The organism is Fodinibius salipaludis (assembly GCF_002287075.1).
Lineage (GTDB): Bacteria > Bacteroidota > Rhodothermia > Balneolales > Balneolaceae > Fodinibius > Fodinibius salipaludis.
Genome location: NZ_NSKE01000012.1, coordinates 57,672 through 115,342, shown reverse-complemented (window position 1 = coordinate 115,342; position 57,671 = coordinate 57,672). Strand labels below are relative to the sequence as shown.

At 42.2% G+C, this 57,671-nt stretch carries 46 protein-coding genes (2 of these 46 cut by a window edge); 24 read left to right on the top strand and 22 right to left on the bottom strand.

All coding sequences use genetic code 11. The annotated features are described in order from the left end of the window. Nucleotides 1-480, bottom strand: partial view of a DUF2914 domain-containing protein gene (locus tag CK503_RS14670; RefSeq protein WP_095607584.1) — the 5' portion only. Its footprint begins 615 nt before the window's first position; the window shows 480 of its 1,095 coding nt (coding positions 1-480); it begins with the start codon at nucleotides 478-480; the stop codon falls past the left edge of the window. Nucleotides 481-604: 124 nt separating this feature from the next. Here CK503_RS14670 and CK503_RS14665 point away from each other — a divergent pair, with 124 nt between their 5' ends. Further along, nucleotides 605-1,015 (top strand): CoA-binding protein, encoded by a 411-nt coding sequence (locus CK503_RS14665; protein ID WP_095607583.1) that lies wholly within the window; start codon nucleotides 605-607, stop codon nucleotides 1,013-1,015. Here the strand turns inward: CK503_RS14665 and CK503_RS14660 are convergent. Further along, nucleotides 1,012-1,725 carry a DUF5673 domain-containing protein gene (locus CK503_RS14660; RefSeq protein WP_095607582.1) on the bottom strand — a complete coding sequence of 238 codons (714 nt, stop codon included), beginning with the start codon at nucleotides 1,723-1,725 and terminating at the stop codon, nucleotides 1,012-1,014. The two genes, CK503_RS14665 and CK503_RS14660, sit on opposite strands and share 4 nt — an antisense overlap. A gap of 86 nt (nucleotides 1,726-1,811) precedes the next feature. On the opposite strand from CK503_RS14660, the gene CK503_RS14655 reads away from it, so the two are divergent. Continuing rightward, a complete protein-coding gene (locus CK503_RS14655) occupies nucleotides 1,812-2,153 on the top strand; it encodes a gamma-butyrobetaine hydroxylase-like domain-containing protein (protein WP_095607581.1) in 342 nt (113 codons plus the stop codon). A gap of 175 nt (nucleotides 2,154-2,328) precedes the next feature. Here the strand turns inward: CK503_RS14655 and CK503_RS14650 are convergent, their stop codons facing one another. The 3 genes from CK503_RS14650 to CK503_RS14640 all read right to left on the bottom strand — a co-directional run bounded on the left by CK503_RS14650 (nucleotide 2,329) and on the right by CK503_RS14640 (nucleotide 7,418). Further along, the gene (locus CK503_RS14650; RefSeq protein ID WP_095607580.1) at nucleotides 2,329-4,641 is read right to left on the bottom strand and encodes a M28 family peptidase; all 2,313 of its coding nucleotides are present in this window, start codon (nucleotides 4,639-4,641) and stop codon (nucleotides 2,329-2,331) included. Between the two features lie 45 nt (nucleotides 4,642-4,686). After that, on the bottom strand, nucleotides 4,687-5,391 hold the full coding sequence (locus CK503_RS14645) for an SDR family oxidoreductase (RefSeq protein WP_095607579.1): 705 nt from the start codon (nucleotides 5,389-5,391) through the stop codon (nucleotides 4,687-4,689). A gap of 608 nt (nucleotides 5,392-5,999) precedes the next feature. Next, nucleotides 6,000-7,418 carry a pyridoxal phosphate-dependent decarboxylase family protein gene (locus CK503_RS14640; protein ID WP_095607578.1) on the bottom strand — a complete coding sequence of 473 codons (1,419 nt, stop codon included), beginning with the start codon at nucleotides 7,416-7,418 and terminating at the stop codon, nucleotides 6,000-6,002. 126 nt (nucleotides 7,419-7,544) lie between these two features. Between CK503_RS14640 and CK503_RS14635 the strand changes: the two genes are divergently transcribed. After that, nucleotides 7,545-8,075: a transposase gene (locus CK503_RS14635; protein WP_095607577.1), complete on the top strand. Its 531-nt coding sequence runs from the start codon at nucleotides 7,545-7,547 to the stop codon at nucleotides 8,073-8,075. A gap of 67 nt (nucleotides 8,076-8,142) precedes the next feature. Beyond that, nucleotides 8,143-8,838, top strand: coding sequence for a deoxyribonuclease V (nfi, locus tag CK503_RS14630; protein ID WP_095607576.1), 696 nt, complete (start codon nucleotides 8,143-8,145; stop codon nucleotides 8,836-8,838). Nucleotides 8,839-9,279: 441 nt separating this feature from the next. On the opposite strand, the gene CK503_RS14625 is transcribed toward nfi, so the two are convergent. Next, nucleotides 9,280-10,695 (bottom strand): phytoene desaturase family protein, encoded by a 1,416-nt coding sequence (locus tag CK503_RS14625; protein ID WP_095607575.1) that lies wholly within the window; start codon nucleotides 10,693-10,695, stop codon nucleotides 9,280-9,282. A 256-nt stretch (nucleotides 10,696-10,951) separates the two neighbouring features. Between CK503_RS14625 and mgtE the strand changes: the two genes are divergently transcribed. The 3 genes from mgtE to CK503_RS14610 are packed head-to-tail and all read left to right on the top strand — an operon-like array spanning nucleotide 10,952 to nucleotide 13,675. After that, a complete protein-coding gene (gene mgtE, locus CK503_RS14620; RefSeq protein ID WP_095607574.1) occupies nucleotides 10,952-12,334 on the top strand; it encodes a magnesium transporter in 1,383 nt (460 codons plus the stop codon). A gap of 19 nt (nucleotides 12,335-12,353) precedes the next feature. Next, the gene (locus tag CK503_RS14615) at nucleotides 12,354-13,202 is read left to right on the top strand and encodes a thymidylate synthase (protein WP_095607573.1); all 849 of its coding nucleotides are present in this window, start codon (nucleotides 12,354-12,356) and stop codon (nucleotides 13,200-13,202) included. After that, nucleotides 13,199-13,675 (top strand): dihydrofolate reductase, encoded by a 477-nt coding sequence (locus CK503_RS14610; protein WP_095607572.1) that lies wholly within the window; start codon nucleotides 13,199-13,201, stop codon nucleotides 13,673-13,675. The genes CK503_RS14615 and CK503_RS14610 overlap by 4 nt, the downstream gene beginning before the upstream one ends. Nucleotides 13,676-13,750: 75 nt before the next feature. Here CK503_RS14610 and CK503_RS14605 read toward each other — a convergent pair whose 3' ends face one another. Beyond that, nucleotides 13,751-15,007 carry an HD domain-containing protein gene (locus tag CK503_RS14605; protein ID WP_095607571.1) on the bottom strand — a complete coding sequence of 419 codons (1,257 nt, stop codon included), beginning with the start codon at nucleotides 15,005-15,007 and terminating at the stop codon, nucleotides 13,751-13,753. A 51-nt stretch (nucleotides 15,008-15,058) separates the two neighbouring features. Then, a complete protein-coding gene (locus CK503_RS14600) occupies nucleotides 15,059-15,505 on the bottom strand; it encodes an acyl-CoA thioesterase (protein WP_095607570.1) in 447 nt (148 codons plus the stop codon). Nucleotides 15,506-15,773: 268 nt separating this feature from the next. Here CK503_RS14600 and CK503_RS14595 point away from each other — a divergent pair, with 268 nt between their 5' ends. Both CK503_RS14595 and CK503_RS14590 read left to right on the top strand, forming a co-directional pair. Continuing rightward, nucleotides 15,774-16,853: a M42 family metallopeptidase gene (locus CK503_RS14595; protein ID WP_095607569.1), complete on the top strand. Its 1,080-nt coding sequence runs from the start codon at nucleotides 15,774-15,776 to the stop codon at nucleotides 16,851-16,853. Nucleotides 16,854-16,926: 73 nt separating this feature from the next. Then, nucleotides 16,927-18,903: a M1 family metallopeptidase gene (locus CK503_RS14590; protein ID WP_095607568.1), complete on the top strand. Its 1,977-nt coding sequence runs from the start codon at nucleotides 16,927-16,929 to the stop codon at nucleotides 18,901-18,903. A gap of 152 nt (nucleotides 18,904-19,055) precedes the next feature. On the opposite strand, the gene CK503_RS14585 is transcribed toward CK503_RS14590, so the two are convergent. The 4 genes from CK503_RS14585 to CK503_RS14570 all read right to left on the bottom strand — a co-directional run bounded on the left by CK503_RS14585 (nucleotide 19,056) and on the right by CK503_RS14570 (nucleotide 25,475). Beyond that, a complete protein-coding gene (locus CK503_RS14585) occupies nucleotides 19,056-19,988 on the bottom strand; it encodes an L-threonylcarbamoyladenylate synthase (RefSeq protein WP_095607567.1) in 933 nt (310 codons plus the stop codon). Then, nucleotides 19,981-23,334 carry a transcription-repair coupling factor gene (mfd, locus tag CK503_RS14580; RefSeq protein ID WP_095607566.1) on the bottom strand — a complete coding sequence of 1,118 codons (3,354 nt, stop codon included), beginning with the start codon at nucleotides 23,332-23,334 and terminating at the stop codon, nucleotides 19,981-19,983. The genes CK503_RS14585 and mfd overlap by 8 nt, the downstream gene beginning before the upstream one ends. Before the next feature lie 129 nt (nucleotides 23,335-23,463). Continuing rightward, nucleotides 23,464-24,456, bottom strand: coding sequence for a vWA domain-containing protein (locus tag CK503_RS14575; protein WP_095607565.1), 993 nt, complete (start codon nucleotides 24,454-24,456; stop codon nucleotides 23,464-23,466). After that, nucleotides 24,453-25,475, bottom strand: coding sequence for a hypothetical protein (locus tag CK503_RS14570; RefSeq protein ID WP_095607564.1), 1,023 nt, complete (start codon nucleotides 25,473-25,475; stop codon nucleotides 24,453-24,455). The genes CK503_RS14575 and CK503_RS14570 overlap by 4 nt, the downstream gene beginning before the upstream one ends. 196 nt (nucleotides 25,476-25,671) lie before the next feature. Here CK503_RS14570 and CK503_RS16355 point away from each other — a divergent pair, with 196 nt between their 5' ends. Beyond that, the gene (locus CK503_RS16355; protein WP_095607563.1) at nucleotides 25,672-26,961 is read left to right on the top strand and encodes a peptidoglycan DD-metalloendopeptidase family protein; all 1,290 of its coding nucleotides are present in this window, start codon (nucleotides 25,672-25,674) and stop codon (nucleotides 26,959-26,961) included. A gap of 2 nt (nucleotides 26,962-26,963) precedes the next feature. On the opposite strand, the gene CK503_RS14560 is transcribed toward CK503_RS16355, so the two are convergent. Continuing rightward, nucleotides 26,964-27,839 carry a DUF58 domain-containing protein gene (locus CK503_RS14560; RefSeq protein WP_095607562.1) on the bottom strand — a complete coding sequence of 292 codons (876 nt, stop codon included), beginning with the start codon at nucleotides 27,837-27,839 and terminating at the stop codon, nucleotides 26,964-26,966. Nucleotides 27,840-28,029: 190 nt separating this feature from the next. On the opposite strand from CK503_RS14560, the gene CK503_RS14555 reads away from it, so the two are divergent. From CK503_RS14555 to tkt, 8 genes are all read left to right on the top strand, one after another. Further along, nucleotides 28,030-28,302: a hypothetical protein gene (locus CK503_RS14555; protein WP_095607561.1), complete on the top strand. Its 273-nt coding sequence runs from the start codon at nucleotides 28,030-28,032 to the stop codon at nucleotides 28,300-28,302. A gap of 109 nt (nucleotides 28,303-28,411) precedes the next feature. Next, on the top strand, nucleotides 28,412-29,524 hold the full coding sequence (ald, locus tag CK503_RS14550; RefSeq protein ID WP_095607560.1) for an alanine dehydrogenase: 1,113 nt from the start codon (nucleotides 28,412-28,414) through the stop codon (nucleotides 29,522-29,524). 273 nt (nucleotides 29,525-29,797) lie between these two features. After that, nucleotides 29,798-30,598: a ParA family protein gene (locus tag CK503_RS14545; RefSeq protein ID WP_095607559.1), complete on the top strand. Its 801-nt coding sequence runs from the start codon at nucleotides 29,798-29,800 to the stop codon at nucleotides 30,596-30,598. A gap of 13 nt (nucleotides 30,599-30,611) precedes the next feature. Next, nucleotides 30,612-31,550, top strand: coding sequence for a ParB/RepB/Spo0J family partition protein (locus CK503_RS14540; RefSeq protein ID WP_095607558.1), 939 nt, complete (start codon nucleotides 30,612-30,614; stop codon nucleotides 31,548-31,550). Between the two features lie 46 nt (nucleotides 31,551-31,596). Continuing rightward, nucleotides 31,597-32,184, top strand: a complete 588-nt coding sequence (locus CK503_RS14535; protein ID WP_141239948.1) for a DUF5683 domain-containing protein — start codon at nucleotides 31,597-31,599, stop codon at nucleotides 32,182-32,184. A 7-nt stretch (nucleotides 32,185-32,191) separates the two neighbouring features. Continuing rightward, nucleotides 32,192-32,896, top strand: a complete 705-nt coding sequence (locus CK503_RS14530) for an LOG family protein (protein WP_095607556.1) — start codon at nucleotides 32,192-32,194, stop codon at nucleotides 32,894-32,896. A gap of 210 nt (nucleotides 32,897-33,106) precedes the next feature. Beyond that, the gene (locus tag CK503_RS14525) at nucleotides 33,107-34,120 is read left to right on the top strand and encodes a tetratricopeptide repeat protein (RefSeq protein WP_176466326.1); all 1,014 of its coding nucleotides are present in this window, start codon (nucleotides 33,107-33,109) and stop codon (nucleotides 34,118-34,120) included. 147 nt (nucleotides 34,121-34,267) lie between these two features. Further along, entirely contained in the window at nucleotides 34,268-36,277 is a 2,010-nt protein-coding gene (gene tkt / locus CK503_RS14520; RefSeq protein ID WP_095607554.1) for a transketolase, read from the top strand. A 53-nt stretch (nucleotides 36,278-36,330) separates the two neighbouring features. On the opposite strand, the gene CK503_RS14515 is transcribed toward tkt, so the two are convergent. Continuing rightward, complete coding sequence (locus tag CK503_RS14515) at nucleotides 36,331-37,485, bottom strand: PP2C family protein-serine/threonine phosphatase (RefSeq protein ID WP_095607553.1); 1,155 nt, start codon at nucleotides 37,483-37,485, stop codon at nucleotides 36,331-36,333. A gap of 128 nt (nucleotides 37,486-37,613) precedes the next feature. Between CK503_RS14515 and polA the strand changes: the two genes are divergently transcribed. Beyond that, a complete protein-coding gene (gene polA / locus CK503_RS14510; protein WP_095607552.1) occupies nucleotides 37,614-40,394 on the top strand; it encodes a DNA polymerase I in 2,781 nt (926 codons plus the stop codon). On the opposite strand, the gene CK503_RS14505 is transcribed toward polA, so the two are convergent. The 8 genes from CK503_RS14505 to CK503_RS14470 all read right to left on the bottom strand — a co-directional run bounded on the left by CK503_RS14505 (nucleotide 40,391) and on the right by CK503_RS14470 (nucleotide 53,319). Beyond that, on the bottom strand, nucleotides 40,391-40,786 hold the full coding sequence (locus CK503_RS14505) for a DUF2914 domain-containing protein (protein ID WP_095607551.1): 396 nt from the start codon (nucleotides 40,784-40,786) through the stop codon (nucleotides 40,391-40,393). The genes polA and CK503_RS14505 overlap by 4 nt on opposite strands. A gap of 62 nt (nucleotides 40,787-40,848) precedes the next feature. Then, nucleotides 40,849-41,472 (bottom strand): trimeric intracellular cation channel family protein, encoded by a 624-nt coding sequence (locus CK503_RS14500; RefSeq protein ID WP_095607550.1) that lies wholly within the window; start codon nucleotides 41,470-41,472, stop codon nucleotides 40,849-40,851. A 78-nt stretch (nucleotides 41,473-41,550) separates the two neighbouring features. Then, entirely contained in the window at nucleotides 41,551-42,669 is a 1,119-nt protein-coding gene (locus tag CK503_RS14495; protein WP_095607549.1) for a DUF6588 family protein, read from the bottom strand. An 81-nt stretch (nucleotides 42,670-42,750) separates the two neighbouring features. Next, nucleotides 42,751-43,680 carry a ribosome small subunit-dependent GTPase A gene (rsgA, locus tag CK503_RS14490; RefSeq protein ID WP_095607548.1) on the bottom strand — a complete coding sequence of 310 codons (930 nt, stop codon included), beginning with the start codon at nucleotides 43,678-43,680 and terminating at the stop codon, nucleotides 42,751-42,753. Nucleotides 43,681-43,774: 94 nt separating this feature from the next. Then, complete coding sequence (gene lon, locus CK503_RS14485) at nucleotides 43,775-46,309, bottom strand: endopeptidase La (RefSeq protein WP_176466325.1); 2,535 nt, start codon at nucleotides 46,307-46,309, stop codon at nucleotides 43,775-43,777. 163 nt (nucleotides 46,310-46,472) lie between these two features. Further along, nucleotides 46,473-48,038: a DUF5723 family protein gene (locus CK503_RS14480; RefSeq protein ID WP_141239947.1), complete on the bottom strand. Its 1,566-nt coding sequence runs from the start codon at nucleotides 48,036-48,038 to the stop codon at nucleotides 46,473-46,475. 30 nt (nucleotides 48,039-48,068) lie between these two features. Beyond that, complete coding sequence (locus CK503_RS14475) at nucleotides 48,069-50,330, bottom strand: ATP-dependent helicase (RefSeq protein WP_095607546.1); 2,262 nt, start codon at nucleotides 50,328-50,330, stop codon at nucleotides 48,069-48,071. Between the two features lie 286 nt (nucleotides 50,331-50,616). After that, complete coding sequence (locus CK503_RS14470; RefSeq protein WP_217988426.1) at nucleotides 50,617-53,319, bottom strand: valine--tRNA ligase; 2,703 nt, start codon at nucleotides 53,317-53,319, stop codon at nucleotides 50,617-50,619. A gap of 198 nt (nucleotides 53,320-53,517) precedes the next feature. On the opposite strand from CK503_RS14470, the gene CK503_RS14465 reads away from it, so the two are divergent. The 5 genes from CK503_RS14465 to CK503_RS14445 form a co-directional block, all read left to right on the top strand. Further along, on the top strand, nucleotides 53,518-54,396 hold the full coding sequence (locus CK503_RS14465; RefSeq protein ID WP_095607545.1) for a LytR/AlgR family response regulator transcription factor: 879 nt from the start codon (nucleotides 53,518-53,520) through the stop codon (nucleotides 54,394-54,396). Nucleotides 54,397-54,650: 254 nt separating this feature from the next. Then, nucleotides 54,651-55,367 carry a tetratricopeptide repeat protein gene (locus CK503_RS14460; RefSeq protein ID WP_095607544.1) on the top strand — a complete coding sequence of 239 codons (717 nt, stop codon included), beginning with the start codon at nucleotides 54,651-54,653 and terminating at the stop codon, nucleotides 55,365-55,367. 21 nt (nucleotides 55,368-55,388) lie between these two features. Then, nucleotides 55,389-56,072, top strand: coding sequence for an ABC transporter ATP-binding protein (locus CK503_RS14455; RefSeq protein WP_095607543.1), 684 nt, complete (start codon nucleotides 55,389-55,391; stop codon nucleotides 56,070-56,072). Continuing rightward, nucleotides 56,065-57,291 carry an ABC transporter permease gene (locus CK503_RS14450; protein WP_095607542.1) on the top strand — a complete coding sequence of 409 codons (1,227 nt, stop codon included), beginning with the start codon at nucleotides 56,065-56,067 and terminating at the stop codon, nucleotides 57,289-57,291. The genes CK503_RS14455 and CK503_RS14450 overlap by 8 nt, the downstream gene beginning before the upstream one ends. A 22-nt stretch (nucleotides 57,292-57,313) precedes the next feature. Further along, nucleotides 57,314-57,671: the beginning of an outer membrane lipoprotein-sorting protein gene (locus CK503_RS14445; RefSeq protein WP_176466324.1), read on the top strand. The gene runs 395 nt beyond the window's last position; only the first 358 of its 753 coding nucleotides appear in the window; it begins with the start codon at nucleotides 57,314-57,316; the stop codon falls past the right edge of the window.

Genomic DNA, 57,671 nt, shown 5'->3' with positions numbered 1-57,671 from the left:
CAGAAAGGTATTCATCACTCCAAAAAGGACGGGCGTAAAGAAGGTGAAAAAGGTAAAGGTGACAAAGAAATAGGCTCCAAATTGCAGATACTTGTTTGATATACGATCCCGTAACAACTCGTTGGATAAAAGCAGAATCACCAAGATGACAAAGAATACCATGGTACGGGTAAAGGTTACGCTTTGGAAAAAGAAGATTACGTAAGCGCTGGAAAGTCCTCCCAAAAAGAACTGCACTGCCAGCGGTGCATACTCTTGATAAGGAGCTAAAAAAGTGTTTTCCCAGCGACCGTCATCAGCAAGGTTATAGATATACAGGCATGCTGTTAAGCTAATCAGATAAAACAGTAACACAGTGTTACTGTACCAGCCGTCGATACGCCCGAGAGTAAGACTATCCCAGATAAATCCCCCGATAAAGAATATCAGCGGGGCATACCTTTTTTGTTTGATAAAAAACCTTTTGGTAGCAGAAACCATTAGTTGACACTCATCCGAGATGAAAATTGAGCTTAAAATATAGTATAATGATCAATGATGCAGAACCTTTATAATCGGATTTATTGTTATGGCACATTAATACTATAGATGGTAATAGATAAATATGATGAATGAATTACTTAAAAATTTGAAAACGGTAGCAATAATCGGATGTTCGGCAAATAAATATCGAACGAGTTACCATATTGCCAATTATTTGAAGGAAAATGGTATCCGTATTTTCCCGGTTAATCCTAACTATGAACAGGTGCTGGGGGTAGAATGTCACTCAAGTCTTGATGAGATTCCTGAAGATCCAACCATTGATTTGGTGGATATTTTTCGAAATTCAGATTACACCGCCGATATGGTTCGGGACATTATTGCTTGGTCGGAGAAAACGGGACAGAAGCCCACGATATGGACGCAGCTGGATGTTTCCACGGATGAGGCGAAGTCGTTGGCAGAAAATGCCAGATTCGAATACATTGAAAATGAATGTCTGATGGTACAGCATAAAAAATTGGTGAGCTAAGGGTTGTTTCCCTGTTTACTCATCATCTCTTTTCGATCTTGGTGATACTCTTTGAGCTTTTTAGCTAACAGGCGTTCTATTCTTAGCTCCTCTTCCGGTGGGATGTAGGTGGTAAAATCGGTAAGTTTTTTGTCGGTGGTATAGTATTCTATCAGCAACACATTTTCGGTTTGCCACCGGTAGGCAACTACTTTTTTCCATGATACAGATTGGTCCAGAATAAGAATAGCCTTGTCTCTGAATTCCGGGACTATTTTTATGGTGGATCCCCAGAGGCCAAATCCCAGCAGTGATAATCCGGAGGTGATACCGATGCCGGTATATGGTCCAAAGTGTAGTATGCCGGTGCGATAGATTCCGAAAACAATGATAAGTATAGCTAAAATATTTGGTGCGGCATCGGTCCAGAAGGAGCGATATACATATTTAACTTCTCTTGCAGACCGTTTCAGAGCAATCATTTTGATAGCAAAGCCGAAAAAGAATCCACTGACTATGCAGTATAAAAACATTGTAAAATGCGCAGCGATATCCCAGGAGATTAGGTCGAGCCACTGTCCGGCAGAGATGACGGTTAAAAGAATCATGGCTCCGACAAAGCCATTTACAACTCTGCGCTGATTAAGATGCTGCAGGCGAAGGATTCGGCGATACCCCGTCCAAAATGATAGCAAAAATGCCAGTACTAAAAATGTGATTATGAGATACATTTTTTTTGTTTTATTTATCTGTTGATACCGTTGGAATCCGGGATCCGAACATCTTACCTTTGAGCCTAATATAATAAAAGAAGACTATGCAAAGCGATATTATACCTACCGGAATTGAAGTTTCTAACGGCGATCAGGTCTTGGAAATTGAGTGGTCGGACGGCCATCATTCAGAGTATTCTCTGTTCGGACTGCGCAAAAACTGTCCGTGTGTTATGTGCCGCGGCGGCCACGGCAATATGAATACTTTTGACCGCTCGCTGTTCTTTGTAGAACCGACCCAGCATTTTGAGATTGAGGATATCAAGCAGATAGGTAACCACGCTATTAAAATTTTCTGGAGCGATGGTCATAACAACGGAATGTACCAGTGGGATACCCTTCGGGATATGTGTCCGTGTGAAGAATGCTATCCCGAGCAGGAGTGATTTGGTATCTTGTATTTTCAATAGCTTTGTTACGAAATGAAAGGGAGTTACTTTAATTCGTTTTTTGGTCACAAAAAATGAATGCCAAATAATGTTTCATAAGACAAGACTTTAATTGGATTATGGTACAAAAAGTAATGTGCTGTAGCTTGGAGATTATAAAGCCAAATGTCTCTTATTCGTCTTGGGATAAAATTTCATTGATATTTACCTCCGTTTCCCAGATAGTAGCATCCGAACTTAACACCGAATAGGGGGCCGGAATCATGTGATCAGGTCGTGGTTGAAAACTGTCAAGTAATTGGGTGGGGAGTCCCGGATCTACAAAAGTAAATTGAAATGACGGGAGCTTTGCAGACTTTTGAAAGCTAAAGCTGAGCTCAACAGCTTCAGTAAAATCATGGAAGTAATACAAATACTGACCCATATTTTCGGCATCAAAAATGGATTTCCCTTCTATAGCTATTTCAGTAATTGTTGAAGAAGGATCCCAATTCATCTTCATGGCAATACCTCGATGCGCATTCATCTGCAGTGTAAGATGCCGCTGAGTCTCCGAGCTGCTGTCACTTAAAATCTCAAATTGAGGTTGGGATATATCAAGCGGGGACGCCTTTTGATATAATGCATTGTTACCAAACGGTATTGAAATTTTGGCCGGTACTCCTTTGTGATAATTATCTGATAAAAATTGCTTGGTCCACTCATCGGCTTGTGGATCCCGACTTACCCAATAAGCGGTTTCGGAATCCAGATTCTGCACAAAATTAATGCTGTTTTGTTTTTTGTAAGTAGTGCCAAAGCCAGACGTGAAGGAAGCTATTACAAAGCAGGTAATGGCTATAGCTGTAAATCCACTGGCCCATTTATATTTGTGATTCTTGATTATCTGCCAGACAAGAGGCCAGCTTAATCCTATGAGTAATCCCAGTACGACCATACTGACCGCAAGCATTTCGGTGGTCAACATAACTTGTACCAGTCGGATGTAGGGCGAAATGATAAAAAGTCCCCAGAAGAAAGCAACAGCCAGCACTATTACACTTTTCCAGGAATAGGTTGTCAGATCATCGCCTAAAATAATCCATCCTGCCAATCCCATGAGAGCCGGCCAGGTAAAAATATAAGCAGCAGTGGGGAGATACCACGCTGTCACGAGCGACAGAATAATCCATATTGTAAACGGACCGCTAATCAATTGTTGCGTTGACAATTTGTTTTGAACCCAGCTGTAAATCCCAATAAAAAGCCCGGCATTTAACAGTGAAAAGCCCCAGAAATACCAAGTGTGGTTATATGCTTCGCCCTGAATAATCCATTGATAATGCGGATGCAGTGTTTTGAAAACTTGCCAGCCCAAATAGGTGATGAGGGCTCCAATTGTAATGGTCAAGAGGAACAGGAGCAGGCTGCCGAGATATCTTCCGATGGTGATTTGTTTGGTCCGAAATAGATAGATCAGGAAGGCGATAAATAGCAGGGTAGTGACTATTGCCAGGGGAAATGACCAGCCGGAGGGGTAATAAATCAGTCCACCGGTTGCGTTATTAAAATAAACGAATTCGGTTTCACTTTGTTGATCGAAATTGGTGTTTCCAAAATGTTTGATACTACCCAACAGGTTAGAACCGTGATGTTGTACGGAAGCCAAAGATAGGTTTTCCGGGGTATCCAGCATGGTATGGTAATGTAGAAAATCTTCTGTGAAGGCAAAGTTAAGACCGTCAAGTCCGGCCCGTTTGGTCACCGACAAATCGGTATCGTTAGGCAATAGTTTATAAACCGTGTACATCAGCGAATTGGCTACCGGATATGGTGTAGCCCGGGCAAAATGAGGAATGAGATGCCCGTTATTTTCACTTGTTTCGAACATCATTGATGGACCGCTGGAACCTCGCGACTCAAAGTTGAGCACAAGATCAATTTCCTGCAGCTCTTCAAACTCATCCGCAAAAAGTTCGGCACCCAACAGGCCGCGTTCTTCACCGTCAGTTAACAGAATCCATACATTGTTTTGTAGGGATTCTTTTTTGGATTTGATAGCTCTGATGGATTCCAAAATTGCGGCTACGCCCGAAGCATCATCTCCGGCCCCAAGCGTATTGGGTTTGGAATCGTAATGAGCCATCAGCAGAATAGTTCTTTGTGGATTACTTCCATTTATTTTGGCAATGATATTTTCGGTATTGCCAACGAGTCCGCGATCAAAACTTGAGCCGATGCCGATACCCGATTGTACCATTGGTTTTAGCCCGAGTTCACGAAGCTTATCCATAATATAGGTTCGGGCGCTGTCATTTGCTGGGGTACCAAGTGGATGGGGAGACTGTGCAAGTGCTTCAATATGTTCGAAAGCTCGTTCAGCGGAAAATTCGGTTGCTGGACTTGATTCTGGTTTGGGTTCCGGAGGCTGGATAACGTAAGAGCTAAACCAAATCGCGAAAATCAGAACAAAAGCTAAGGGTAGTTGATATTTGAAGGTATCCATAGCTAAAAGTTATGGGGATACTTTGTGGTATCCCCATTGAGAGTTTTATTGCGGATTTGTTGCCCACACGCTCGTTTCGGTGATAAAACCTCGGTCGTGCAGCGACAGCATGTTGCAAATTGCTTTGGCAATATCATCAGCTACAAGCTTGGTAGGATTGAAATCACGTCCGCCGCGACCTGCTTTATCAAAGAATTCGGTTTGTACTTCACTGGGGTTAATCTGCATTACGCGAATGTTATGTGGGCGCAGTTCGGCTCTCCAGCATTCAGTCATGCCGCTTAGTGCAAACTTGCTGGCGCAGTAAGCCGTACCACCTTCAAAACCACGCTTCCCGGCTGATGACGAAACGTTGATGATATTCCCGTAATCCTGATCGATAAAATGTCTGGCAGCTTCACGTCCAACCATCATCGCACCAACCGTATTGACTTGGAGGACACTCTTCAGGGCTTTTTCAGATAGATCTGTAAGCTTTGAAAACTGTCCGTAGCCGGCGTTATTGATGAGTACGTTAAAGCCATCCAGTTCTTCGATTGTATCTTCTACCAGATTGATAACCTGCTTTTCATCCCGCACATCACATTGTATGGGAATGGCTCCGATATCGTCGGCCGTTGATTTCAGCTTATCTATACCGCGAGCTGCTATTACTGCTTTACCGCCGGCTTCAATAATTGCCTTAGCCGTTGCTTTTCCAATGCCCGAGCTTCCGCCCGTTACCAATGCCTTGATGTCAGATAATTCCATAATGCAATAATTTTTAGATTAGAAGCTTAATTTATCTTGTACAATATTTGCAGCATCTTGTCGAGATACAAATCTAAGTTAAAAGATAAAGCCTAATTGCAACTTCAAGTCTTTAAGTTTGATATCCAATAACTTATTAATCGTTTAAACTTTGGTTGTTAATTAAATGTGTAGAAAGAACGGCCTATGAATTATGAGCAGAGTCAGAAGACGAACAGAATAATTTCATACCGGTGGAGTGTTTAGTAGATAGCAATGTAAGGGAAGGACCATTGAAATTATTCCGTCTGATAGACGAAGCGTGTTCATAATTCTCAGCCTTGATCTTTTACGAGCCTTTTGGATCAAGCCAAAAGGCGGACCATAAAGAGTATTGTTCTTAAAGAAGAACTGATACAAAGACTGTTAGGTGTATTGCTAAAATTTAGTTGGATAGAACAATGTTGGTATATGTTGATCTTTTTATACGAACGTTACTGTCATTCTGAATTTATTTCAGGTTCTATTGTTTATTATATTCAGATGCTGAAACGAGTTCAGCATGACATGAAGCCTTATTATTTTTAATGAAACTGTGATTCTCTGTATAATACTGAGTTAAATTCCAGCTAAATTAATTTATTGGCAATGTCTTGGATAAGCCGCCACGCATTATCCACATGACGTTGTTTAAGATTCGTATTTCCCAAGACAATACGGATCGTATATTTCCCATCCAGCTTGGTATGGGTAAGAAATATTTTCCCGCTTTCCTGTATTTGATTAAGAAGCTTCTTGTTTAGCTCATTGAGTTTCTTTTTATCATCAATAAAGTTAGGGTGAAATCGAAAGCATATTGTATTCAGCGGAACGGGAGCAAGCAGTTCAAAATGATCGTGTGCTTCGATTTCTTCTTTCAGTTGCTGACCGAGTCGGATATGCTGACGAATTTTTTCTTGTAGTCCTTCAATTCCGTAACTCCGCATCACAAACCATAACTTGAGTGCCCGGAATCGGCGTCCCAGGGGAATCCCCCAATCACGATAGTTTTTAACTCGCTGATCTTCCGGTGTTTTTAGATATTCGGGCATAATTTCAAACGTACGGACAAGCAGCGCCTCATCCTGCACATAAAAAGCCGAGCAGTCAAAGTTGGTAAACATCCACTTGTGGGGATTAAAAACGAATGAATCCGCATATTCAATCCCTTTATTCATCCACCGCATTTCGGGCAGTAAAAGTGCTGTACCTGCATAGGCAGCATCAATATGAAAGAAGATGTCGTACCTGGCACAAATTTCTCCTATTTCCTTTACCGGATCAATAGCCGTTGATCCCGTAGTACCAATAGTTGCTACGACGGCAGTGGGTTTGTATCCATTTTCAAGATCTTCTCGAATTGATTCTTCTAAAGCCTTTGGATCCATAGCATGTTCATGATCTACTTGGATCGTGCGCAGATTTTGTCGTCCGAATCCCGCTATCTTAACATCTTTTTCGATGGATGAGTGTGTTTCTGATGAGCAATACACAGTGTACGTCTCGTCAGTTGGAAAACCGGATGCATTGATTTTAAAGTCAGAAATGCGTTCGCGAGCCATCAGCAAAGCACAGAGGGTAGAGGTGGAGGCGGTACTTTGGATAACCCCGGTAAAAAGTTCCGGTAGTCCGATGGCTTTACGCAACCACTCCATGACTTGTTCCTCGAGTTCAGTGGCGGCGGGAGAGGTCAGCCAGCTCATGCATTGAGCGCCGAGGGTAGCTGTTAGCATTTCGGCCAGTACCGAGGGGTAGCTGGTGTTAGCAGGAAAATAGCCCATAAAATTGGGACTTTGCCAGTGGGTTATTCCGGGGATAATTTTATTTTCGAAATCCTCGATCTGTTCTTCAAAAGACTCCGGTTTTTGCGGGGCTTCATCGGGAAGTTGTGCTGATATATCGCCGGGCTTCACATCTGGTTTTACGGGATAATCTTCAACCTCATCGAAGTAGTCGGCCATCCAGTCGACGAGCTCGTGGGCGTGTTTACGGAATTCTTCGTTATTCATTGACTTTTGGTTCTTACTCAGATGGAGTCCACCTGAGAGGTGGGCTCTATCTAATAGTTAAATTTTTTGTAAGAAGTTATCTGCTTATCGGTCTTACTTTTAAAGGAAAATTTAATATAAGAGTACGTGCAGTTACAGTTTAATAAAGTATATCATCTATATAACAGATCTAATAACCGTGAGCTTCTTTTCAAAAAGAAAGAAAACTATAGGTATTTCTTGCGCAAGTTTAAAGTTCGGTTTGTAGATTATTTGTCTGTTTACGCTTATTGTCTAATGCCTACCCATTTTCACTTTTTAATCAGAGTTGAGACAAAAGAAATAGATGAGCTTAGAAAACAGATCGGTACTCATCTAAGTTCTTATACAAAAGCCATCAACAAAGCTTTTGATCGCAATGGGAGCTTATTTCAACAGCATACGAAAGCACAATTGGTTGATGATCAAAATTATTTACTCACTTTGATCTCATATATCCATCAAAATCCAGTTCGAGCAAGATTAGTTAATAACCTTAAAGAATGGCGATATTCCAGCTATTTAGATTTGGCGGGTTATAGAAAAGGAAGTTTAGTAGATCATTCTATAATTGATAGGTACTTTTCATCTAAAGAAGAATACCGTGAATTTTCTAAAAGAAGAGTCAGCTTTAAATAGACGGAGTCCACCTCGAAGGTGAACTCCGTCTGGATAGGTATGCTCCATTAAATGGAAGTTTATTTCTATGAATCGATTAGAACACTATAAAACCATTAATCCCTCCGCTGCGAAGGAGCTGCAACAGGAACTTCGTCAGCAAATAAAATTGGAACCGCTGCCGGAACCTCCTAAATATATAGCGGGAGCAGATATATCTTTTAGTCGCGGTTCGGATCTTATGCATGCGGCTATTATAGTGTTGGAATTACCTGATTTAACTCCGGTAGCACGATCGCTGGCATCAGATGAAACGAGCTTTCCGTATATACCGGGATTACTGGCTTTTCGGGAGATGCCGGTGCTCCTGAAGGCGTGGAATCAGCTTAAGTTAAAATCGGATGTCCTTATTCTCGACGGACACGGAGTTGCGCATCCACGCCGAATGGGAATAGCCACGCATTTTGGTATAGAAGTGGATCATCCTACCATTGGTTGTGCCAAAAATATATTAACCGGTACGCACGGTGATTTGGGAATCGATAAGGGAGATAAAGCTTATCTAATAGATGATGACGAAAAAATTGGAATTGCACTACGGAGCCGAACAAATGTGAATCCTATTTATGTATCTCCGGGATATCGTTGCTCGTTTAAAGATACATACAATATTGTGATGGGGGCGTTGACAAAATATAAGTTGCCGAAAACATCGCGACTGGCACATCAGTGGGCGAATAAGTTGCGAAGGGGAGAGGCTCAGGAGGGGTATGTAGAGTTTTAGCAGGCTATTTTATTTGATCTAATATTTTGAAGTGAATCATAAATTTTAAAATAAGAATTAGGTGTACCTTTTTTGTCTTGATACAAAGGGTACGAAAAGGATAAGGCCGAGAATTCTGAAATCATTTCGGTCAGTGGGTGAGATAATTCTGATGATCCTTTTCTTACTTAGCCAATATTTTAGTTAATGACCGGTACAGAATTCTCCTGATTACCCTTTACCTCAATTCAGAATTCTTATGCCAGATTGTGGATACTGAATTTAAATAAGTTTAATCTGTGTCTGAAGATTAGAGTCGTCTATCAGCATTAGAATTTAGATGAGAGAGACATAATTGAATCGAAGTCATAAAGTAAACCCAAAGGGTTTTACCTCAGAATGATAGATGTCAAAATTTATGTTTAAGAAAACAGTGCAAAGAAACCCTGCGGGTTTTAAGTATCAGAATGAATTTTTTAAGACTGATTCCGCTGCATGATATCCGCACATACCGTGAACGCCACCACCGGGTGGAGTGGAGGATGAAGCAATATACATGTCGGTTTTGGGGATATGATATGGATCAAAGAATCCCGCCGGACGCGTAAAAAGCTGTGTAATATCAGCACGTCCGCCGTTAATATCTCCGCCTATATAGTTGGGATTGTAAGCCTGCATATCTTGAGCGTGCATTTTGTGGCTGTCAATAATGCAATCCCGAAATCCGGGGGCAAAGCGCTCAATCTGTCGAAGTATTGGCTCAGTCATATCTTCCGTTGATCCGTTTGGTACGTGGCAATACGCCCAGCCGGTATGTCGACTGTCCGGTGCACGACCGGGATCGCCCAAACTTTGCTGTGCAACTAATACATACGGTTTTTCGGGGTGTTGGCCGTTTGCCGATTGTTTTTCGGATGCTGCAATTTCTTCAAATGTACCCCCTACATGTACCGTGCCTGCTTTTTGGCAAAGTTCATCATTCCACGGGATGGGATCACTTAAAGCAAAATCAATTTTAAAAACGCCTTGACCATATTTATAGTTGCGTAACTTTTTGGCATACGACTGCGGAAGCTTGTTGTCTGCGATATCTAATATTTGCCGAGGTGTGTTATTAAAAAGAATGCTCTGTGATTTGGGCAGTTCCTCAACAGAAGATATTTCAACGCCTGTCTCTATTTTGCCACCCAGCGATTCAAAATGCTTTGCCATTGCTTTGGTAATAGCATGCGAACCACCTTTGGGATAGGGCCATCCGACAGTGTGAGCGGCTGTTCCCAGCACTAACCCAATGGCAGCGGTAGCGGTGGCATCAAAGGGCATGATTCCATGGGCCGCTAACCCGGCAAAAACGGCGCGTGCTTTTTCGGTTTTGTATCGTTTTGCAAAACCGTTGGCTGATCGGAGTGCTTTAAGTCCAAACCGAGCCATCAATATCGGGTTATGAGGAATGAGGGAAAACGGAGCCAGAATATCAGTAAGAAGATCATCCCAGGAATTAATATAGGGAGTTATCCACTTCCGATAGGTTGGACCATCGCTGCCAAGATGATCTATCGTTTTATCGAGCGATCGAAACAGCGCTCCGGCGGGTTGATTATCCAGCGGATGTGCTACAGGCACTTCCGGTTGTATCCACTCAAGTCCGTAATCTTCGAGGGGCAACGTTTTTAAAAATGGGGAGGCTTTGGCCAGAGGATGAATGGCAGAGCAAATATCGTGGTGAAAGTCGGGTTGGGTTAACTCCAGCGTTCGGGTTCCGCCGCCAATCGTATCTCCTTTCTCAAATATTTTGACGGATAGGCCCTCTTGCGCCAGACGGATACCGGCAGCTAAGCCGTTGGGACCGGAACCGATAATAATTGCGTCGTGTTTCATGTATGGTGGATACTATTGATCAATAAATACAGAAATTAAAATTCAACTTATTATGATAAACTGAATTTTTGTTTATAGAAAAACTAATAAATATGAAAGCAAGATATATAAAACCAATTTTGTGATATTCTTTAAGCAATTCTTACATTCTGAACGGAATCATTGAGAGCGTAAATTTCCAACTGGATTAATGTATTAGGATGTCATTTGATTGTCATTTTGGCTGCTAAAGTAAAAGTTTATATTTATTTTATTTATGATAGTTCATCTGTTAAAACCGGAATTTGAAGAGCTCATCAAGGAAAAGGATTGGGTAGCTCTAAAGGACATTTTGAATGATGTTCCTGCCGTTGATGTGGCAGAATTACTGGAAGAGCTTGATGCTGAGATTGCTATCGTTATTTTTCGACTGCTTAAAAAACAGAAGGCAGCTGATGTATTTACGTATTTGAGCTCGGGGAAAGGGATGGAGCTTCTGAATATGTTTACGGCTCAGCAGCTTAGTGAGGTGATGTCGAACCTGGAGCCCGATGAACGTGTATCACTGGTGGAAGAGTTGCCCGGTCATCTTACACAGCGGGTAATGAATTCGCTGAATGTCGAAGATCGCAAGCAGTCGCAAAAGCTGCTCGGTTATCCCGAAGAAAGTGTAGGCCGTTTGATGACGCCCCGCTATGTGAAGGTCAAAAAAGACTGGACGGTCCAGCGGGCCATGGAGCATATCAGGAAATACGGGCACAGCGTAGAAACAGTGAATGTTATTTATGTAGTAGATGCTGATGAACATCTGATTGATGATCTGCGCCTGAACCAGCTTATTTTAGCTGATCCCGAGGCACCGATATCATCATTGATGGATGAAAGTTTTGAGGCGTTAAGTGCTTTCGATGATCAGGAGGATGGGGTAAAGATGCTCAGTAAGTACGATCGCGTAGCCATGCCGGTAGTTGACTCCGACGGCATTCTGGTAGGCATTGTTACGGTAGATGATATTATTGATGTGGCCGAGGAAGAAACCACTGAGGATATGCAGTTGATGGCCGGTATGAGTGCCCTGGATGATTATTATTCGGAGACGACAATTTTTCAAATGGTAAAAAAGCGTGTGGGCTGGCTGATTATGCTTTTTATGGGACAAATGCTCACGGTAACGGCTATGGCAAGTTATGAAGATGCACTGGCTGCCGCGGCTATGCTGTCCTTTTTTATTCCGATGATTATTTCGAGCGGCGGTAACTCGGGTTCTCAGGCAGCAACGCTTATAATCCGCGCGATCTCTACCGACGATATTAAGCTCAACGACTGGTGGATGGTGCTCAAACGAGAACTGTTATCGGGCTTTTTCCTGGGTAGTTTTCTGGGGATTATGGGTTCAATTGTGATTGCCACATGGATGGTTTTACGAGGGGAAATATTTTCAGTTGAGCTTGTTTTGCAGGCCTTGACAGTAGGGACCAGCCTGGTTGGGGTTGTGATATTTGGGAATTTAAGTGGATCAATGTTACCGTTTGTGATGACAAAATTTGGTTTAGATCCGGCTGTAACTTCGGCTCCTTTCGTTGCCACGCTGGTTGATGTAACGGGAATCATTATCTACTTTTCTGTTGCATTATTATTGCTACAGGGAGTGGTTTTATAACTTTTAAAAAATAGGGCATATGAAAGCATATTTAGATCTTGTTCGCAGTGTTTTAGAAAATGGGGTTAGGAAAGAGAATCGTACAGGTATCGATACTATTTCCAATTTTTCAGAATTCTATAAGGTTGATTTATCTGAGGGATTTCCACTCCTGACCACCAAGAAAGTTTATTTCAGATCAGTTATTTTGGAGCTACTCTGGTATCTGCGCGGAGAAGATCACATCCGCTGGCTGCGTGATGAAAACGATTGCCATATCTGGGATGACTGGGCCGATGAAGATGGTCATGTCGGACCCATTTACCCGGTATTGTGGCGTCGATTCCCTTATCATGAGGAAGAGGAAATCCATTTTGAAGGTGACGCATCGCATATCTGTAAAACGGTACTGATCAAGAAAGAGTTTGATCAGGTGCAGCGGGCAATTAAGATGCTGAAAGAAAATCCCAACAGTCGAAGAATTGTCGTTAGTGCTTGGCATCCCGGGCTACTTGATCAGATGGCGCTCCCCCCATGTCACCTAATGTACATTTTTAATGTTTCTGATGGCAAGCTTAACTGTCATCTGACACAACGATCCGGTGATATAGCGCTGGGTATTCCATTTAATTTGGCTTGTTATTCAGCTCTCACAATGGCTATTGCTACTGAGGTTGGATTGGATTACGGAACTTTTGCCCATACCATTGTTGATGCTCATATCTACGAAAATCATATTGATGGATTGAAAGAACAGCTGACTCGTGAGCCTCGTCCGTTGCCTACCCTTGAAATTGCTGATAAACCGGTAGACGATCTTGAGTTTGACGATTTTGAACTCAAAGATTACCATCCTCACGATTCTATTAAATTTGAGGTAGCGGTATGACCTTGGCTGCTATTGTAGCGCATGATTCCAATCTTGTAATAGGTAAAGACGGCGATTTGCCTTGGCACTATTCCGAGGACCTCAAATATTTTAAGCGGACGACTATGGGACATCCACTCATTATGGGGCGAGTTGTATTTGAGGAGCTTGGAGGAAAACCGCTGCCCGGACGAGAAAATATTGTCCTAAGTCGATCCAGAAATTATGATCATGTGCCTACTTTTTCCTCATTTGAGGATGCGCTGGAGTATGTTCAAGATGAAGAGCTCGTTTTTTTGATCGGAGGTGGAGAAATTTATCGACAGTTTTTAGATCGTTGCGATAAACTTTTTGTTACGGAAATTCATCAGGAACATGAAGGAGATACCTATTTTCCTGAGTATCGGGATGAAATAGGGACGACCTGGAAAGAGATTAAAAGAGATGACCACGATGAGCTTTCGTTTGTGGTCTATGAGAGAATAACCACTTAGACACCAAGATCGCTTGGATTTTTTTGGTTTCTTGAGGTATTTCTTTCGTGTCCTTAGTGACTTAGGGGTGGAAATTTATAGCTCAATATCTTTTAAGTGCACTACATACGGTTTTACCACCGGCTCGGTGAGGGCAATGATATTTTTGGTGTCAGCGGCCTTGGAAAACTCCACCGCGTTGTCTTTTTCTTCTAAAATCCAAATACCCTCTTTTTCATACTGATAAGCTTCACTGTAGCTTTCATCAAAGGAATAAAAATAGCCTGCTGATTCTTCATCATAAGGCAGTCCACGTTTTTTGAGGACTTTTTGTGTTTTGGTAAGAACTTTTTTCTTAATCTTCTTTGAAGGTTTTTTATCTAAAAAAGTAGTGCGAAATAGTTTTCGGGACTGAAACCGCTTGCAGAGGTTGGCTAAGATAGGGTCAGAAGAATATTGCCAATACTTGATACTTTGAAAAACATCATTGTCATCCAGTTGAAGGTACTTTTGCATCACTTCGCTCTTGATATCTTTTTTGGCACTGGGCTTATTCTCTAAAAAATATTGAAGTGCAGGTGAAGCGTGGTACAGTTTTTTTTCATCATTGATTAGTTTACGAACACGGTCAAAGATTTGTCGTACCAATTTATCGGCACTAAGCACTGTTTTATGCAGATACACCTGCATATACATCAGTCGGCGCGCGAGAATATAGTTTTCGATGGCATAAATGCCCTTTTTTTCGATCACAATATTGCCTTTGAGTACACGCATAGTTTTGAGGATGCGTTCAATACCTACCGATCCCTCATAAACATTGGTAAAAGCACTGTCACGTTTTAGGTAATCGAGCCTGTCAATATCCAGCTGCGAAGAGATAAGCTGGTTTAAGAACGGTTTTTTGGGATACTGATCCGTGAATATTTTTATAGCGAGATCAAGCTTTCCATTGGTTTCTCTGTTTAGATGACGCATCACCGCCAGCGTCATCTTTTCGTGATGGAAATCTTCAATAAGATCGAACTCCAACGTGTGGGAAAGGGGACCGTGTCCCACATCATGGAGAAGCACGGCAATAAGTGTAGCCTCATATTCGGCCGGACTGATGGTCGTATCTTTTTCACGCAAATTGTTAAGCGTGCGTTGGGCTAATTCCATGGCCCCCAGGGCATGCGAAAAACGAGAATGTTCTGCCGCAGGAAAAACCAAATAGCCCAATCCCATCTGCTTAATACGTCGCAATCGTTGGATATAGGGATGATCAACAAGATCCAGAATTAATCCTTTTGGGACGGTGATAAATCCGTGAATAGGATCGTTGAATATTTTATACTGTGTGCTTTTATCCATGGATCTGTTATTTAAAATCTATGAGGGGCCGAAAAGTAAACAGTTGAATGATTATTCAAAAAGAGAATTCGAAAGCATATACTTTTCAGTATCAGGGATATCGGGGATTTTTGTAGGACGCTGTTTAGAAAGGTCAAACCAAACGCCGTGTGCCTCTGCCACTGAAACCAGCTTTTTTTCATCACCGGTATAAATAGCCTGGAAACTGGTTATGCTGGAATTGCCCAGCGATTTTATTCCTGTGCCAATCAAAATATTGTTTGGATACTCAACAGGGCGTATAAATTCAATTTCGATGTTAGCCAAAACAAAGCTATAACCATTTTTCAATTCACTGGCTAACTTATTGACCTCTTGGATAAATTCAATTCGGGCTTCTTCGTAGTAGGTGCTAAAAATAGCATTATTGACGTGGTTGAGTGGATCTAAATCTCGAAAACGAATAGGAAGGGTAGACCAGTGGGGAAAAAGTGATTTATTGTATTCCGGTCGAATCATAATTGGTAATTTATATAATTAAATTGGCAGCAAAAAGATAGGCTAAAAATAATCATCTTAACGTTTAATATCCTCCTGTGATCTAAAAATGAGTTTAGCGGTAGAGCTGTGAATTCTTATATTCGAGATTGTGCGAATGAGTTTATTCACTTCAAAATAAAACCTAATGTGTTATCCTGAATTTATTTCAGGATCTGTTAATTTTGAAATTATTTTTAGATTCTGGAACGAGTTCAGAATGACATGAGAATTAAATTTTTAGAGAAAGATGTTTAACTCAACAGAAAAAGAATTTTTAGAAGAATTACTGGTAACACCAAGTCCCACGGGTTTTGAATCAGCGGGACAGCAAGTATGGACTGAATACGTAGATGATTTTGCAGACAGCGTTGAAGCGGATGCCTACGGATCGGCGTATGCCAAGCTGAATACCAGCTATGATGTGGCTACAGTAATGCTGGAAGCTCATTGCGATGAGATTGGCATGATTGTGCAGCATATCACCGACGACGGTTATATTTTTATCAATAAGCTGGGTGGCAGTGATTCAACTATTGCACGGGCAAAGCGTGTAAATATTCATGCTCGTAATGGTATTGTTTCTGGGGTTACCGGTAATACGGCTATCCATCTCCAGGACAAAAAGAACGGAGGAGGAGAGCAACCTAAATGGAAAGATATTTATGTAGATATTGGGGTATCCAGCAGGGAAGAAGCGCTAAAATTAGTCCAAGTCGGTGATCCTATTACTTATGCCGATGACTACGACTATTTATCCGATGAAATTCTTTCGGGACGAGCGCTGGATAACCGTATCGGTGGATTTATGATTGCTCAGGTTCTTAAAAAATTGAACGAGCGCCGCAGTGATTTAAAGGTGAATGTTGTTGCATTAAACTCGGTACAGGAAGAAGTAGGCGGTTATGGCGCTCGCATGATGAGTTATCGTATTGATCCCGATGCTGCTTTGGTAACCGATGTAACGCACGCGACCGATACCCCGGGCATTGATCACAAAGAGCACGGCTTGGTAAAACTGGGCAAAGGTCCTTCTATACAACACGGTGGGGCCAATCATCCGCAAATTGTAGAGTTTATCGAAGATGTTGCCGAAAAAAATGAAATTGAGCTGCAGCACGAGGCAACCAGCGTACGAACCGGTACTGATACCGACAGTATTTTCTATCAAAAAACAGGTATTCCAAGTGCTCTTATTTCTTTGCCGCTCCGTTATATGCATTCCCCGGTAGAGACAGCCTCTTTTCGGGATATAGAATCACTCATTGAATTGATGACTGAGTCTGTTCTTAGTATGGCGCCAGACCAGGTATTCCATGTATTAAATTAAATCTAAAATATCATCAGGAAATTGTTGTAGTCTGGATAGAACTCTTTTAACGAAACAATGGACCAATAAAATTATGAAAGCAAAGTTATTATTTGTTCTGTTTTTGTCTTTGATGATGGCAACATCATTACACGCACAGGAACAGACACCGAATACCGTTCAGGAAGCCTTTCTTCCCTATGAAACGGGTAAAAGCACTCCGTATCGAAGTGCCAGCGGAGAGCCGGGTGAAGCTTATTGGCAAAACTCAGCCGATTATACTATTGATGCCCAGCTCTATCCCCAGGAGCATAAAATAGAAACCTCTATTACCATTGATTATATGAATAATAGCCCACAGGATTTAGAGTTTGTGTGGCTGCAACTTGATCAGGATCTATTTGAGGAGGATTCATGGGGTGCTAAGTTAACGCCTATAGGTGGTGGCCGTTTTGGTAATCCCGGATTTGAGGGAGGTATCGAAATTAACAAGATCACAATTACACACAATGGGGAGACTTATGAGCCCGAAACCCATACTGTTGATACTAATTTAAAGTTAAATATCAGAGAGGCTCTTAAAGCCGAGGGCGGTAAGTTGCAAATTAGCATAGATTATAGTTTTAAAGTTCCTGAGGAAGGTTCTGATCGACTGGGACGTTTAGATACAAAAAATGGAGTGATCTACGAGGTAGCCCAGTGGTATCCTCGGATGGCGGTTTATGATGATGTTAAGGGATGGAATGTGATGCCCTATTTGGGAGCTGGTGAATTTTATATGGAATACGGAACGTTCAACTATTCCATTACAGCTCCGGCTGAATATGTGGTTGTGGCTTCCGGAGAGCTTCAGAATCCCGGGGATGTACTTACTAAAAAGCAGCAAAGACGGATGGAAGAAGCCCGAAATAGTGATGAACGTGTGTATATTATTCGGAGAAATGAGGTGGGCAAAAAGGAATCTCGTCCTCAAGGCAGTGATCGACTCACTTGGAATTACAAGATGGAGAACACTCGTGATGTGGCGTGGGCGGCCTCTAAAGCTTTTGTATGGGACGCCGCGCGCATTAATTTGCCGGATGGAGATATGTCGTTGGCGATGTCGGTATACCCCAAAGAAGTAGCAGGGGACACTGCATGGGGACGCTCAACCGAATATGTGAAGGGATCAATAGAATTTTATTCTGATTACTTAATGCCGTATCCGTATGCCAGTGCCATTAATGTAGCTGGTACGGTAGGAGGGATGGAGTATCCCGGGATTGTCTTCTGCAGCTGGCAAGCGAAAGGAGCTGGTCTGTGGGGCGTTACTGATCATGAGTTTGGTCATGAGTGGTTTCCCATGATTGTGGGTTCCAACGAGCGCGAACATGCCTGGATGGATGAAGGCTTTAATACTTTTATCAATAGTTTGAGTACCGCCCATTTCAATAATGGTGAGTATCATAATCCTCGAAATGCTCGTTTCCTTAATAATTGGTTTACGAGTAATAAACACGAGCCCATTATGACGGCTCCTGATCAAATACAAGATGGGAATTTTGGTCGCGTATCATACTATAAACCGGCACTTGGTTTACAAATTTTACGCGAATCGATTATAGGAAAAGAACTTTTTGATGAGGCCATAAATGCGTATGTCGATCGCTGGGCTTATAAACATCCCACCCCGGATGATTTTTTTAATACGATGGAAGATGTAACCGGAAGAGAACTGGATTGGTTCTGGCGGGGATGGTTTGAAAAGACCTGGATCATGGACCAGGCTGTGGATAAGGTAGCTTATACCAAAGAAGATCCATCAAAAGGAGCATTTATCCGTATCAAAAATAATGATAAACTGGTAATGCCGGTTAAGATGGAAATCACACAGAAAAATGGTGAGACTGAAATGGTTGAGCTCCCCGTTCATACCTGGCATCGTGGCAATGAATGGATTATACAGCACAATTCAACTTCTCCGATTAAGAAAGTTGTTATAGATCCTAACAAGGAATTTCCGGATGTAAAGCCCAAAAATAATATCTGGAAACCGGACTCAGCTGAGAGTAAATCAAAGAAAAAGAATTAGTAATTTAATTAGTTAATAAATAGAAAAGGGCTGCTCAAGAAAAGTAGGCCTTTTCGAATATTGCTGATTACCTGATGTCATTGGAGGGGGGGATCTTTATCCCAAAAGTATCTTAATCCGCAATAATCTATTCTGAACCAAAGGAATAAAAATCAGCCAATTGCTTTGGAAATGCGGTTCTGGAGAGCTTGCACAATCGGATTTTGAAGCTGCTCATTTGCGAATGGCTCAATAAAAACAAATTCTAATTGCTGATGATCGGTCTGCCGAAAACGATCGAATAATTCATGGGCCATTTTTTTAAAATCGCCTTCGTAATGAATAACACGCCTGTCTTTTCGGGGTGCAGGGCGGCTGTGTAGTAGGTACAGGGCTTCTTCTACAAAAGTAGTATCACCGCTGCTGATCCACTGTACTTTTGCTTGAGGGGAATAGTGCGAATACTTGGTACCGGGGCTTTTGGCTGTATCATTTTTTGACGAGCCACTATCCTGAACAACTTCTCTGCCAATAATTTCAGTAATCTCATGGGCACTTACGGCACCGGGACGATAAATGGTATAAGGCTCACAAGAGATATCCAGCACCGTAGATTCGAGTCCAATCTCAGTTTTGCCCGCATCCACAACAGGGAAATCCTCTCCAAAATCTTCTTTGACATGTTCTGCTTTGGTAGGACTCGGTTTGCCCGAAGAGTTAGCGCTGGGAGCTACTAACGGTCCGGCTCGTCTGATAAGCTGTTGCGAAAGCGGATGTTTGGGCCAGCGCAGGGCCACGGTATCCAGCCCCGCAGTGATGATGTCGAGTACTTCCGGTTTTTTCTTAAAGATAAGCGTGAGGGGGCCCGGCCAGAACGAATCCATCAGATTTTGGGCATCATCCGAAATTTCAGAAGCAAAATATTTAACCTGCCTCTGGTTAGAAATATGTACGATGAGCGGGTTGTCAGAAGGTCGCCCTTTAATTTCAAAGACCTTTTTTATGGCATCAGGATTTTTAGCATTAGCACCGAGCCCGTATACCGTTTCAGTGGGGAAAGCAACTACTTCTCCTGATTTTAGAAGATCTACATATCGATCAAGCAAGGCTGACCTCCCTTTTTTTATCGGTTGAAGGAGCCAATTCTTTTAAAAATTCTGCAGCTGCTTCCAAATCCGGAATGTCTTGAATGGCAAAGCGCACGCGGTCTTCTTTTTGGATGACCTCGTATCGACCTTCGGCCTCTTTTTGCATTTTCTTAAGCACGTGTTGGAAACGGTCGCCGTAAAATTCTTCGCCCAGGTCAGAATCATGTTTCGGACACTCCATCCACATACGATTTGAGCGAATTCGGACTTTCGTCATAAATAACCGTGAAGCATAAAGTTTGACAACCGAAGCAGTAATAAGGTTTTGAGTAGCATCGGGAATAGGACCAAAGCGGTCTTTCACTTCCTCTTTCCATTCTTTGATAGTTTCCAGATCTTCGGCTCCCGCCAGTTTTCGATAGAGATTCAGCCGTTCTACATTATCTGATACATAATCACTTTCGAGCAGGGCGGGGAGGTCGAACTCAACCTGTGTTTCCGGCAGTTCAATCTCGGTTTCGACATCGCTGAAGACATCACTGAATTCTTCTTCCTTGAGTTCTTTAACGGCATCATTTAGTATTTTTTGATACAGATCAAAGCCAAGATCGTTGATAAACCCGCTTTGTTCGGCGCCCAGAATATCGCCGGCTCCACGGATGTCAAGGTCGCGCATGGCGATGTTAAATCCGGATCCCAGATCGGAAAATTCTTCTAATGCGAGTAATCGTTTGCGGGCATCATCAGTGAGCGATTTAATGTCTTTTGTGATCAGGTAACAAAATGCCTTTCGGTGTGATCGGCCCACGCGTCCCCGCAGCTGATGGAGCTCAGCCAATCCAAACATATCCGCACGGTTAATGATCATGGTATTGGCGTTGGAGATATCAATGCCGTTTTCAACGATATTTGTAGAAACCAACACATCAAACTTGTGTTCATAAAAATCCTCAATAATGTTTTCCAACTGCTTTGAACTCATCTGTCCGTGGGCAAACCGAACGCGTATATTGGGCATAATGTCGCGCACCATATTAGCAACAGACTCAATCGTTTTTACCCGGTTGTGGATAAAGAAGACTTGTCCGCCTCGCGAAACTTCTTGTGAGATGGCATCTTGTATAAGCTCTTTGTCAAAGCTGTGAATTTCTGTTTCCACAGGTTGACGATTAGGTGGCGGAGTATTGATAATGCTCAAATCTCGCGCTCCCATCAGCGAAAATTGCAGCGTCCGCGGTATGGGCGTAGCGGTGAGGGTTAACACATCAACGGTAGCGCGGTATTCTTTAAGCTTTTCTTTTGTCTTAACACCGAAACGCTGCTCTTCATCCACAACCAACAGTCCCAGATCGTCGAATTCCACATCTTTGGACGTAAGCCGGTGTGTACCGATGACAATATCTGCTTTTCCTTCTTCGAGCTTTTTAAGCGTTTCTTTTTGCTCTTTACGAGTTCGGAAACGAGATAGAACTTCGACCGTAACGGGAAAATCTTTCATTCGCTCCGCAAATGTTTTGTAGTGCTGGTCGGCCAAAATAGTCGTTGGTACAAGTACAGCCACCTGTTTGTGATCCATCACTGCTTTAAATGCAGCACGGACCGCTACTTCTGTTTTCCCGAACCCAACATCGCCGCAAACCAACCGATCCATGGGGGTATTGGATTCCATATCCGATTTGACGGCCTCAATGGCATCCCGTTGGTCGGGCGTTTCCTCAAATTCAAACCGGGCTTCCATCTCGGTCTGCCACGAGGTGTCGGGAGAGAAATAAAAAGCATTTTTGGATTTTCGTTTGGCATACAGCTTGATAAGATCGCGCGCTATATCCTTAACTTTTTCCTTGGTCTGAGCTTTCTTGCGCGCCCATCTTCCGGATCCCAACTTGTTAATACGGGGTTGTGTACCTTCTTTGCCGGAATACTTCTGGATTTTATGCAGGCTGGTAACATTGACGTACAGTAATGAATTTTCTTGGTATCGAAGCACCACGGATTCCTGTTCAACACCGCGCACTTCAATTTTTTTAAATCCGGCAAATTTGCCAATTCCGTAATCAACGTGCACAACATAATCTCCGATGTTGAGGTCGCGTAGCTCTTTGATGGAGATATTGCTGGTACTACGCTTTTGGCGGACCTTAGGTCGATGATACCGGTTAAAAATCTGATGGTCAGTATATACTGCTAAGCCCTGTTTGTTGAGCGTAAAACCCTCGTGGATGGACTCTACCGACAGGTGGTAGCGCAGATCTTTGGACGGTTCACCGAGCAGTTCCTCAAAACGGTCGCGCTGGCCTCCATTATCACAGAGAATATAGGTATCAAAGCTTTTTTTACTTAGCTGCTCTATGTTTTCGCGCAGCAGTTTAATACTCCCATTAAAATCAGGTTGGGGACTGGCATCTAAGCGATACGACCATTCTGGCTCACTATTTTGTGAAAATCCGCCCAGGTGGATGCGTGCATGGTTTAGATAGGATTCTTGAAGGTGCTCCAGATCCACATAGAGTTCTTCGGGGGGTAAAAGGTCTTCCGTAGATTCGAGCTCGTTAAATGTATTTGAGGCTTGTTGGAATCGATCTTCGATATCCGATTCAATAAGTGATCGATTCAGTAATACAAATACGGTCTCTTCGTCAAAATAGGAAAGCACCCCCTGCTTTTGTCCCTTATTTAAGCTGGATGCATCAGGTACAAAACGTGCGACATCCAAAAATGACACGGACCGTTGCGAGTCGGGATCGAACTCACGGATGGAGTCTACTTCATCCCCAAAGAATTCCAGCCGAATGGGATATTCCCCCGAATAGGGATAGACATCTAAGATACCGCCGCGGTGAGCAAATTCTCCCGGTTGATTGACAAATTTTACAGGTTCGTACTCTTGGTCAACCAGTTCCTCTTTCAGCCCATCGATTTCGACCGAATCCCCGTTTTTAATCGTCAGGGATGCATCCGTAAAAACTTCCGGTGCAACAATCTTTTCGAAAATAGCTGCTGCAGATGTAACCAAAACCGATTTGGGGTCGGTGTTTATTTTCTCAAGTACCTCCGAGCGCTGGACAACAACTGAGCTGTCGGTAATTTGCTGATCGTCGTAAGGCTTGTGACCTGTTTCAGGAAAATAGTTTGCTTGGTCAACATCAAGTGCTTCAAGATCGCCCTGCATGAACTGGGCCGATTCCGGATCTCCGTGAATAGCAACAACCTTATCGTACTTTTGAGCCAGCTTGGCAACCAGAAAAGAGGGACTGGAACCCACAAAATGGCTGAGCTGTATAGTGTTGCGTTCTTTGATATGGGAATGAAGATCACTCCACGGGATTTGGGCTGAAAATGTTTTTAATACCGACTGTAGCGCCATGAAATCATTAATTGGGAGAGAATTCTACTGCTCAGAAATTAGATAACAAAATAACCATAAATTAGGTTCTATGGGAATGATAACGCATACTTGTTATATGCTGTTATCATAAAATAGATGTATTGGTTATTACTCGGTGGCTTTGCGGAAGATAAATTGTTCGGAGATAATGCTAAGAACCAGAAGAAAGATACCCGGAATCAGAAATCGCGGATATAAGTCCTCTACATCTGTGTAAATAACTTCTTCAATCTCTGTTTTTTCGAGTTCATCAATCTGGTTATAAATATCTTCCAGTTTTTCGGTATCGGTAGCTCTGAAATACGAGCCATTGGTCATATTGGCAATTTGGGCAAGCATCTCCTCGTCAATATTGACCTCTACATTTTGATAGCGATCACCGAAAATAGGATCTTGTACCGGATAGGGGGCCGTCCCGCGTGTACCGGCACCAATAGTATAAACTTTGATATCGTAAGAAACCGCGAGGTCAGCCGCTGTAACAGGATCTATTTCGCCTGCGTTATTTTGGCCATCGGTAAGCAGGATAATAACCTTGCTTTCGGCATTGCTCTCTTTGAGGCGATTCACGGCTGTGGCGATTCCCATACCAATGGCTGTTCCGTCTTCTACAACGCCCATCTGAACATCCTCGAGTAATCGTTTTAGCAGGTCGTAATCGAGTGTAGGGGGGACCATCGTGAAGCTTTTACGAGCAAAGAGTACCAGCCCAATGCGATCCGAAATACGTTTGTTAATGAAGTCTTCGGCTACGCCTTTGGCTGCCTCCAGTCGATTTGGTTTGAGGTCTTCGGCTTTCATTGAGGTTGAAATATCAAGCGTTAGCACGATATCAATTCCTTCAGCATTGCGTTCTACGGTGGTGTTTTTGTACTGGGGGCGCGCAAGAGCAATTACTATAAGGACAAAGGCTAATATCTGTAGTAAAGGAGCTACCCAGATGCCGTACGACCGCCAGTTGCCGCTGAGGTTCTTAAGTCCCGAAGTATTGGAAAACAGCAGGCTGGGATTTTTTTTGTTGCGCTGTTTCCAGATCTGATAACTAATAATAGGTATCAGCAGCAGTAACAGCCATAATAAATGAGGATTTGCCCAACTCATGCGTTCACCTTTTCACTATTTTTATGTTCTTCATAAAATTCCTCCCGCTGAGACTCCATTTTCGCTTGATGTTTACGCCGTAGATGATCGATGCGAGGTCCGTCAATTTGCTGAGCACGATCCAGAAAGTTATAGGCTTTTTTGAGAGCTCGGTCAGCCTGTTTTTGAGTAGGATTAAATTTGGCAAATTTTACCATATCCGCTTCTTGTAGGACAGCCCGTGTATCATCAATAAGATCCTGGTCGATAGAACCATTTCGGAGCATATTCAAAAGTTCTCCACTGGTAGATTCTAAAGCGGGAAGATTATAAAGCGATTCATAATATTGCCGGATCGCATCTCCGAGATCACTGTAAAAGTCTTTGTAATCTTCCTGGGTAGATAATTCGGCGTTTTCGAGTTGTTGGATGGATTTTCGAAACTCTTTTAAAGGATTTTGAAATGGCGTTGGTGTAAATGTCGGTCGTTCTTTTTCTTGCTCCTGCTGCACTTGCCATTGCAGATAGTATTGGTAGGCATAATAGGCAGCGATGGCCAAGATCAGGAATCCCAAAATATATGGCCACCAGGCTCTTGCAAATTCGAAAATAGGTTTGAGCGGACGAAGAGATTCGTCGTTACCGGCCAGGATGCTACTAAATCCAACGGGAACGGGGTTCGTATATAGCGTTGTTGTATCTTGCTTCTGAACTAATTGGACGGGTAATTTTGGAATGAGCGTATCTACGGTGCCAAAAAACTGGAGCTCGTAATAAACGCTATCTTTATATTGGGAAAGCTTAAACTGTTTTCGTGATCGAATCTCAAAAGTGCCATCAAAGTCAGAACTATCGGGAAAAGTTATCTCATCGTATTCTCGATTTTTATCAAGCGTTATAGCAAAATCGAAGGTATCTCCGACTTGCAGAGAATCGACAGTGGAAAATTCTTTTATATTTTGGGTCTGCCCGCTAAGGGGAATAAAAATAAGGAGGAGGCAGACGATGAAAAATTCGGTTACAATTTTTTTTATTGCCACTGGGATAATACGGTGTTTGAAATTTATTCTATATCGGAATGATAACAATCAAATCCGAATTAACAGGCACCAAAAATAGAAAAATTAGCGCCATTCGGAAAAATTGGATACTTAAACGTTGTTCACAATATTAACTGTGCATAAATGTTGTAAAAATGGTAACTTAGAACGGATTATTTTTAACAAAATTGGAGCGATGCGAACGAGTTTTTTTGCTGGGGTACTGCTAACCTTTCTTATGTGGGGATGTATTTCTGAACCTGAGGATAACACGGCTGAACAGCAGGTGGAACCTGTTTCAGCAACTGTTGATACTGTTAATTCTGCTCCCACAGTTGACGAGTTTGGTATTCCTGTTGACAGTGTTGAGATACAAAAACATATCGTTAAACGTAACGAAAGCTTATATCTTATACTTGATAAGTTCGATTTTAGTCCCCAGGAAATTCATTCGATAACGCAAGAGGCAAGTAATGTTATCGATTTTAATCAGATTAAGCCGGGACAAAAATACCGCGCGTATGTATCTGCTGACAGTGCGAAAGATGTATCACAAATTCTTTTACAGAGTAATCCATTGGAATATGTAGTGTTAGACTGGCAGCAGGATTCGTTGCAAATTTATAAAGCGGCGCGTCCGCTTTCCAGTAAAACGGTGGCAGCTTCTGGTAAGATAGAGAATTCATTATACCAAACCATAAGTTCGCAGGGCGCCAGTCAACTCTTGGCGAACAGGATGGCAAATATTTTTGCTTGGCAGATTAACTTTTTTGGATTGCGCCCGGGAGATTCGTTCGAAGTACTTTATGATAAGCAGTTTATCGGTGATGATTATTACGGTATCGGCGATGTAAAAGCTGCTGAGTTTACCCATCGCGGCGAAACGTATCAGGCGTACAAGTTTAGCCATGGAGAGGTCGAAGGCTATTTTAATGAAGAGGGAGAGAGTGTACAGAAAGCACTTCTGCAGGCACCGTTTAAGTTTAGTCAGCGCGTAAGTTCAAATTTTTCGCGTAGTCGTTACCATCCTATATTAAAGAGACGGGTACCACATACTGGTGTCGATTATGCAGCTCGGCCGGGAACACCGGTATTGGCGGTGGGCGATGGAACCGTTACCCAGGCTGGATATAAAGGAGCAAGTGGAAATATGGTAAGGATTAGACATAATTCGACCTATCGGACGGCATATTTGCACCTGCGTGGATTTGCAAGCGGTATCAAGCGTGGAGTAACAGTGGAGCAGGGACAGGTGATTGGTTATGTAGGAAGTACAGGTCGTTCTACTGGGCCGCACCTGCATTATTCGCTTTATAAAAATGATCGCCCGGTAAATTCTCGTACCGTTGATTTACCTTCATCAGAGGCGGTACCGGATAGCCTGATGGATGTTTTTGCTGAGGTAAGAGATAGCCTCAATCGACAGTTGAAAACTAAAATTGATACGACGCAAGGGGGAGGGCCTGTTATAACGCAGGTAAAGTGAACTCAATAGCGGTGCATGCGTCTTCGGAAAAATGTCATGAGTGGTCGGATGTAAGAGGCGTTGGTTTCCAGCTCAATCATATCAATTTTCATTCGTAAAAATTGATCACGAAGCTGGTGTTTATCTTTCTCTCTTTTCTTTTGATACTCTTTGCGCACTTTTTCGCTTGAAGTATCTACGAGCACTTCTTCACCGGTTTCAGCATCCCGAAGAGGTATCAATCCGAGGTCAGGAAGCTCATCTTCAAACTTATCATTAATAAAAATATTTACGAGATCGTGTTTACGGTTAGTGATTTTTAGTTGTCGGTCGTATTGATCGTCCTGAAAGTCACTGGCCAAGACGATGATAGCTCGTCGGTTTAGCAGGCGATTTACGTACGATAACGCCTCACTGATGTCGGTGCCTGTGCCCTTGGGTTCTGTTGTCAAGAGTTCGCGTATAAGCCGCAATACGTGTAGTCTTCCTTTTTTGGGTGGAATCACCTTTTCGATTTCATCTGTAAAGAGTATGAGCCCGACTTTGTCCCCATTTTTAATGGCGCTGAAGGCCAATACTGCGCATATCTCTATCGAGAGCTCCATTTTGCTTTGTCCCTGGCTGCCGAAGATACCGCTGGGAGAAATGTCAACGCAGAGCATCAGGGTCTGCTCGCGTTCCTCCTCAAACTGCTTAATAAATGGGTCGCCCGTACGTGCTGTGACATTCCAGTCGATCTGCCGAATGTCATCCCCATAGGTATACTCACGAACCTCTGAGAACTCCATCCCGCGCCCTTTGAATGCAGATTGATATTCACCGCCAAAGAGATTATTCACTTTTCCTTTGGTGCGTATTTCAATCTTGCGAACTTTCTGGAGAATTTCTTTTGATATCATAATAGAAATATTGGTCTTGCAATAAGTGCAAGGATAGGGGAATTATTATTTATTTAAAAGTCGATATCCAAGGTGTCAAAAGTGGCGATTATATATGATAACAATTTGGTAACAGTTCCATAACGGTTTGTTTAGATATAATTATTGTATTGAAACATCTAAAACAGCGGATTACCGAATGGATTAGCACATGATTATTGGCAATGAATTCAGTAAAAGGTACCAGTGGGTTTTAAAAGTAATTGGTGCTCTTTCGCAGGATGATACTTCGAAACCGATTCCCGTCAAAAAAATTAATGCTACACTTAAATGGGATCGTACCGAAATAAAACATGTATTGGAGTATCTACAAGAGCTTGAATTAATCAATATAGAGACGATTGGCGGCCCGCTTTTATATGGACATATTACGATAACAGAATCTGGGGCAGAAAAGTACAAAAACTTAATTGATCAAGAGTAATATAGATTATAAAAAATTGGGATAGTTGTAGTTAAATTTTTCCCAAAAATTGCCTACCTTTGGCACGGATTTATTCCCGCAGCATACTATTAATAAAAATTCTGTATTCATGATTATAGGTGTACCCAAAGAAATTAAAACACATGAAAACCGTGTGGCATTACTACCCGGCGGTGTAATAAAAATGAAACGTAACGGTCACGATGTATTGATCGAAAAAGGAGCCGGAGAGGGCAGCGGTTTTTCTGATGAGCAATACAGAGAAGCCGGAGCTGAAATTATTAATGATGTAGATAAGCTCTGGGATAAGGCTGAAATGATCATGAAGGTGAAGGAGCCCATAGAGGTTGAGTATGACCGGATGAAAGAAGGTCAAATTATTTTTACCTACTTCCACTTTGCTGCCAGCCGCCAGCTAACTGAAGCGGTTAAAGAATCTGGAGCTGTAGCAATTGCTTACGAGACAGTAGAAAAAGAAGACGGTTCTTTGCCGTTGCTTATTCCCATGAGTGAGGTTGCAGGACGTATGGCATCCCAAGAGGGGGCTAAATACTTGGAAAAGCCCGAAGGAGGGCTTGGCATTTTGTTGGGAGGTATTCCCGGCGTAAAGCCCGCTAATGTGCTGGTTATTGGCGGTGGTATCGTAGGGGTTAATGCTGCTAAGATCGCTGCCGGAATGGGTGCAAACACGACGATTATGGATATCAGCATGCCACGGCTTCGTCATTTGGATGATATCATGTCGCGCAACGTTAATACGGTGTTCTCTTCAGAAGCCAATATTCGAAAAATGCTTCCCGATGTCGACATGGTGATTGGTGCCGTATTGATACCAGGAGCAAAGGCCCCAAGTTTGATTACTCGTGATATGTTGGCTGATATGCAAAAAGGGTCAGTATTAGTTGATGTAGCTATTGACCAGGGCGGATGTTTTGAAACGTCGAAACCCACAACTCATGACAATCCTATCTATGAAGTTGATGGCATTGTTCATTACTGTGTTGCTAATATGCCCGGAGCCGTACCCCGTACGTCAACACTTGGATTGACAAATGTTACGTTGCCTTATGCAGTGGATATTGCCAACAAGGGCTGGGAAAAAGCGCTAAAGGATGATGAAGAGCTGCTGAAAGGTCTTAATATTGTGGGCGGGGATGTCGTTTACAAAGAGGTGGCAGAAGCATTTAATATGGATTATACGCCGATTGAAAGTGTATTATAAAGCTCCTTGATTTTAGATGAGAAGCCGAATATCTGTAAAAAGATGTTCGGCTTTTTTTGTTAATTAGGGCTACTTTCAGGAAATCCGTGAAACAATATGTGGAACATATAAAATATTTCTTTAGCTCAGGAGTTGTAATGTATTGGCATGCAAGTGACTAAGTATGTTGATATCTTGGTGAACAACTTGTTAATAAGTATTTTTGTTTACCATAAGTCATCCCATTATATTTTTAAATCACTACATCAATAATAGTTGTTATAGATTGTTTATATGGGTAAGATAATTTCCATAGCAAATCAAAAAGGCGGCGTTGGCAAAACAACGACGGCAATTAACCTCGCTGCCAGCCTTGCTGCTATCGAGCATACTACGCTAATCATTGATATTGATCCTCAGAGTAACACAACCAGCGGGCTGGGGGTTGAAGCGAAAACGGTCTCACATTCCGTTTATGAAGTGATGGTAGGAGGGGTAGATGCCTCTGATGCGATCAGAGAGACGGAATTACCTTTCTTGGAGCTAATACCTTCGCATATTAATCTGGTTGGGGCCGAAATAGAGATGATTGATCGGGATCAGCGGGAGCGTATCCTGGAAAAAGCTATTTCGGGGCTCAAGGAGCAATATGATTTTATCATTATTGACTGCCCGCCTTCGCTCGGATTGCTTACTATTAATGCATTAACGGCATCCGATTCGGTTCTTATTCCCGTGCAGTGCGAATATTTTGCTTTGGAAGGGCTGGGACAGCTTTTGAATACAATTAAGATTGTGCGTCAGCATTTAAATACGGAACTGGAAATTGAGGGTGTACTTCTAACAATGTATGACACCCGTACACGGCTTTCGGACCAGGTGGCTGACGAGGTTCGGAAGTACTTTGATGATCGTGTGTTTGAATCGATTATTAAACGAAATGTACGTCTTGCCGAGGCTCCCAGCTTTGGTAAGCCGGCCGTGCTTTATGACTCTACCAGTACAGGAGCTAAGAACTATTTGGCATTGGCACGCGAAATTATACATCGCAATGAAGAGCTATTTAAAGATAGTCAGGTATTTGCGAGTAGTTAAAAGGTGATGAATTATGGCATCAAAGAAAGTTTTAGGTCGCGGTTTAGGAGCTTTTTTCCCCGAGTACGATGAGGAAGGAGAACAGGCTAAAGGGAAAAAATCAGGTGAAGAAAATGAAGGGGATGGATCGCCGTATGTAGAGCCTCAGAAGCGAGTGAACATTGTACTGCATGTACCGGTTGATAATATTCGTCCCAACCCGCATCAGCCTCGAAAGGAGTTTAATGAGGACCGTCTGGAAGAACTTGCGGATTCCATTGATGCTCACGGATTAATCCAGCCTATTACGGTACGTTATATTGGTGAAAAACGTTTTGAGCTTATCAGCGGTGAACGTCGTCTGCGGGCGGCAAAGCTGGCCGGACTGCAAGAAATACCGTCATATATCCGTGAAGTAAATGATGACGATATTATTTCGTATGCGCTTATTGAGAATATTCAGCGCGAGGATTTAAATCCCATTGAAGTGGCTATGGGTTATCAGCGGCTGGTGGAAGAGGCCGGATACACGCAGGCCGAAGTAGCTGAGCGGGTTGGTAAAAATCGCTCTACGGTAACGAATATGCTTCGCTTGTTAAATTTACCCGCATTTATTCAGGCTGGCCTGCGCGATCAAAAGATATCCATGGGACATGCTCGAGCGCTTCTGTCTATCGATGATGAAGACGATCAGGAGGAGGCTTACAATAAGATTATTGATAAGGGATATTCCGTGCGAAAAACGGAAAAGGTAATCCGAAAAATGAACGAGGACCAAGAAAAAGAATCCAAGTCAACGGATACCTCAGATAAGGAACGTGCTTTTTTAAAAGAAATATCGAATCGACTACGCAGTACGCTAAGTACGAAGGTCAATATTAAATCCAAAAAGAATGGTGGCGAAATACGTATCGAATATTATTCGGATGAGGAACTGGATCGCCTGCTCGAGCTTTTCGATTCTATTTCTTAGTACATCAATTTTACTGTGTGTCCCAACGTCAGGTCAGTCTCAGAAATTGAATACTTCACTTTCCTTCCAATCTGGAAATTTTCATTCAAGTACTGATGTTAGATATAAAAGCCTGAAATTTAAAAACGATACGACAAACCGGAATGTAAATACCGATCTGCCCGATCCAACAAGTGTGCTCTACAAGTCAATGATTATTCCGGGTTGGGGGCAAATTGTTAATAAGCAGGCTTGGAAAGTACCAATTGTATATGCTACTTTGGGGGGATTGGGATATTTCAGTGTTCATTTGACGAAGAAATATCACGACTATCGTGCGGCGTATTATAATTTAAATCCTGATACACCATCGGATGACTTACGATTTGGACCGACCCCTTCGTATATTCCTGAAAATGCCAATTTGAATGAGGTAAAAGATTTGCGGAATAAGTATAGAAATAACCGCGATCTTGTTTACGTGGGGATAGTTTTGGCGTATGGGCTTAATATCGTAGATGCCTATGTGTTTGCTCACATGCGTTCTTTTGATGTATCAAAAGATTTGAGCATGCGTCCGCGGGTAAAACCCGCAGTCATGGCTCAGTCTAACATGCCCGGAATTACGTTATCAATCGATTTAATAGCTAAGTAAAAGTGTTATGAGCAGTAAAGAACAAATTAATAAGCTAACAGTACCCGATAATTTTGGTGACAGTCACGAAAGTGATGTCTGGAGTATTTTCAAAATTATGGGTGAATTTGTGGAAGGCTATGACAAGCTTTTTAAAATTGGCCCATGTGTATCCATTTTTGGGTCTGCTCGAATGGATGAAGGAGATGCTTATTACGATATGGCTCAGCAAACAGCAAAGAAAGTTACTGAAAGAGGATTTGGGATCATTACAGGTGGTGGCCCGGGAGTTATGGAAGCTGCTAATAAGGGGGCCAAGGAAGGGGGAGGTAAATCAGTAGGGCTCGGTATTACGTTACCTCACGAACAGGGACTGAACGCCTATGTGGATAACGATTATATTATCAATTTTCATTACTTCTTTGCTCGTAAAGTAATGTTTGTGAAATATGCACAGGGGTTTATCGTATTCCCCGGAGGATTTGGTACACTCGATGAGTTTTTTGAGGCCATGACATTGATACAAACCAAAAAAGTAAATCCATTTCCTATCGTTTTAATCGGAACTGACTATTGGAGTGGCTTGGTTGACTGGATTACGGATACCATGCTTGCTAATGGTACAATATCAGAAGAAGATATTGATCTTTTCCACTTGACGGATGATAAAGAAGAGGCCGTAGAAATCATTTGTGATTTCTATCAGAAACATACATTAAGCCCAAATTTCTAAAAGAGTTTAATTTTATAAAAAAAATACTTATACATTGAAACAAAATCTGATATCGGGGATTAGAAGTATGTTAGAAAGGCCGATATAAAATCATTTCACAATAATAACAATAAAATGCGCACGATTTAGTTTACCTTTAAATAGATCGGTAAATCTTTTACAATAGCGTATTTGTAAATTTAACCATAAACCGAACAAACAATGAAGTTCTTGAAATCAAGCATAACTGTATTTTTACTGGGTCTTTTTATTATTGGATTGGGCCAAACCGTGGAAGCACAAGATCGAAAAGAGGCTGTCCAAACGTATAATAGTGCTCGGGAAATGATTCAGAGCGGTGATTACGATCAAGCTATTGAACAATTAAAAAAAGCAATTGAGGTTGGCCAGCAACTCGGCGCTCAGGGTAAGGATATCGTCGAACGAGCTGAATCGAAAATGCCCGAGGTATATCGCCAGATGGCTCTTGACAATTATCGCACTTTTAAACAAGACCAAACTATTCCAAATCTTGATGCTACGATAGAGGCTTTTCGGGAAACCAAAGATGTAGCAGATGAATATGACAATTCCCAAGTCTCAGATCAGGCTAATGGCGTAATTAATCAATTATTGTATAGTAAGTCTATTATCCAGTACAAGCAGCAAAATTTCCAAGATGCTCTTGCAACGCTTGATGAAGTGATTGAAAATGATCCCAATTATTCTAAGGCATATTACCAGAAGGGAATAATTCTTAAAAAGATTGAAGGTACTGATTTGGAGCGATCAATGGAGCTGTTTGATCAGGCTATTGAAGTGGGAAAAGAAAACAATGACAGCCAAATTGTTTCTCAAGCTACAAATGCCGCACGCGATGAGCTTGTGTATCGGGGAGCAACTGCAACCGAAAACAAAAACTTTTCGCGCGCAAAAGAATTATTGAATCGAGCACTCGAGTATGATTCAAGTTCTGCTGATGCCCATTTTCGTTTAGCTCAGGCTTATAATAAGACGCAAGACTGGCAAGAAGCCGTAAATCATGCTGAGGAAGCTCTCGGTCTTGAAACAGGAGGCCGTACGGATAAAGCCAAAATCTATTTTGAGCTTGCTACTGCTTATCAAGGATTAGGACAAAAAGAAAATGCGTGTGGTGCCTTTAGCAATGCCGCTTATGGTAATTTCAAGTCTCCTGCTGAGCACCAGATGGAGCATGAACTGGAGTGTGAAAGTGCTACTGAATAACTGAGCCATTATTTAACTCAAATAAATTTTTTAGAAGGCCTCCATTATTGGGGGCCTTTTTATTTTGAGGAACTTTTTTTAAGTAAGCTGAGCATTGACTATTTTCAGCACTAATTTTGGCCTTTAAATAAAATCAAATTCTGTAAAATGAGCTCTAAACAATCCTCACTTGACGAGCTATGTGTAAATACGATAAGAACCCTTTCTATTGATGCGGTACAGGCTGCAGAATCCGGCCATCCGGGTATGCCGATGGGTATGGCAGATGCCGCTTATGTATTATGGACAAAGTTTTTGAAGCATGATCCTGCTAACCCAGAATGGTATGATCGTGATCGGTTTGTCTTATCAGCGGGACACGGTTCGATGCTACTTTATAGTTTGCTTCACCTTACCGGATATGATCTTTCGCTTGATGAACTTAAGAATTTCCGTCAGTGGGGAAGTTTAACACCTGGACACCCTGAGTATGGATTAACACCTGGTGTTGAAACTACTACCGGTCCACTGGGACAGGGCTTTGCTACCGGAGTAGGTATGGCTATGGCTGAGAAGCATTTGAGTGCCAAGTTTAATACGGATGAACATCAGGTTACAGATCACTATACCTATGGTATTGTCAGTGATGGAGATTTAATGGAAGGAATTTCACAGGAAGCCGCTTCTTTAGCTGGCCACCTTAAACTGGGCAAATTGATTTACCTATATGATGACAACGAAATTTCTATTGACGGGAGCACGGATTTGGCTTTTACTGAGGATGTACAAAAACGTTTTGAGGCTGCTAAATGGCATACCATTAAAGTAGATGGTCACAACCGTCAGGAAGTGGAACAAGCTATTGAAAAGGCTCAGACAGAAAACGAGCGCCCTTCATTAATAATTTGTCGGACGCATATCGGATTTGGAAGTCCCAACAAACAAGATAGTGCTGATTCTCATGGAGCGCCCCTTGGAGAAGAAGAAGTCAAAAAGACGAAAGAAAATCTGAATTGGGATTCGGATGCAAAATTTCATATTCCTGATGAGGCGCTAACCCATTTTCGTACTGCAATTGAAAAAGGAGCTGCTTCTTTCCAAGAATGGCAAGAAACGTTTGAGCAATATCAGCAAGATAATCCTCAGAAAGCAGAAGCATTTACAAATGCTATAAACCGTGAACTCCCCAATAATTTTGATGATTTTCTACCCGTTTTCGAAGCTGATGAAAAAGGGATGGCCACCCGAAAATCATCAGGTAAAGTATTGCAGTCGTTGACAGAAAATGTGCCTCAAATAATCGGCGGTTCGGCGGATCTCACGGGAAGTAATAAAACCTGGATTGACGATGCCGGCATCTTTTCAGCTTCTGATTATAGCGGACGAAATATCCATTTTGGAGTACGAGAGCACGCAATGGGTGCTGCATTGAATGGAATGTCGCTGCATAAAGGAGTAATTCCATATGGTGGAACGTTTCTGATATTTTCTGATTACTGCCGTCCGGCGATACGTATTGCGGCACTATCTCATATCCCATCTATATTTGTATTTACCCATGATAGTATTGGATTGGGAGAAGATGGCCCCACGCATCAGCCTGTTGAGCATTTGGCATCACTGCGTGCTATGCCCAATACATTGGTGCTTCGTCCTGCCGATGCTAATGAGGTAGCTTGGTGCTGGAAAGCAGCACTCGATCACGAAGGAGGGCCGTCGCTGATTGTTCTTACCCGTCAAAACGTTCCGACTTTTGAACGTACAGAAGATAATGACGCCAAGAATACCACTAAGGGTGGATATATTCTTGCGGACTCCGAGAAAGATCAGCCCGATGTTATCTTGATGGGTAGTGGATCAGAGGTGTACCGCGCGATGGAAGCCAAAGAAAAACTTGCTGCCAAAGATGTTGATGCCCGAGTAGTTAGCATGCCAGCATGGGAGCTTTTTAGAGAGCAGGATCAAGCGTATCGACAAAAGGTACTACCCAAAGAGGTTACTGCTCGTGTCTCTATTGAGGCGGCTGCTACACAGGGTTGGAGAGAATGGGTTGGTACGGAAGGTGCTACCATTGGTGTTGACCGCTTTGGTGCATCGGCTCCTTATGAGACCATTTTCCAAGAGTACGGTATAACCAGTGATCGAATGGTAGAAGAGGCACTTAAGCTTCTCGGATAGTTTATCATGAAGAAAAGAGGATAAATGGTCTGCTGCATAGCAGACCGTTTATCTTATTTCTTTTTTGTAATGTGGTGCACACAGGTAAACGTTACATCATCAACAGGTTCTTCGTTTCCGATGAAGTTTTCCAGTGAAGATTGGACTTTGTGGATGATTGATTTGGAATGAAGTGAGCCGTAGACGCTCATAATACCATCGAGACGTTCCTCGCTGTATTCTTCGCCCCATTCATTGCGTGATTCCGTAAGCCCATCCGTATAAAAAAGTATGCTATCACCGGATTTAAAGTGAAATTTCTTTTCTTGCAGATGGTTCTCCATATTGGTTGAAGTGGTCATGCCGAGAGCAAATCCATCTGAGCGCAAGTCAAAAGTGGCATCGCGTTCATTGCTAAATAGGATAGGTGCATTATGGCCGGCGCGGGCAAAGATAAAGTGATCTTCTCCATTAGGAAAGAAAGCTGCACAGGCTGTAACAAATGTTTTATCCTTAATATCTGACTTCACATAGTTGTTGAGTTCGAGGAAAAGCTCCTTTGGTGAGGGGTTACTTTTTTCAATAATAAGGTGGACCAATGCCTGCATCCGTACCATATACAAAGCCGCTGAAAGTCCTTTACCCGATACATCAGCAATTACGATGTAGGTTCCCTCATCAGTTTCGATGATATCTACATAATCGCCGCCCACTTCTTTGGCTGTATTGGCAAAAGAGGCGATCTCCAGATTTTTGCGATAGTGTTCGGTATTGGGCAGCAGGCTAAGCTGAATTTCTCGTGCAAGGTCTATTTCACGTTTTACATCAGATTTTTCCAATAACTCAACGAGCAGTAACATCAGCATGGAAACAAATGCAAAGGGCAGTAACAGGTTGTAAAAAAATACGAGGCCTGTAAGTTGTAGGAACCCAAATAAATAATGGGATAAGAATGAGACAACTGATAACCCAAATACCAACCGGCGGGTAGGATTGAGGCGTTGAGTTAACGCCGAAAAAAGCCGCATAATTTTTAAATGTCCGGGTATGTTTTCATCATCAGGCTTGTCAATATCTTCACCTATGGCTTCGGTATAGAGTTGCTTAAGACGATCAGTGTCCTTATAAAACTCCTTTCCCATACGTTGACGGGTCATACCCGAAACGTACTCCTTATAAAAGGATTTAGTATTTTGGAATGCTGACTGCGCTTCGTTTTTTAATCCCATGAAAGAGTTTGATCAATTATATAGATGAAGTTGTTATTCGAAAACGACACTAAAAAGTTTTACCTTTTACCGGATAATTTAACAATCGAATGGTAAGAATTTTAACGTTCCAATTTTAAGTAAAAAGCATGTCTAAAAGTCTCCTGTTTTTGTTGGATGGTATGGCGCTGGCCTATCGTTCTCACTTCGCATTTATCAGCAGTAATTTACAGAATTCTGAAGGTATTCCCACTGGACCAATTTTGGGATTCGCTAATACGCTGGAAAAGTTGCTTAAGGAGCATCAGCCTACACATATCGCCGTAGCCTGGGATACACAGGAGCCTACTTTCAGGCATGAAATGGATGAAGATTATAAGGCAAACCGCCCGCCACAGCCCGAAGAATTAACCATCGGTATTCCACTGATTAAAGAGATGATTGAAGGCTATGGAATAAAAAATATTGAACAGGATGGTTATGAGGCTGATGACATTATTGGAACGGTTGCTGATCGGGCGAACGCCGAAGATGTAGATGTTTTTCTGGTTACGCCAGACAAAGATTTCATGCAGTTGGTGCATGATCATGTTACCATGTATAAACCCGATAACCAGAATGGGGGGTTCAATCTGATAGATCGCGAAGGCGTAAAAGATTACTTTGGGGTATATCCCGAAAAAGTGGTTGATGTGCTGGCGATCCTTGGCGATAAATCAGATAATATTCCCGGTGTAAAAGGGATTGGGAAGAAAGGGGCTCCGAAGCTAATCAATAAATACGGATCGCTTGAAGCCGCTATTGAAGATGCTCCCAACATGAGTTCAAAGCGTCACCGCGAAGGGCTTCAGGAGTATTCTGAAGAAGCACTGCACGCGAAGGAAATGGTGAAGATTAAGACAGATGTGCCTGATACAGTAGATTGGGAGGATCTTGACTGGCAAGGAGCTGACGACGAAAAGCTGGGGGCTTTCTTTAAGCGGATGGAGTTTCGCACGCTCACCCAAAAGTATTTGGGGGAAGAAATTGTACGATCAGCAGATAAAAAATCAGATTCCGGAAATGAAAATCAGGGCGACCTGTTTCTGGCGGATGATGAAATTGAAGAAGAGTCACCACTCGAGAGTTATGATGAAGATATTGTTACGTACGAATTGGTTGATTCCAAAGAAAGCCTTGAAGAACTGGTAGATAAACTCATCGGTAAAAACGCTTTTTGTTTCGATACCGAAACTGATGGCGTTGATCCCATGGAAAATTCCCTGGTTGGGATAGCTATCTCTGCTACACCCGGTATTGCCTATTATGTTCCATTGAACGGAGAGAAGGGATTAGATGAACAAGAGGCACTGAAGACCATGAGTCCCTTGTTTACAAACTCCACAACACTTAAAATTGCTCACAATTTTAAGTTTGATTACATGATGCTTCGTCGGGCCGGTTTGGAGATTCAGGGCAGAACCTTTGACACAATGATTGCAGCCTATCTTATCGATGCGGACCAAAAACTAAAGATGGATACCTTGGCTGAGGAGTATCTCAATTATGAGCCCATTCCTATTACAGATCTTATTGGTAGTGGCCGTAAACAGAAGTCGATGGATGAATTTGATCCGGAAGAGGTTCGTATTTATGCCTGCGAAGATGCTGATATAACTTTGCGATTGTATAAAGTGCTAAGTGATAAATTGGATGAGGATGAGCTCGATGATATTGCTGAAAAGCTGGAGTTCCCGCTTATCGAAGTACTGGCCGAGATGGAGATGAATGGCATTTTATTGGACAAGGATATGCTTAATGAGTTCTCAGCATCACTGCGTGATGACCTGTTAGAGATCGAGCAACAGATTTATGAGAAGGCGGGTACAGAATTTAATATCAATTCTCCGAAACAGCTGGGCGAAGTGATGTTTGATAGGATGGGGCTGCCGGCCGGTAAGAAAACTAAAACAGGGCAGTATTCTACGGCTGAATCGGTATTGAAAAAGTTAGCTAAGGATTACGAGATGCCGGATCTTATTTTAGAATACCGGGCGCTTAGCAAGTTAAAATCTACCTATGTTGATGCCTTGCCAAAGTTAATCAATGAAGAGACCGGTCGCATCCATACTGATTTTAATCAGCATATTGCGGCAACGGGGCGACTTTCATCATCAAATCCCAACCTGCAAAATATACCGATTCGTACCAAGCGGGGACGTGAGATTCGCAAGGCCTTTATTGCGGATGAAGGATTTAAGCTGTTATCGGCTGATTACTCACAGGTTGAACTCCGTGTTATTGCTTCCATGTCGGGTGATGATAATATGCTTCAGGCATTTAAAGATGATGAGGATATTCACTCCAGAACGGCTAAAGAGATTTTCGAGCTGGACTCCCTCGATGATGTTACCTCTGATCACCGTCGAAAAGCAAAAGAGGTTAATTTTGGAATTCCCTATGGGGTAAGTGCCTATGGATTAGCCAATAGGCTGGGGATTAGCAATAGCGAAGGGAAAGAGATGATTGATCAGTATTTTGAACGTTTTCCGGGAATCTTAGAATACATTAACGAAACCAAAGCTTTTGCGAAACAACAAGGCTATGTAAAAACGCTGATGGGACGCCGCCGTTATATTTCTGATATCAATGCAAGTAACTGGAATAGGCGATCATTTGCAGAGCGTACAGCTATTAATATGCCGATACAGGGTACTGCAGCAGATATCATAAAGCAGGCAATGATTGATATCCAGAAGTATTTGGAGAACAATGAGCTCCAAACCCGGATGCTGCTGCAGGTCCATGATGAACTTATTTTTGAGGTGCCGGAAGAAGAGGAAGATTCGGTTCCTCAAAAGTTAAAGGAACTAATGGAATCTGCCTATGAACTGGACTGCCCATTAAGAGTAGATATGGGATTGGCTAACAACTGGCTTAAAGCACACTAATTTTCTGTAATCACAAAGTTTTTAGTTTCAAGCACGTTTCCATTTGGCCCAAGCACCATTACCCGCCAGGGACCGATCCAGCTTTCAGGTATTGTTTTAGAACTCCATGTCCGCCAATTATCGCCTGCTACTGTTAAATCGACCTGTGCTTTTTCTTCGTCTTTATAATACCACTCATGCGTAACTTTAGTCGTATCGGAAATACCTTTAACCTGCGTAAAACAATAAACAGTACCAACATCAGCAGTAAAGACAGTATCAATGCCTGAGGGTTCGCGATCTTCAATAGCTGTGGCGAAATCAAACTGCTGAACACTGATATTTTGAGCTTGAACGGTTACGGAAAGTGAGATTAATAGAAATAAAAACGCAAATATGTGTAGTTTTATCATCTTGCATCCCAATTTTTTATCAGGGTTAACCAAATATTATCACAAAAACATTAAATACCAATTTAATCCTCTAATTTGAATCGTGGAAGGTGAAGATTCCATTGAATAGCTGCAAGGCGTAGCCCAATGACAATGAGCATCCCGAGGATAATATTCAGGGTCGGATCTAAAGTCGTTAGTTGAAGTAACAAGTAAACGGTGGCACCTGCCAGTGCGGCCGTTGCATAAATATCACGTTTTAGAATAAGCGGAATTTCATTGCTTAAAACGTCGCGAATTAATCCGCCGACAGTCCCGGTAATGGCAGCCATGATTACGATAATTACCTTATTGGATACTACTTCCTGCGTAATTTGAGCTCCTAAAACAGTAAATACTGCTAAACCAAGCGCATCGGCAATTAAGAGCGCTTTTTCGGGGGGATCGTTGTATTGTGTGTACCAGATGGTAAAGAGAGAAGCGATGATAATTACCAGCAAGTAGGTAGAGTCGGCAATCCAGAAAACAGGATGTCGGTCCAACAGTAAATCACGAGTGGTGCCTCCGCCTACAGCTGTCACTACAGCAATAATGACCACACCTAACAGATCAAGACTTTTGCGTCCGGCAGCAAGAGCTCCGGATATTGCGAAAACAGCTACGCCAAAAAGATCGAGAAGGTAAAGTATATCTATGGATCCTAACATTATTTATTCTATTCCGGACTGAAATAAAAAAGGGAGTTCAAACGAACTCCCTTAAACTAAAAATTTTTGAGTTCGTGTTTATCTGAAGCTAATGCCAACGCCCAAATTATAACTGGAATAGTTGGAAAGAGTATATGAGCCTGAAATATGGAAAACAGTAAATTTCAGTCTAAATCCAGCAAGAGCGCGCAATCCATTATCCCCGTCAATAGATACATCTATTGGTTCATCAAGTGCATCAACTTTTAATGGTTTGGTTTCTTCATCAGAACTATTAGGATCAAAATTCTCATTCGGAACTACAGTAGGGTAGGAGCCCGGTGTCGTAATACTCAAGTTTGAAGCTTCATATCCTACACCTGCATACATTGATATAATAGGAAAGCTTTTACCAACGAGGGCATTGATCGTCCAAGCATCGGTATTTAGTGCTACTGACTGGCCGTCCCATTTTGAGGAGTTATATTGGTTATAGGTATCATTTTGGTTATCAATAACATCTTCAGCCGGGACGTCTAAGTCTGATCCCACTTCCATATTGGTGTAGCCAAACATTACGGACAGATTTACCGGGAGCATCTTGCCGCCGGGCAACCATTGGTTGATACCGTGTTTTGCACCTACGCCAAATAGGTTGAAATTGCCAAAATCTCCAATCTCCGTCTTAGGAGTATAGCGAAGCATCAGTTCTGTATCCTTAACAAGGCCAACACCGGCTTTTATCATGGGGGCCGGGACATATCCAAATCCCGATCCTTCCGGCATGTTGAATTCCAATAGTTTTTCACGGTTGCCATTTATTTCTTCGTAAGCAGCAAGCAATACGCCGGTTTCATCTGTACCATTGATCGTTGGAGAAACGGGATTAGTACCTTCTAACTCCAGCTTTTGTAGCCCAAGTTCATTTACATTAAACGATTTGGCAGCATCTGGCACAATTGCTAAACCGGCACTGACTGTAACATCAAAGCCAAACTTACCGTGTGTTTTTGCGGTATTTGTCCAGCCTGTATTAAGTGAAGCACCAAATCCCGATCCAAAAGGTTCGAGGTAGGCGCGTGCGAGTGTATTGGCATCTTCACGTCCAGATTGTAAAATGTTTCCAATATCTCCAACCTGACCAAAAGTGGGGGCTGCATCGAATGTAAAAAGACCAAATAGCAGTACAAAGGTGAGAAAACGGTATCTTAGTTTCATATCCCTGATATTTTATTCTGATTTTTTAACCATCTATAAACTACTGCAATACTAAAGAATTTGACGCTAACTCTCTAATTATTAATCCTCTTGCAGAGAATCGAGGATATTAAGGTAGGAATCGTACCTGTCGGCATCGATATGCCCCTCTTTAAAGGATTCAATTACCCCACAGCCCGGTTCATGGGCATGGGTACAGTTGTTAAACTTGCAGTTGTGGCGCGCCTCTAACATCTCCGGAAAGAATAGGGAAAGTTCCCACGGTTCGATATTAACTAAGCCAAACTCCTTGATACCGGGGGTATCAACTATATATCCGCCAATTTTCAAGGGGAGGAGCTTTGCAAACGTAGTGGTGTGTTTTCCTTTCTCGTTAAACGTAGAAATATCACCCACTTTGCGATCGATGTTGGAATCAATGCTGTTCAGCAAGCTTGATTTACCAACTCCTGAGGGCCCGATAAAAACAGAGGTATTATTTCTGAGATCTTCCTGAAGGCGGTCAAGAGATTTTCCATCCTTGATACTGGTTTTAAGTACGGGATAACCCAGCGAATCATACAGCTCAGCAATGGAATCTACATAGGCCCGGGCATTCTCATCGGCCAAGTCCATTTTATTTATGATGATAGAGGCCGGGATTTGGTAGGCTTCGCAGGTAACCAGAAAGCGGTCAAAAAAGCCCTGTTTCATTCGAGGCATTTTAACGGACTGTACAGCATAGGCGCGATCGATATTGGCTGCCAGTATTTGATGGTCTTCTTGGTGGTGAGTAGATTGACGGATCAGATAATTTTCCCGGTCTTTGATTTCTTCAATGCTTCCCGAGCCGTCATCATTAATTTCAAACTCAACATAGTCGCCAACAGCAATGGGATTGGTTAAAGCGTGATCTTTAAGACGAAAACGACCCGGAAGCCGACAATTAATTGTCTGCATTCCAGTATCCTCGTCGTAAGCAACTTTATACCATCGTCCGGTAGACTCTACAATACGTCCTTCTTCGGGCAAATTTTATTTCTTTAGTTTGAAATTAAAGTGTTATTAAAATAAAAAAGTCGCCCCGATAAATCGAGACGACTTTTTTGTACAGATAATTCTGCCATTACTCCATCACAATTGTTTCTTCCGTGGAGTCGGAGGACTCAGAATTTTCACTTGTTTTCTTCTTATAGGATTCGCTTACCTTGAAACGTTTCTGAGGATCTCGTACTGCTTCATCCTCAAGGACGATATCAAGCAGGGGATCCATACGCTCGAGATATTCCACCTCAAGATCACCGAGCACATCTTCTTCAATTTCGGCGACATCTTTTTCATTCTTTTGCGGTAGCAGAACTTTTTCAATACCGGCACGCTTTGCGGCCAGTACTTTTTCTTTAATTCCGCCTACAGGCAGAACAAGTCCGCGCAAAGTAATTTCACCGGTCATAGCCAGCGTACCTTTTACTTTTCGCTGGGTAAAGATAGATGCTACAGCTGAGAATATGGAAACGCCTGCAGATGGTCCGTCTTTGGGGACAGCTCCTTTGGGTACGTGGATATGCAGATCCCAATACTTAAAAGCTCCTTCGGGAATGTTTAATTCGTCAGAGTGTGCCTTTAAGTACGACATTGCCAGCATGGCTGATTCTTTCATTACATCGCCCAGCTGCCCTGTAATATGGAGCTTACCGGTTCCTTTTGATACGCTTGCCTCAATAAAGAGGATGTCTCCACCGTAAGGGGTCCAGGCTAAGCCTGTAGCAACGCCGGGAACTTTGGTACGTTCAGCGACTTCTGAGAAGTACTTACGCTTACCAAGATATTCTTGCAGATCATCTGCTTCAACAACGTGTGTGCCTTCATCACCTTTGGCAATTTTTGCGGCAACACCGCGGCATACCGAGCCGATCTCCCGTTCGAGGGATCGTACGCCCGATTCCCGGGTATATTTTTCAATAATTTGTCGAATGGTTTCGTCCTTGATTTCTATCTGCTCATCCTTCAGTCCATTCTCTTTAATCTGTTTTGGCATCAGATGTTCTTTAGCAATCTGTGTTTTTTCCTGCAAGGTATATCCGCTGATGTTGATAATCTCCATTCTATCACGCAGCGGAGCCGGAATAGTATCCAGCGAGTTGGCCGTTGCAATAAAGAGGACGTTTGACAGATCGTATTCCAGCTCAAGGTAGTTGTCCGCAAAACTGTCATTTTGTTCGGGATCAAGAACTTCAAGCAGGGCAGAAGTAGGGTCTCCTCTGTAATCAGAACCGACCTTGTCAATTTCATCGAGCATCATGACCGGGTTGCTCGTACCGGCTTTCTTCATGGCACGTAGAATACGTCCCGGAAGCGCGCCAATATAGGTGCGACGGTGTCCGCGAATCTCGGCCTCGTCATGAATTCCACCGAGACTAAAGCGTTCAAACTTTCGGTTTAAGGCTCTTGCAATAGATTTACCCAGCGAGGTCTTGCCGACCCCCGGAGGGCCGTAGAAACAGAGGATAGGAGCCTTCATATCCTTCTTAAGCTTGAGTACGGCTAAGTATTCGATGATACGCTTCTTAACCTTGTCCAGTCCGTAGTGGTCATCATCCAATACATCCTGGGCATTTTCCAGATCTAAATTATCATCGGAATATTTTTCCCAGGGCAGGTCTAAAATCCACTCAATATAATTGTGGATGACCCCATGATTAGGAGATGAATTAGGAGTACGTTCCAAGCGCTTTAACTCTTTTTCAACCGTCTCTTGAGCTTCTTCAGGAAGATCTTTTTCTTTGGCACGCTTACGCAGGGATGCAATTTCCTGGTGCTCACCGTCTTCGCCCAGCGCTTCCTGAATCGCTTTCATCTGCTGACGCAGGTAAAAATCGCGCTGCTGTTCATCAATATCTGATTTAACTTTTGTGCGGATTTCTTCGCTCAGATTAAGCACTTGGAGTTCTTTGTTTAGAAACTCCATAACTTGTTCCATTCGCTCCGAAAACTTGCGGATTTCAAGCACTTCCTGTTTATCGGAGGTCGAAACGTTTAGGTTCGACGAAATAAAGTTCAACAGAAAATTAGGGCTGTTGATATTGTTTATCGCAACAGAAGCCTCAGAAGGGATATTCGGCGAGAGGTTTACAATCTTTTGAGCCGTCTCTTTCACCGATCGGATGGAAGCATCCAATTCTACGCCTTCAATATCCATCTCCTGGCGATAGGGCTCAACCGTAGCCTTGAAATAAGGGTCTTTCTGTAAAAACTCTTCAACTTTGAAGGTTGTTTTTCCCTGGATGACGATACTTTTGCTGCCATCCGGCATCTTAATCAGCTTAAGGATTTGTGCAACGGTGCCGACTTCATAAAGGCCCTTACTCTCAGGGTCTTCATTTTCCTCATCCTTTTGGCTAACTACACCAATAGTCTTATCAGATTCGTATGCTTCTTTCACTAATTTGAGAGAGCGGTCCCGACCCACTGTAATAGGTACTACAACACCGGGGAAAAGAACGGTATTTTTCAGTGGTAAAATGGGAAGTTCATCAGGCACCTCTGATTGCGTTAATTCCTTTTCTTCCTCTTCGGACATCAGGGGTATAGCCTGTTCAAAATCGTCAAATTGATCCTGAATATCTTCAAAATTGGCCATGTTATCGAAGATGTTGTTCATATATACAATTATTTAAATCTATATTTTTTTATTGTTGTATTACAGTGGTGCAAATAAAGAGCCAACTTTAATCAAACTACCAATTAGTCATATTTACTGGCAAAATAGCAACTTGAGCTGCTAATTAAGAATGACCTTGACAGCTTGACAGAAATGATCTCAATTAAAGATGGAGCTGAAGTCCCGCAAAAGCTCCTCCCACAAGTTCGGTTGTTAGAGTATGAGAGCGAAAAATGATCTGTGTCCCGATATTGAAATCCCAATAGCGGCTTTCATAACCGGTACCGACCCCTACGTGAGCGGGCAATCCTGCTGCCAACCTTGTTCCCATTCGAAGGGGGATCTGTTTAATTGGCCGGACTTCCATACCCAGATGCATAGCCAGTTTTGTGTCGGTCAGCGCTGTATTATTTAATCCGACGGTAAGGTCACCCATAAGTTTAATTCTTTCGAGATCCAGCATAATCCCGCCATTTAGTGAGGCCGGTGTAGGAACTGAAAATGCATTCTCATTGGGGTTCTGTGCCCGATCAAATGGATTGTCAACCTCGGATGCTTCTTCAAAATACGTTAGATACTGACCACCCGATCCAATAAACATTGATTGCTTTGGGTACTCTCGACCAATTTGTAAAGTGTCCTCGGCAGCAGAAAAGGAAAGCGGTTGCTTAGTGTACCGGATCACTCCAATATCATTAAAGGAGATAGCGATGCGCAGCGATTTTCCCGCTACCGATTTTTGGGGTTCATTTTCGATGATATTAAGCTCACCGCCAATAGGGATGAGATAGGTAAGGCCAAAGTCAAAAGCTGTTCCGTAACCGGTTGGTTCGAAATCAAATCTTTTATTTAAATTATTATTGATAGCAGTTTGCGGGTTTCCGGATGATAAATAGCTTTGGGTCATTTGAGAATATTCACCAGAGGATTGATACGAGAAACCAGTTACATACTGATTATGGGATCTGTCATCAGAACGTTGCTGTTGCCCATAATGAGTAGCACTGAAACTGGGCCCTGCGATTATAAATTTGGGCGAAACTCCCACATACAACTTGCTTAGTCGAGCAAATAATCCTTCAAAAAAGGTGAACTCTCTGCCATACCCCAGTGCAATTTCCAGGTTTTTACTGATATGCTGATTCAGGGTAAAGTCGCGAACTTCTTGGTTGTTCTGCTGAACATAGGCATCGGAATACCAACCTTTTCCCACTTTAATACGGGAAGAGTAGCGCGCCCGTGCAGCAAGGGAAAACGTTTCATCTCCACGATACCACGAAATGCCTCCCAGCATAATATCGGTTCGAGTTTGATGCTGAGATACTAATCGTTTGCGAGGGTAGTTTTTATCAAGGATTGTTTGACGTTGTGTAGGAGTAATATCCACTGCATCCGGCTTATAGGGGAAATAACTGTCAGTGAAGTTGAGAAATTGGTCACCGGCTACATCCGAAGAAAGAACCGGCTCGTATAAAATGCCCGTTTCTCCCATATTTATATGGATGGTACCGTGCCGATCATTGATAGCTAAGTTGGCCGGATTCCAAAATAATGCTCCGTTGCCGGATAGGTATGCCGTACCTCCACCACCCAAAGCCGTATTCTGGGCATTAAGCACGGGCTGTGCTTGCAGGGATATAGAAATACCGCATAACATGAATAGCAGTATAGCTACAGCTATTCGAACAGTACTTCTGCAATATAAACCGTTAAAAATTGTTTTTTCCATGTGCTGAACCTATGTGTCGGTGCTAATCTATTACCCGACAACCTGCATTTTTGCTGCACGGAGCATCAGTGTTTTTCGTCCTCGTTCTTTAAAAAATACAACAACTTTGGTTCTTTCTCCTTGTCCGCTGCGACTTATAATTTTACCCTGCCCAAAAACGTTGTGAATAACTTTTGCTCCAACCTGAAATGGATCCTCATCAGGATTATCGTAATGAATTTGCGTATGTGATGAGCGATTATTTTTGTCATACAGCGGTTTTTTCCAGTCGTACTCTACCTTGGTATCACCGTTATTAGGACTACTGTTCTTCTTACCAGAGAACCTGTTCTTATCCTGATTGATGGAAGATCCTGTTTCGGTACGTACCACGTCAGAGCTCACTTCATCGAGGAAGCGAGAACGGGTTTTCCGTTGCTCTTCACCATATTTATATCGACTTCGGCAATGGCTGAAAAACAATTCCTGTTCGGCACGTGTAATAGCCACATAAAATAGTCGCCGTTCTTCTTCAATGTTCACATCTTCGTTATTACGGCTGCCAACCGGGAAAAGCTCTTCTTCAAGTCCCACAATAAATACAACAGGAAATTCAAGGCCTTTGGCCGCATGCACCGTCATCATTGTAACGGCAGGCTTCTCTTCATCGTATTTGTCAGTGTCTGTGATTAGACTTATTTCCTGTAGGAAAGAACTGAGCGTAGCATTATCGTTGTTTTTCTCGAAATAGGAGATCGCATTTTGGAGCTCAAGGATATTTTCCCGACGGGTCATTGATTTTGGAGAGTTTTCCTCCACCAGCGATTTCATGTAGCCGGACTCATCCAGCAGCTGCTTGGTGACTTCAACTAAGCTTCTGCCATTTGCCAACTGTTGTTTTAGACTGTTGATCATGCGAACAAAGTCCTTAACACTATTTTCAGCCGGTTTGTAAACATCGGCTTCTTCCACATTTTCAAGAATGCGCCATAGTGATTGTCCGGTTTGTCGGGCGCGGTTCATCAAGTCTGAAAGCGATTTTTGCCCAATCCCGCGCGATGGTTCATTGATGATGCGCATCAGGTTGGTATCGTCTTCCGGATTAATAAGCAATGTCAGATATGCCAGTACGTCTTTAATTTCTTTACGCTGATAGAACGAAAGACCGCCAACAAGCTGATACGTAATTCCTTTTCTGCGGAAAGTCTCCTCAAAAACGCGACTCTGATAATTCGTTCTGTACAGTATGGCAAAGTCGTTGTAGTCATATCCTTTGCGCATCTTTAAATCCTGGATATAATTCGCTACCCGGTTGGCCTCATCGCGCTCATCATAATTATCGAGCACAGTGATAGTATCGCCCATATCATTATCAGTCCACAGCGTTTTATCGAGCTGCTTACTGTTATTTTTGATGATGGAATCGGCAGCCTTCAATATGGCTTTGGTCGAGCGATAATTCTGCTCGAGCGGAATTTCAACCGCATCCTCGTAGTCACTTTTGAAATCCAGGATATTACTGATATCAGCTCCTCGAAAAGAGTAGATGCTCTGGGCATCATCACCTACCACACACAAATTCTCGTACTTACTGGCCAGCATATTGGTGACCTTATACTGGGCATGATTGGTATCTTGGTACTCATCGATCATGATATACTTAAAGCGATCCTGATATTTTTCTAAGGTATCGGGATGTTCATTAAACAGCTCAATCGGTTTGATGAGCAGATCATCAAAGTCCATTGCGTTATTGTGCTTCAGCCGCTCCACGTAAATTTTGTAGATGCGGGCCGTAATATCATCGAGTGTGCTGTGGACAAACTTTTCACCGTAATGGTCCGGATTGATAAGCTCGTTTTTAGCATCGCTGATACGCCGCTGCAGAATACGCGGTTTTATTTCTTTGGGATCGTAATTGTTTTCCCGCAAAATCTGTTTAATAGCATTTTTGGAATCCTCAGTATCATAGATTGAGTAGTCGGAATTAAACCCTATTTTTTCAGCTTCATAGCGAAGAATTTTCGAAAATACTGAGTGAAAAGTTCCCATCCACAGCCGTTTGGCTTCTTCGCCGATAAGCTGCCCGATACGTTCCTGCATCTCCTTCGCAGCCTTATTAGTAAAAGTAAGCGCCAGAATTTCGTTAGGCGCCGCCATATTTTGATGGATCAGGTATGCAATGCGATAGGTGAGTACTCTTGTTTTACCGCTGCCGGCCCCGGCCACAATCAATAGGGGACCTTCGCCGTGACGTACGGCACGTCTTTGTTGTTCGTTTAAGTCGTGTATGAAATCCGGTTCTTTCGGCATAAAAGGCTAAAAACTAAATATCTTGTTGTTACTACTTCTCTCAACTCTGCAAAAGTATTGCTAAAGTAGTTTGATTACAGTATAGCTTGTTCAATCTCCCTAAACCCCTCTTTTCTAAGACGGATTTTTTAAGTATAAAAAATAAATAAAGACTGATTGTCCTCCTTAGAGAAGGAGGACAAGAGGATTGAAACAATTAAATAAAATCGATTAATATTTAATATATGTAACAGCTTATTGCTTTTATCTCTAAAGTCAGCTTTAATTTTTCCTATCAGGGAAGATATTATGAATCGAGTTCTTCTAAAATTTCGCGCAGTTTTTCGAGATTCGTTTCCGTGTCTTCTTTCTTGTCCCGTTCTTTTTGAACCACATCCTTGGGCGCATTATTAACAAAGCCATCGTTATTAAGCTTGCCCTCGATAGATTTTAAAAACCCTTCCAGGCGATCAATCTCTTTTTGGATGCGTTCACGTTCTTTATCCAGATTGATGAGTCCTTCAAGGGGTACAAAAAGCTCGGTACCTTCAATAACGGCCGACGCTGAAGTTTCGGGTTTATCAAGATCCGCAGCTACCTTAAACGTATGTATAGACTGAAGCTTGCGAAAGATCCACTCATTATTGCTTAATGCGTTGGCCGTTTTTTCATCTTTGGCCTTGATCAGTAGATCAATTTCATCATTGGGACTCAACTTAAATTCTGCCCGAATATTTCTGATTGATGAGATCATCTTCTGAATAGATTCGAAAAGTGCTCGGTCATTCGTAGAAACAGAAGCTTTATCAAATTCCGGCCACGAAGCTACAATCATTGCTTCTTCGGTGTCACGGTCGCGGATAAGCTGCCAGATTTCCTCAGTAATGAATGGCATAAACGGGTGTAGCAGTTTCATCAGCTGCTCAAAGAAATTGAATCCGCGCGACAGACGATCTTCAGGAATACTTGCGCCCGGTTCGTCAGCTTTGATGAGCTCGATATACCAGTCACAGAAATCATCCCAGATCAGCGAGTATATTTTGTGTAACGCCTCGTTGATACGGAAGTTTTCCATATCTTTGTTGATGGCGTCGATGGTTTCGTGCAGACGTGAGAGCATCCAGCGGTCGACAAGATTATCTTCATCTATTTCAAGGGAATCTTTGAGCTCCATTTCCTCCGTTCGATTCATTGACAGGAAGCGGAAGGCGTTCCAGATCTTATTGGCAAAATTTCGTCCCTGCTCGCAAAGTTGCTCTTCAAAAAGGAGATCGTTACCTGCAGGAGAGGAGAACAGCATTCCCACGCGCACACCGTCGGTTCCGTATTCTTCCATTAATTTAATTGGGTCAGGCGAATTACCCAGCGATTTTGACATTTTGCGACGCTGACTGTCGCGGACGATACCGGTATAGTATACATTGCTGAATGGCTTTTCGTCCATAAATTCATAGCCGGACATAATCATCCGAGCCACCCAGAAAAACATGATTTCGGGAGCGGTAACTAAGTCCTGCGTAGGATAGTAATATTCTAATTCTTCATTCGCTTCTCCGGTACGAATATACTCCGGATCAAAAACCGTAATCGGCCACAACCACGATGAAAACCACGTATCAAGGACGTCTTCATCCTGATGGATCTGGTCTGCTGTTAAATCGTTATTACCGGATTTTTTTCGTGCTTTTTCAACGGCTTTTTCTTCGGTTTTGGCCACAACATAATCGTCTTTTCCATCGCCATAATACCAAGCCGGAATGCGTTGACCCCACCAAAGTTGTCGTGAAATGCACCAGTCTCTAATATTTTCCATCCAGTGGTTGTACGAGTTTTTAAACTTAGATGGATGGAACTCAATATTGTCGTCCATCACATTTTTGTGGGCCGGTTTGGCCAGCTTATCCATTTTGCAAAACCACTGCAGCGACAAACGCGGCTCAATGATGGCGTCGGTCCGTTCCGAGTACCCGACCTTATTTTGCATTTCTTCAATCTCAACCAGCTGGTCACTTTTTTCCAGATCTTTGATAATCAGTTCCCGTGCCACAAAGCGATCTTTACCGACATAGTGCTCGGCAGCATCGCTTAGCGTGCCATCGGGATTAAGCATATCGATTATTTCCAGGTCATGCTTCTGACCAATCTCATAGTCATTTTCGTCGTGAGCCGGCGTGATTTTCAGGCAGCCGGTTCCGTATTCCATATCCACGTATTCATCGGCAATAATGGGCACTTCACGTTGCACAACAGGGATGATTGCCGTTTTGCCGATCAGGTCTTGGTAGCGTTCATCATCAGGATGAACGCACACAGCCGTATCCGCTAAAATGGTCTCGGGACGTGTTGTAGCAATCGTAACCCACTCGTCGCTGTCTTTAATTTTATAGCGAACATGATAGAGTTTAGAGGTTTCCTCTCGGTGAATAACCTCTTCATCAGAAAGAGCGGTTTGTGCTTCCGGATCCCAGTTAATCATCCGCTTGCCACGATAGATATAACCACGCTCGTAGAGTTCGATAAAGCAATCAACGACAGCTTCGTACAGATCATCTTCAAGCGTAAAACGGGTCCGTTCCCAGTCGCAGGAGGCCCCGAGCTTGCGTAGTTGTTGCAGGATAATTCCCCCGTGTTCATCTGTCCAGTCCCAGGCATGTTCAAGAAATTCTTCGCGAGTAAGATCTGCTTTCGTGATGCCTTCTTTGCGAAGCTTTTGGACAACCTTGGCTTCGGTAGCAATAGAAGCGTGATCGGTCCCGGGAACCCAGCAGGCGTTTTTGCCCTGCATGCGGGCACGTCGGACAAGCACATCCTGGATCGTATTGTTGAGCATATGTCCCATGTGTAGTACGCCGGTGACGTTGGGAGGGGGGATGACGACGGTATATGACTCGCGGTCGTCGGGCTCGGAATGGAAAAAACCATTATCCTCCCAGAAGCTGTACCATTTGTCTTCGATACTGCCGGGATCAAAATGTTTTGGGATGTTTTGAGAAGCCGTGGGTTTATCCAAAATTATGAAAGCTCGTTTTGCAAGTTTCGATTTTCGCTATTTAAGTCGCAAAGATACGAAAAAGGAAAGAAGATGTAGAGTGGGAATTTTTGTAAAATATTATAATCATGAATAATAAAAGTATTGTCTGGGATATTTGGCAAATAAAAACCTTTTCCCCTTTATTTATTAATAATATGCCTAAAATTAATTTTAGCTATGAGAAACAAGATTTTAGAAATATTTATTAAACCTCATCCATTATTTACGAGTTATAATGGCTGGTTTAAAATTAGCGGGATTAGTGTAGGTATAGTTGCTTTCCTGATGATCTTTCAGCCTTTTGGTTTGAAAGGCGTAACAACTGATCAAGGATATCTCTATCTAATTGGATATGGGTTTGTAACATTTGTGGCTCTAACAATATTTCTAAAAGTTATTCCTTCGTTAAAAATATGCTTTCCCTTTTTTGAAGATGAAAACTGGAAAGTTTGGAAGCATATCGTTTGGATACTGCTGACGGTGTTATTTATTGGATTTCTGAATCTTGTCTATACTGCTTTATTTTTAGATGAGTTTAACCTGACGTTATTTGATTGGATTTTATTTGAGTTTTATACCTTGTCAATATCTGTCATCCCTGTTGGATTTACTACCCTTCTTCGGCATAACCAGTTATTAAAAAAGCATGTTCGATCTGCTACCCAAATTGGTGATGGAGTACATAAATATGGATCTTTTACTGCAAATAATACCCTTTCTTTTACTCTACAGGGGCAGAACAAAGATGAGGTATTACCCCTTAAAAGCAGTGAACTGCGTTATATTACCTCTGAAGGTAATTATGTGAAGATCAGTTACTACAGTAATGGTACGTTAAAGCAAGAATTGTTGCGAAGTACCCTAAAAAATGTTCTCAAGCAGTTGGAAGAAGATAACTATTTAATTCGCTGTCATCGCTCATATATTGTTAATACTGCTTTCATTGAGGAGGTCAAAGGCAACGCCCAGGGATTACAATTATCAGTATCAGATTGTGATGAAAAAATACCAGTTTCTCGTAGATATATTGATGAAATACAAGATGTTTTGAAGTAACTACACTGATATTTTAAGGATTTCCCTTTCTGCCTTTTTTGCGATTTATCCCAAAGTATTGTTAAACATCCCAATCTTTGTTGCTCGTCACAAATCTTTGTTATTCATCACAGAGGGTTCTAAAAGGCATTTCAGATTAAATACATTGGGACAGAAAGTTAGTTCGATGACGTAGTCAAAGTTATCTAAACCAATAATATATGTGCCTTGCGAAAGCTTAGACAAGGCACAATATAAACTCAAAAGATTATATTATGTATAAAAAATTAACTTACCGCTTAGTACTCTTATTTCTTATTTCAGGGCTGTTTTTTATAAAAGCCTGTAGTGCACAGTCTGCAAGACCCACATCAAACGAGAAACGAGCTATAGCCAAAGCTGATTCAATATCACAGGCTATGGAAAAGAACTCTAGAGATATTGAAAAAAGATTTGAGCTGGGAAAAACGTATTATGATTTAGCAATAACGTATGGCAAAGAAAAATATATTGACAAAGCAGAAACGCATTTCCGGAAAATTTTGGAAGTTGATGATAATCATGCTTTGGCGTATGCCTATTTGGGAAGTTTGACAACCGTTAAAGGGAAACATGCTTATGCGCCCTGGAAAAAGCTTGATCATGTGGAGAAAGGATGTGATTTAATGGACAAAGCTGTTGAGCTCGCTCCCCAAAATGTTCGTGTGCGAATGGTAAGAGCATTTAATAATTTGGAATTACCTATCTTTTTTAACCGATTAGGATATGCTATTGAGGATTTAGCTTTTCTTCGTGATGGAAGGGTTTGGCCACACCTAAATAAACCGTTGCAAGCAGAGATACTCTATTCTTCTGGTTTTGCGCTTCAACAAAGTGGTAACCAAGAAAAAGCCAAAGAGATGTACAAAAAAACTCTGGCTTTAAACGTATCTAAAGAAAATCCATTTAAGCAGAAAGCAAAGGCAAAGTTGAAAAACTTATCACAAGAATAATAGGTCTACAATACCATTATTATGCAGCTAATCACTATTAAAAACCTCTTTAAAACCTACCGGCTCGGGGATGTGGAAGTATCTGCTTTGCGTGGACTTTCACTATCTATTGAGCAAGGAGAGTTCGTTGCTCTCTATGGTGCCTCCGGAAGTGGCAAAACCACATTGTTGAATATTATCGCCTGCATCGACGCTCCATCCTCGGGGAAAGTATTCTATGAACAAAAGCAGATTAATTACAGTCAGTCCAAGAAACTCGGTCAGTTTCGTCTAAATAAAATTGGTTTTGTTTTTCAGTCCTACAATTTGGTACCCGTTCTCAATACCTATGAAAATATTGAATATCCTTTGTTATTAACGGCTAAATCTGAAGAAGAAAGAAAGCAGTTGGTGGAAAATATTATTGATCAGGTAGGACTTACTGACGTTAAAGGTCATAAGCCAAGACAGTTATCCGGCGGACAAAGACAGCGGGTGGCAATTGGCAGGGCTTTGGTGAACAAGCCCAAGCTTGTAATTGCAGATGAGCCAACGGCAAACTTGGACGTTAAGACCTCGCGGCGGATTTTGGAGCTGCTTACGGGTCTGAATGAGGTTGAAAATACCACCTTTCTTATTGCTACTCATGATCCTTTAGTGAAAGAGTATGTTGGACGAAGCATAATGATTAGAGATGGGAAAATAAGGACCAAAGAACATGTTTAAATTTTTTCGATTATCAATTAAAAATGTATTTCGAAACACGCAACGTACGGTCTTAACTGTTTTGACAGTTAGTATTGGCTTTATGTCAATTATTGTGACGGCCGGTTATATGGATTACGTATTTGTTGGTCTGCGGGAATCCTTTATTCGCGGGGGTACAGGACATATCCAGATATTTAACAAAGAATATACGGAAAAAGATGAGCAGCATTTGCTTGAATATGGTTTGCAAGATTATGAAAACTTAAAAAATGATATTAGCTCTGATAAAGAGGTTCGTTTTGTGATGAAACGGATTGAGTTCCAGGGATTAGTTTCAAATGGTGAACAAACCAAGGTTTTCTTAGGCAAAGGAGTAGAGCCAAAGAAAGAAAGCAAGCTTTCGACATTTTTTGTTGAGATGGAGAAAGGAACTTTTCCCGGCCTGATAAAAAATGAAGAAGGGGAGTTGCAGGGGGCTGTTGGAAAGGGCCTAGCCCAAGATCTGCAGGCCGAAATTGGTGATTACCTGACCTTACTTTCTGCTACACCTGGTGGTATGTATAATGCAATCGATATAAAGCTATCCGGAATATTTAGTACCGGAATTCCCGAGTATGATAATCGGCAGGTGATGGTAGATATATCCACAGCCCAGCTATTGTTGGATACTGATAAAATATCCAACCTTGTTGTTGTTCTTGATGAGACATCACAAACCCCCCAAACACTGGATAAATTCGAGAAAAAACATGCTTCTGTATCTTTTTTGTCATGGTCCGAACTAACTCCCTATTACAACAGTGTTGTAGCTTTGTATGAAAGAGGATTCGGAGTGCTTGGGATTATTATTGTATTTATTGTGGTTTTGGCCAGCTCAAACACAATGACAATGTCAGTGTTTGAACGTACAAAAGAGATTGCAACAATTTTGTCTATAGGAACATCGAGGCTGCGTGTTTGGCTTAACTATATTTATGAGGGATTTCTTATTGGGGTGCTTTCGTCAGTTATCGGAACGGTACTAAGCTATACTGTTATTTTTACCATCAATGAAATGAATTTAACGATGCCCCCGCCGCCAGGGCGTACTACGGCCTATCCATTGACGATAACCCCTCTGCATTCTACGATTTTGATCGTCACCTTATTAACTATTGTAGTGTGTGTAGTAGCAACCCTGTTACCGGCGTACCGGGCGTCAAAATTAAATATCGTAGAGGCACTAGGTCATGAATAATCAATCCAACAATAGTATTATAATGGGTAAGAGTAACAACTCCATGTTGTTTTCGGTTTGTATGCTTTTGTTTATCCCTATTTCTACCCTGGTATCGGTGGAGTCAACATTGGTGGACCCAGCGACAATTCTTAAAAAGGCTGATAAAACCCGTACTGTTTCCGGATCTATGAAAATTGATGTTACGATTGAAGTCTATAAAGATAATCAACTTAGTAACAGTGAAAACTTTGAAGTGTTTGCTAAAGGAGATGATAAGACTCTTATCAAATCGTACAATGACGATAAGGTACAGCGGCTTATATTATCTGTGAAAAATAATATGTGGGTTTATTATCCTAATACGCGTAAACCTTTACGCATTAGTCCTTTGCAACGGA

Coding starts and splice junctions, on each gene's coding strand:
- mfd (WP_095607566.1), bottom strand. CDS start 23,334: ATGGCGCTACAGTCGGTATTAAAAACATTTTCAGCCCAAATCCCGTGG.
- CK503_RS14640 (WP_095607578.1), bottom strand. CDS start 7,418: ATGAATAACGAAGAATTCCGTAAACACGCCCACGAGCTCGTCGACTGG.
- CK503_RS14660 (WP_095607582.1), bottom strand. CDS start 1,725: ATGTATCTCATAATCACATTTTTAGTACTGGCATTTTTGCTATCATTT.
- CK503_RS14645 (WP_095607579.1), bottom strand. CDS start 5,391: ATGGAATTATCTGACATCAAGGCATTGGTAACGGGCGGAAGCTCGGGC.
- CK503_RS14650 (WP_095607580.1), bottom strand. CDS start 4,641: ATGGATACCTTCAAATATCAACTACCCTTAGCTTTTGTTCTGATTTTC.
- CK503_RS14555 (WP_095607561.1), top strand. CDS start 28,030: ATGATTATTGGCAATGAATTCAGTAAAAGGTACCAGTGGGTTTTAAAA.
- mgtE (WP_095607574.1), top strand. CDS start 10,952: ATGATAGTTCATCTGTTAAAACCGGAATTTGAAGAGCTCATCAAGGAA.
- CK503_RS14625 (WP_095607575.1), bottom strand. CDS start 10,695: ATGAAACACGACGCAATTATTATCGGTTCCGGTCCCAACGGCTTAGCT.
- CK503_RS14655 (WP_095607581.1), top strand. CDS start 1,812: ATGCAAAGCGATATTATACCTACCGGAATTGAAGTTTCTAACGGCGAT.
- CK503_RS14500 (WP_095607550.1), bottom strand. CDS start 41,472: ATGTTAGGATCCATAGATATACTTTACCTTCTCGATCTTTTTGGCGTA.
- CK503_RS14575 (WP_095607565.1), bottom strand. CDS start 24,456: ATGAGTTGGGCAAATCCTCATTTATTATGGCTGTTACTGCTGCTGATA.
- nfi (WP_095607576.1), top strand. CDS start 8,143: ATGAATCGATTAGAACACTATAAAACCATTAATCCCTCCGCTGCGAAG.
- CK503_RS14455 (WP_095607543.1), top strand. CDS start 55,389: ATGCAGCTAATCACTATTAAAAACCTCTTTAAAACCTACCGGCTCGGG.
- CK503_RS14595 (WP_095607569.1), top strand. CDS start 15,774: ATGTTTAACTCAACAGAAAAAGAATTTTTAGAAGAATTACTGGTAACA.
- polA (WP_095607552.1), top strand. CDS start 37,614: ATGTCTAAAAGTCTCCTGTTTTTGTTGGATGGTATGGCGCTGGCCTAT.
- tkt (WP_095607554.1), top strand. CDS start 34,268: ATGAGCTCTAAACAATCCTCACTTGACGAGCTATGTGTAAATACGATA.
- CK503_RS14465 (WP_095607545.1), top strand. CDS start 53,518: ATGAGAAACAAGATTTTAGAAATATTTATTAAACCTCATCCATTATTT.
- CK503_RS14545 (WP_095607559.1), top strand. CDS start 29,798: ATGGGTAAGATAATTTCCATAGCAAATCAAAAAGGCGGCGTTGGCAAA.
- CK503_RS14450 (WP_095607542.1), top strand. CDS start 56,065: ATGTTTAAATTTTTTCGATTATCAATTAAAAATGTATTTCGAAACACG.
- CK503_RS14610 (WP_095607572.1), top strand. CDS start 13,199: ATGACCTTGGCTGCTATTGTAGCGCATGATTCCAATCTTGTAATAGGT.
- CK503_RS14590 (WP_095607568.1), top strand. CDS start 16,927: ATGAAAGCAAAGTTATTATTTGTTCTGTTTTTGTCTTTGATGATGGCA.
- CK503_RS14540 (WP_095607558.1), top strand. CDS start 30,612: ATGGCATCAAAGAAAGTTTTAGGTCGCGGTTTAGGAGCTTTTTTCCCC.
- CK503_RS14475 (WP_095607546.1), bottom strand. CDS start 50,330: ATGCCGAAAGAACCGGATTTCATACACGACTTAAACGAACAACAAAGA.
- CK503_RS14480 (WP_141239947.1), bottom strand. CDS start 48,038: ATGGAAAAAACAATTTTTAACGGTTTATATTGCAGAAGTACTGTTCGA.
- CK503_RS14600 (WP_095607570.1), bottom strand. CDS start 15,505: ATGATTCGACCGGAATACAATAAATCACTTTTTCCCCACTGGTCTACC.
- CK503_RS14495 (WP_095607549.1), bottom strand. CDS start 42,669: ATGAAACTAAGATACCGTTTTCTCACCTTTGTACTGCTATTTGGTCTT.
- lon (WP_176466325.1), bottom strand. CDS start 46,309: ATGAACAACATCTTCGATAACATGGCCAATTTTGAAGATATTCAGGAT.
- ald (WP_095607560.1), top strand. CDS start 28,412: ATGATTATAGGTGTACCCAAAGAAATTAAAACACATGAAAACCGTGTG.
- CK503_RS14515 (WP_095607553.1), bottom strand. CDS start 37,485: ATGGGATTAAAAAACGAAGCGCAGTCAGCATTCCAAAATACTAAATCC.
- CK503_RS16355 (WP_095607563.1), top strand. CDS start 25,672: ATGCGAACGAGTTTTTTTGCTGGGGTACTGCTAACCTTTCTTATGTGG.
- CK503_RS14505 (WP_095607551.1), bottom strand. CDS start 40,786: ATGATAAAACTACACATATTTGCGTTTTTATTTCTATTAATCTCACTT.
- CK503_RS14615 (WP_095607573.1), top strand. CDS start 12,354: ATGAAAGCATATTTAGATCTTGTTCGCAGTGTTTTAGAAAATGGGGTT.
- CK503_RS14460 (WP_095607544.1), top strand. CDS start 54,651: ATGTATAAAAAATTAACTTACCGCTTAGTACTCTTATTTCTTATTTCA.
- CK503_RS14605 (WP_095607571.1), bottom strand. CDS start 15,007: ATGGATAAAAGCACACAGTATAAAATATTCAACGATCCTATTCACGGA.
- CK503_RS14665 (WP_095607583.1), top strand. CDS start 605: ATGATGAATGAATTACTTAAAAATTTGAAAACGGTAGCAATAATCGGA.
- CK503_RS14560 (WP_095607562.1), bottom strand. CDS start 27,839: ATGATATCAAAAGAAATTCTCCAGAAAGTTCGCAAGATTGAAATACGC.
- CK503_RS14530 (WP_095607556.1), top strand. CDS start 32,192: ATGAGCAGTAAAGAACAAATTAATAAGCTAACAGTACCCGATAATTTT.